The organism is Micromonospora sp. ANENR4 (assembly GCF_015354395.1).
Classification (GTDB): Bacteria; Actinomycetota; Actinomycetes; order Mycobacteriales; family Micromonosporaceae; genus Micromonospora; species Micromonospora aurantiaca.
The window spans coordinates 57212-111448 of record NZ_JADKYQ010000007.1 but is presented as its reverse complement, the minus strand read 5'-3'; the positions used below and the strand labels follow the sequence as shown (position 1 = coordinate 111448).

Below are 54237 nucleotides of genomic sequence, written 5' to 3'. Positions count from 1 at the left end.
GGACCGCGCGGACCGCGCTCGCCTCCACCGCCGTCCGCACGAATCCCTCACCGCGCTCGGCGACGGACACCTGCACCTGACCGAACGGGGCCAGTGTCGCCTGGCGCAGCCCGGCCACCTGGTCGGCCGGCCGGTCCGGCACGTTGAGGTTCAGCACCGTGCCCGGATCCGCGCCGGCCAGCCACGGCAGCAGCGTCGCGGCCAGCTCGGCGGCGCTCGACCAGTGGCGGGACTCGTCGTCCACGCTGTCCAGCACCGCGATCGCCGCGCCACCGCTGCCGGCGCTCGCCGCCGCCGCGGTGAGCACGTCGAGCGACACGGCGAGCGCCCGGATGCCGTTGTTGCCGGCGGTCAGCGCCGCGCCGACGGTGCCGGAGTGCAGGACCGCGTGGCCCGCGTTGGCGCCCCTGTTGATGCCGGACAGCAGCAGGTCCGGCACCGGCCCGAACACACCCAGGCCGGCCAGCACCGCGATGTACGCCGGGGAGGCCGCCACCGCGTACGCGGGCACACCCGGCAGGCCGTCCAGCTCGGTCTCGCGGAACACCAGACGCCCGTCGTCGGTCACCGCCGACAGCGCCGCGCTCATCCCGCTCGCCTCGGCCTCCGGCGCCGCGACCACCACGTCCATCCCCCGTTCGTACGCGGCCCGGGCCAGCGCGCGGATGCCGGGGGCGTGCACACCGTCGTCGTTCGTCACGAGCACCCGTGGCGGCCGGTCAGTCGTCATCGTCGCCGCCGTCCAGCGGGGTCAGCCGCACCCGGCCGGCCAGCTCGCGTACCGCCTCGGCCCGGCCGGTGCCCAGCCCGTGCCGGGTCACGTTGAGCGCTCCGGCGGCGGCGCCGACGTGCAGCGCCTCCCGCAGGTCCCCGCCCCGGGCCAGCACCGCCGCCACCCCGGCGGTCATCGAGTCACCGGCGCCCCGGTGGTCGGCCGGCTCCAGCGGCGGGGCGTGCACCAGCAGCGGCTCGCCGTCCTCCGGCAGCGCCAGCGCGGGCTCCCCCGCGCGGCTGATCAGCACCGTCCGCGCGCCCCGCTCCTGGCACCGGCGGCCGGCGTCGCGCAGCGCCTCGACGCTGTCGTCCTTGGCCAGGCCGTCGTCGAGCAGTTCCTCGTGGCTGACCTTCAGCACGCTCACGCCGCCGTCGAGCACCGCCTCCAGGTACGGCCCGGACAGGTCGGCCACCACTGTGCCGCCGTTGGCGCTCAGATCGGCGGCGAGGCGGCGGTAGATGTCCGGGTCCACCACCTGCGGGTCGGCCGGGCCGCTGAGCACGCTCACCGGCGCGCGCAGCCCCTCGGTGAGCGTCACCGTGTACAGCTCGTCGATGTCGTGCCGCACCATCGGCGCGCCCGGGTGCTCGGCGATCTCGGTCCGCTCGCCATCGCGCCGGTCGTGCACGTACCAGCCGGTGCCGGACTCCCGCCGCACCATCCGGACCGTGACGTCCTCGTCGTCGAGCAACTTGCGGACCGCGTCGCCCACCTCGCCGCCGAGACCCACGCACATCGTCACCGGTACGCCGAGTGCCGCGATCATCCGGGTCTGCCACACCCCCTGCCCGCCGGGGTGCAGGTGCAGCTCGGGTACGTCGCCCTGCTGCTCGATCGTCACCGTCAGCAGCGGGGCCGGGGCGAACACCATCACCTTCTGCTCCATCCGCCAGTGTTGCCCGCTGACCGGCCCCGGTAATCCCCCCAGGTCAGCGCGGGCGCGCGGCGGCACGGCGGCGCCGCAGGTACGGCAGCGCGAACAGGTAGAGACCGCTGATCAGGAGCAGGGCGAGCGGCAGCAGCGGCACGTAGGAGACCCACACGATCGGGTCCTTCTGCGCCAGCGCCACGAAGGTGATCACGACGGTCACGGTGAAGGCGACGGAGAACCAGCGGTGGAGCTGACGGATGCGCGTATCCATTGATGCCTACCTCCGGGCGGTGGCCTCCCCGGCGGGGTGGCCCGTGCCGGAAACGCTAGGTCGGGGTGCCCGCTCGGGGCTTCTCGATTCCTGACCGGTCCGTGGGACGCCTTGCCCGGCCGCCCTACCCTGCCGACAAGAGCAGCCGATGCCACGGGGGCAGGCATGCAGATCATCGAACACAGCGTCATCGGCACCCGCTCCGCCGTGCTCCGGCTACGCCGTCCCGGCAGCCGGTTGGAGTTCCTGGTGTTCCCGATGCTCCACGTGGCGAGCCCGGCGTTCTACGCGGCGGTCACGAAGCGGCTCCGGGAATGCGACCTGCTCGTCGTCGAGGGCGTCAGCGGCCGATCGGCGGTCGGCTCGGCGTTGACACTCACCTACCGGGCCATGCCGGCAAACCGGCGCTCCGGCCTGGTGACGGACCCCATCCCGTACGCGTCTCTCGGCGTCGAGGTGCTCAACCCGGACGTGTCGGCGGAGGAGTTCACCGGGGGCTGGCGGGTGATGCCGCTGCGGTACCGCCTCCAGATGTGGCTGGTGATCCCGTTCGTGACGGTGATGCAGTTCTTCGGCGGCACCCGGTGTCTGCTCTCACCGGAGATCGAGATGAACGACCTGCCGTCGGCCACCGACGAGCGGTACGCCGACCACGAGTTCACCGAGCACACCGAGCGCGCGCTCGGCGGCGAACGCGACGAGCGGCTGCTCGCCGCGTTGTCCGAGCTGATCCGTACCCGGTCGGCGGAACGCATCGACGTGGCGGTCGTGTACGGCGCCGGGCATGTGCCGGCGATCGTGCGCGGGCTCTTCGAGCTGCACGGATACCGTCCCCGCGCCGCCGAATGGCTCACCGTCCTGGAGCGGTGACCAGAGCGCTCAGGCGGCGTCGGAGCGCCGGACGAACCCGGCGACGGCGAGCGCGCTCATCGTGGTGGCCACGGCGGCGGCGAGCACCAGAAGGTTGGTCTCCACCTGAACCGTACGCATGTACTCGCCGCCGTTCGCGGTGGCCGACGCGTAGCGCACGGCCGCGAGCGGGTTGAGCAGCACCGCGGCGATGCCGGCGGTCCACGCCGTCGCCGGTAGCCGCTCGTCGTCGGGGCGGACGGTCCGCCGGGCGGCCCACCGGCCGAGGGCCGCGAACGTGACGAGCAGCATGACAGGCAGCAGCCAGAGCACGGCGGGCAGCAGGTCACGCAGGGGCACCGGCGTCGAGCAGCTCCACCAGGAAGCCGGAGCCGTCGTGGGTCACCAGGCCGATCCGGTGGCTGTAGGCGGCGAGCGCGACAAGCGTGCAGCCGATGTGGACGGCGATCAGGGCGACGAGGGCGGACAGTGCGGCGCGGCGGGCGGACACCGGGCCGAGGTTACCGCCCGCGCGCTCCGGCGGTGGGCCGCCAGCTCGCCCGCGCCGGAAGGGTCAGACGCTCAGCGCGAGATCGGCCACCTCGGCGGCGCAGCCCCAGGACAGCGTCACCCCCGCGCCGCCGTGCCCGTACGCGTGCACCAGCCGCCCGTCCGCCGGGTCCACCTCGACCCGGGGACCGCCGTGCCGGGCCGGGCGCAGCCCGATCCGCTCCCCCAGCACCGGCGCGTCCGCGAGCTGCGGCACCAGCGCCACGCAGCGGCGCCGGATCGCCGCCGCCTCCTCCGGGTCGGGGCGGGTGTGTCCCACCCCGGCCTCGTAGGTGCCGCCGAGCACCACGTCGTGCCGGCGCGGATGCACGTACGTGATGCCCGCCGGGTCGTCCTCGTCGCGCACCGAGACGGTCAGGCCGGGATTCGCCACCAGCAGGACGTGCCCGCGCGCCGGGTACACGGCCGAGTCGGCGGCGAGGCGGCCGGCGGCCAGGCCGGTCGCGTTCACCACGACCGGCGCGACCTCGTACGCCTCGGCGAGCGTGCCCAGCGCGCGGCGGACGACCCGCCCGCCGCCGGCCTCCAGGCGCTGCCGCAGCCAGGCGAGATAAGGGGTCATCTCCACCGACGGGGCGGTGAACCGCAGCAGCGCGGTGTACGGCGGCTCCGCCGGCTCGGCCGTCAGATCGCCGCAGGCGTCGGCCCACCAGGGCGGCTCGGTGTAGCGGTGGCGCAGCCACATCCGGGTGGGCCGGTCGACCACCCCCGGCACGCCGTCGGCCGCCTGGCGGCGCAGCTCGGCGTGGGTGTCCCGGGCCCAGCGCAGCACCCGGGGATCCTCCTCGGTGTGGCTCGGGTACCAGACCGCGGCGGCCACCGTCGACACCGTGTCGGCCGGGTCGTGGGCGGTCAGCACGGTGACCCGGGCGCCGCGCCGCTGGAGCGTGAGCGCTGTCGTCATCCCGATCACCCCGCCGCCGACCACCACCACGTCCGCCTTCGTCATGACGCTCATGATGGCGCAGACCCGATCGGAGCGGGTACGCGTCGGACGGGCCGCCGGGGAGGCGGCCCGCCCGGCGGGCGTCAGCCCTTCTGGCCGACCCGGTCCACGACCGCGACGGACAGCACCGCGGACGTGCCCGCCTCCCCGCCCACGCCGAGGAACGCGTACGTCCGCGGGTCGAACACCATCACCATCAGGGCCGGGTTCCCCGGGGAGGACCAGCTGACGCCCACACCGGAGCGGCCCGCACCGTCGGTGGCCTTCTCCACCACCTTCAGGCCCGGCGTCGCGGCGGCGGCCTCGAACAGCGCGGCCCGCGACCGTGGCCTCAGGTACGAGTCGTTGAGCAGAAACAGCACGTCCTTGGCGGCGGCGTTGACGTCACCGGGCTCGCCGCTGCGGTGCTTGTCCAGGTAGGCGCGCATCGCGGTGGCGTCGGTGGGCACGGCGGGATCGTAGGCGGGCTCCGGCACGCACGGCTCGGTGCCCGGCATGAGCTGCTGACCCTTGTACCCCTTCGCGCGGCCGTCCCGGCAGCCGGGGAGCACGTATTCCTGTCGGCCGCCCGGCGGGTACTCGACGACCAGGCCGTCCCTGGTCCCGTCCACCGACGCCCAGCTCTCCCGCAGCTCCGCGCCGCCCTGCGAGCGCGTGTAGACGAACTGGTCGGGCCGGGGCTCGACGTCCGGCAGCCGCAACGCCGCCGCCGCCGCGTCGCGCAGCACCTGCCGGGCGTCGGCCCGGGCGGCCGGCGCGCTGCCGCCGATCCGGTCCGGCGCCAGCACCAGCACCGCCGCGAGCGACGCCGCCACCGACGCCGTCGCGACGCCGACGAGGACCAGCCGCCAGGCCGGCCGTCGCGCCCGCCGAACCGGCGCGGCCTCCGTCGCGGTCAGCGCGCCGACCAACCGGGTACGCGCGGCGCCGAGTCGTTCGTCCGCCGGCAGCCCGGTCTCGTCGCCGAGCCGCTGGAGCAGTCTCATCTCATCCATTGCTCAGTACCTCCTCGATGGTGTCGGCCGGTTCGCCGCCGAGCCGTTCCCGCAGCAGCCGGCGCGCCCGGTTCAGCCGGGACCGCACGGTGCCGACCGGGATGGCCAGCGCGGCGGCGACCTCCTCGTACGTCAGGTCCTCCCAGGCGACGAGCAGCAGCACGTCGCGGTCGCCGTCGGCGAGCCCGGCCAGCGCGTCCAGCAGGTGCCGGCGCAGCGACCGCGCAGTCACCTCGGCGGCGACCCGGTCGGCGGGGGACGCCTCGGACGTCGCCGGGTGGTACGCCTGCCGCAGCCGGTACTCCCGTTCCTCGATCCGCCGCTGCTGGGCGACCAGGTTGGTGGCGATCCCGTACAGCCAGGGGCGGGCGTTCGGACAGCCGGTGTCGAACCGCTCCCGGCGCCGGAACGCGGCGAGGAACGTCTCCGCCACCAGGTCGTCAGCGGCCGCGGAGCCGAGGCGCCGCGCCAGGTAGCGGTGGATGTGCGGCGCGTGCCGGTCGAAGATCGCGGCGAAGGTCTCCGGCTCCCGCACGGACCGGGCGACGACCTCGGCGTCGGTGAGCGCGCCGACGTCGACATCCTTCGCCCGTCTCAGTCTTCTCATGCGCGGCCTTTCGGCGAGTGGGGACGTGTCACCTGTTGTCCGCTGCTCGCGTCCGGACGGTTCACGCCCGTGACGGTAGGCCGGTCGGGCGGTCCGTCGTGGACCGTGCGGTCGTACGGGACGGAATCGCTTTGTCCCTCTCGGTTACGCTCGTGGCGTTTGGCCTTGGGGAGGGCTCATGAGTGCGGATCCTTCGATGAGCGGCGACTTCACCCGCATGCTCGACGCGACGATGGCGGCACTTCGGACGGTCGGTCCGCCGCCGGCGGACGAGGCGGAGACGCCGGCGGTGGGCGAGGCCGCCGACGGGCAGGTACGCGCCGAGATGGGGCGCGACGGCAGGCTCCAGTCGCTGCACGTCGAGCCGCGGCTGATGCGGCTCGGTTCCGAGGAGCTGACCGCGCACGTCGTCACCGCCGTCAACGCGGCGATCGACGGGCTGCGCGCCGGCCCGGCCCCGCAGGTCGCGGACATGTCGCAGCTGCGGGAACAGTTGCAGGAGGTACGGGACACGGCCGTACCCCGGCTCGGGTCGTTCCTCGACGCGCTGACCGAGGCGCAGGAGCGGCTGGCGCGCGGCGGGCAGCGATGAGCGGCGGCGGCTTCGAGGTGCACCCGCCGCTGATCCGGGCCGCCGGGCGTGGCGTCACCGACGTGGCCAAGCGGTTCACCGGCGAGCTGGAGGCGTTCGAGGCGCGGATGCAGGGCTACGGCGAGCCGTGGGGCGCCGACGACATCGGGTCGCTGATCGGCGTCGCGTACACCGAGGTGGCGAACTACATCTTCGACTGCCTCGGCATGGCCGCCGACGAGTTCACCTCCGCGGGCGCCGACATCACCGGGATGGCCGACTCGTACGAGCGGGTCGACGAGGACGGCGCGGGCACCATGCGCTCGCTGGCCGGCGGGCTGGGGTGAGCCGTGGGACTGCAACTACCCGGTGAGCTGGTCACCGCGCTCGGCTGGATCGGCTACACCTGGCCGGCCGCCGACGAGGAGAAGCTCTTCGAGATGGGCCAGGCGTGGCTCGAGTTCGGCGGCCGGATCGGGGCGGCAGCCGGCGAGGCGGACGCGGCCGCCGCGCAGGTGTGGACGCAGAACGTCGGCCCGGCGATCGCGGCGTTCCAAAAGTGGTGGGGCGGCGAGCAGAACGGGCCGCTCGTGCTGCACGACAGCATGCCCGCGGCGATGCTGCTCGGCGCCGGGCTGATCATCTGCGCGGCGATCGTGCTGGCGCTGAAGATCGCCGTGATCGTGCAGCTCGCCATCCTCGCGTTCCAGGTAGCCCAGGCGATCGCCACCGCCGTGGTCACGTTCGGCGCCTCGCTGGCCGAGATCCCGATCTTCCAGATCATCACCCGGGAGATCGTCGGCGCGCTCATCGACCAGGTCATCGGGAGACTGCTCGATGCCTAGCCCGAGGCGCGGCCGGGGCGCCGCCGCGAAACCGGCCGCCGGCAAGATCGTCCGCAAGGCGGTCGAGAAGCTGGAGAAGCCGATCGTCCGGGTCACCGGACCGAACCGGAGCCTGCCCACCAAGGTGGTCCGGGTGGAGCGCCGCGACTTCCATGCCACCGCCCAGTTCCGGCGAAAGATGGCCGCGCTGAAGAAGCTCAGCGACGACGGCAAGCTCTACAAGGCCACCAACCCGGTGCAGCGCGACAAGAGCATCACCGACGGCTACAAGGACCGGATCCGGCAGAAGATCTGGGACAAGTACTGGCCGCACGACAAGGACCTCGCCAACCGGCTCAGTCAACGGCTCAGCGACTACCATCCCGACCACGTGTGGGAACTGCAGCTCGGCGGGCCGGACACCGTCGACAACCTCAAGCTGCTGCATGGTAGAACCAACACGGACATCGGCTCCCAGATCTGGGGGCAGATCCAGAATCTGCCGGACGGAACCCCGATCCGAATAGAGGTAGTGGATTGACTTCCGATCTCGCGCAGCTTCTCGACGAACTCCGCGCCGACCTGGCCGCGGACGAGCCGGCGAGTCTCGCGTACGCGCAGATCGGCGCGCCCGCCGACGACGGTGACGTGCCGGCGGAGCTGCCGGCCGGACTGCGTGATCTGCTGCTCGCCGCCGACGGCCTGCGGGCCGGGGCGTTCGAGCTGGCCTCGACCGGCCGGCTCGCCGGGGTGCAGTACTTCCTCGACTACGCGCCCGGCTTCTCCCCCGTCCCGCAGGACAAGACCGGCTGGCTGGTCGTCGGCACGCGCAGCGACGAGCCGATCTTCCTGGAGCGGGCGACCGGCGCGGTGTGGTACTTCCCGCCGACCGGCACCGAGTGGTTCATGGGCGACGCGTTCGAGGAGCTGGCGCCCGACCTCGACTCGTTCGTGCACTACTACGTGCTCGGCCCCGGCTATGCCGAGCTGGTCACCGACGACGACGGGTGGTACGCGTTCCTCGACCGGCAGGGCCTGCTCGACGAGGCGGACGAGGTCGACGAGGACGAGGCGCAGCCGTGACCGTCACCCGGGAGCAGCTCACCGCCCTCTGGGGTGAGCGGGGCGTCATCTACTTCCCCGATCAGCGCTTCGACGCGGTCCTCGGGCCGCTCGGGCCGGAGGTGTTCCCGCCCGACGGGGCGCTGCCGGTCGAGGTGCCGATCCTGTTCACTGTCGACGTCTCGGTCCCCGACGTGGAGCTGTTCTCCACGCTGTCGATCGAGCTGGGCGACCAGGGCCCCCGCCCGTACGTCGTGCTGGGCGCCTCCCCGGAGGACCCGGCGCTGCTGTTCTGCCTGGACGCGGGCACCGGCGCGGTGATCCTGCTGGACCTGGAGACACCGAACCTGGAGACGGTGAACAGCACGTTCGCCGCGTTCGTGGAGTTCCTCTACCGGCTCGGACAGCTCATCGCCACCGACCCGGGCGGGCGGGAGCGGGCCGCACGCGCGGCGGCGATCCGCGACGACCTGCGCCCGGTCGACCCGGTCGCGTTCGCGGATCCGGAGTCGTGGTGGAACATGGCCTTCGACGAGCTGGAGTCGACCGCCTGACGTCACCCGGCCGCCGCCGGTGCGGGCACCGCCGCACGGTGCGAGCGGGCCAGCCCGGCGACGAGCAGCAGGTACGCGGCCAGCTCCACCGCCGCCGTCAGCGCCGCCACCGGCTGCGGCATCGCCGCGGTGGGTGTGATGGCGGACCAGGCGAACAGCGCGGTGCCGTCGGCGTCCAACGGATGCGGCACCGCGGCCAGCGCCGCGTCGAGCAGCGGCAGCGCGAGCACCGCCAGCAGTGCCGCCCCGGTCGCGGCGAGCCGCCGGCCCCGCCCGGCCAGCAGCGCGGCGAGCGCCAGCGCGGCGAGTGCGAGCGCCAGCGGCGGCAGCACCGCGAGGACGAGCGCGGGCACGACGTCGACCTGGTCGTGGCCGGGGCCGTCCACCCGGGTCAGCGTGGTCTCGGTGCGGATCTCCAGGCCCGGGGTGACGGCGGCGGCTGCGGCGCCGATGTCGGCGACCCGGACGGCCGCGTACCCGACGACGGGCGCGGCGGCGACCGCGGCGGCGATCAGGTGCCGGCGTCGTCCACGGCCCCGGAACGCGAGCAGCAGCACCGCCACCGCGACAAGCGTCGCCCAGCTGCCGGCGAGCGCCGCGTCGAAGCCGGCCGTGACGTCGAAGCCGCTGCCGGGGCCGCCGTACACCAACCAGGCGGCGTCCCCGGCGCCCGGCTCGGCCGGCATGGTGCGGACCGCGTCCACGATCAGCGGTACGAGCGCCACCGGCACCACCCAGCGCGGGGCCGGCAGCCCGGCGGCGACGGCGTAGCCGAGCAGCAGCGCCAGGCTCAGCACCTCGGCGCCGCGCCAGAGCGGGGCGGCCACCAGGACGCCGACGACGTGGGCGACGGCGGACAGCGCCGCGAGGGTCAGCAGAAGCGAAGCGCGACGCACCGGCGGATCCTTTCACGACACACTGGCCCGCCGCGGCCCCGTGATCGTCAGCTGCCGGCCGGCACCTGCTCCTTGACGTCGTCGTAGCCGACCGCGCCCGGCGCCGGGGCCGGGGTGTAGATCACCCGGATCACGCCGGTCGGGTACACCTCGGTCGCGGCCACCCGCAGGTGGTACGGCGCGTCGCCCTCGTCGAACAGCCGGCGGCCCTTGCGGGCGGCGACCGGGTGCACCAGCAGCCGCAGCTCGTCCACCAGGCCCGCGGCGAGCAGTTGCTGCACCACCGAGATCGAGCCGGGGATGAGGATGCCCTTGATGCCGGCGTCGGCCTTGAGCGCGCGCACGGCGTCCACCAGGTCACCCTGGGTCAGCTCGGAGTTGCGCCAGGAGAACTCCAGCGGCTGGCGCGAGACGACGACCTTGCGCATGTCGCCGAGCTGCTTGGCGAACGGCGCGTCCTCACCGCCGGCTGCCTCCCGGTCCGGCCAGGCGCCGGCGAAGCTGTCGTACGTCTCCCGGCCGATCAGCAGCACGTCGGAGGTGTCGTAGTCCTCGGTGACGGCCCGGCCCATGTTCTCGTCGAAGTACGGGAAGTGCCAGTCGGGGTCGATCTCGGCGACACCGTCGGCCGAGATGAACAGCGTGGAGATGACAGTGGCCATCGCGGTGCTCCTTCGCAGTGGGTTCGACGGGTTGACCGCCGCACCGTGTCAAACTCATCGGCCCGCGACGACGTCACCCGGGATCAGAACGAGAAATCCGGTGGCGCGCCCTCGCCCACGCGCCCGTCGACCGCCTCCCGGAGCAGGTCCGCGTGGCCGGTGTGCCGGGCGTACTCCTCGATCATGTCGAGGAGCATCGCGCGGACGGTGGGGGTGCGGCCGTCCGGCCAGGTGAACGACGACGGCCCGGCCAGTCCGCGCTCGGCGACGACGGCGTCGACCAGCCCGCGAGACCGCCGCACCGCCGCCCGCCACAGCGCGTACACGTCGTCCGGCGCCGCCTGGGCGCCGAAACGCCAGTCCCAGTCGGGCTCGGCGTCGAAGTCGACGCCGTCCCACGGCGATCCGTAGCCCTGACCGGCCAGCTTCACCGCCAGCCAGTCCGCCTCGACCAGGGCCATGTGCGCGATCAGGCCGCCGAGCGTCATGGTGCTGGCGGCGGTGACCGCGCGCAGGCCCGTCTCGTCGAGCCCGTCGGTCTTCCACGCGAAGGTCCGCCGGTTGCGCTCCAGGACGGCCAGCAGCGCCTCGGCCTCGGTCTCGGTGGTCGCGTCACCCATCGCCGAAGCATAGGCAGCGGGCGAAATCCGTGGGGGGCGGCGGCGGTCCGCCGGTACCGTGCCGGGACGAGACGCGAGAGGGGTACGCGATGACGGAGACGACAACGCTGTGGCGCCCGACCGGTCCACGGGAGCTCGACCTCGTCCGCGCCTCCGGCTGGCGGGCCTGGCCGCCGCGGCTGCCGGACCAGCCGATCTTCTATCCGGTGCTCAACGAGCAGTACGCCGTCATGATCGCCCGGGACTGGAACGTGCCGGCGTCGGGCGCCGGCTACGTGACGCGCTTCCACGTCGAGCGGGCGTTCGCCGCCCGCTACCCGGTCCGGCAGGTGGGTGGCCGGGACATCCTGGAGCTGTGGGTGCCGGCCGAGGAACTGGACGATTTCAACCGGCACATCGTCGGGCCGATCGAGGTGGTCCACGAGTTCCGGGCGGAGAATCGGCCGGCCTGACCGGCGCCGGGCGGGCGCGTCCGCGCGCCCGGCGCCGAGGCCGGTCAGCCCGGGGTGAGGACGCAGAACTCGTTGCCCTCCGGGTCGACGAGCACCCGCCAGTGGATGTCGGCCCCGCCCACGTCGGCGGCGGTGGCGCCGAGGGACCGCAGGCGGGCGGTTTCGGCGTCCAGGTCGTCCGACGGGTACGGGCGGACGTCGAGGTGCACGCGGTTCCACCCGGTCTTCGCGTCGGCGGTGCGGGCGAACCGCAGGTACGGCCCGACGCCCTTCGCGGAGCGCAGCATCGCCTGCCGGTCGGTCACCTCGTGCACGGTCCAGTCGGTGGCCCGGCTCCAGAAGCCGGCCATGCCCCGCGGGTCGGCGCAGTCGACCACCACCTCGGCGATCGGCCCGGTGTCCGCGTGCCGCGGGTTCGGCTCCCGTACGCAGAACTCGTTGCCCTCCGGGTCCGCCAGGACCCTCCACGGCACGTCGCCCTGGCCGATGTCGGCGGGGGTGGCGCCGAGCGCGGTCAGGCGCGCGACCAGCTCCGCGTGGTGCGCAGCCGAGGTGGTCGCGAGGTCGACGTGGACGCGGTTCTTCGCCGTCTTCGGTTCGGAGGAGACGACGAGATCGATGTAGAGGGCGCGGGGGTCCGGGTAGGTGAGGTCCTCGGGTTCGAGGTTCGTCACGCCGGGGGCCTCGCTGGAGATCCCCCAGCCGAGCACCTTCGCCCAGAAATCGCCGAGCGCCACCTCGTCGTGGGCCTTCATGTTGATCTGTACGAACCGGGTTGCCATGGCGGCGATGGTAGGTGCCGCGCCGGGTCGCCGTGGTCCCGGCAGGTGATCAGGAATCGAGAAGCGCGCCGTCACCGCCGCGCCATAGCGTTGTCATCAGGCGGTCGGCACCACGCGGACCGCGAGTCACGAGGGGGGATCGAGATGTCCGACGGGTTCAGCGCCGAGGAACGCGCCGCGATGAAGGAGCGCGCGGCCGAGCTGCGCGCCGAGGGCAAGAAGGGCGCGAAGAAGGCCGACGACCTCCAGGCGGTGCTCGACCGGATCGCGCAGATGGCGCCGGAGGACCGGAAGCTGGCCGAGCGCGTACACGCCACGATCACCGCCGCCGCCCCGGACCTGTCGGCGAAGACCTGGTACGGCATGCCCGCGTACGCGAACGCCGCCGGCAAGATCGTCGTGTTCTTCCAGGACGCGGGGAAGTTCAAGTACCGCTACTCGACAGTGGGCTTCCAGGAGGCGGCGAACCTCGACGACGGCGACATGTGGCCGGCGTCGTTCGCGCTGGTGCGGTGGAGCCCGGAGGTGGAGAAGAAGCTCGCCGAGCTGGTGCGTGCCGCCGTGTCCTGACCGTGCCGGCGGCGCGGCCAGGCGGGCGCGGCCGGCGACGTCAGCGCTGCCAGGAGTCGAGGCCGCGGACCGCGGCCCGGGCGATGTCGTCGGCCAGGCCGGGGTCGATGCTGGTGCCCTCCCAGCCCTGGTCGTGCACGACAGTCACCGCGTCGGCGACCCGGATCACGAGGATCTGGCTGGTGCTCCGGCCCTGGGCCGGGCTGCCGTCCAGGCCGGTAGCGGGCCGGCTCACCGTGACCAGCAGGGCCTCGTCCCCGGTCCCGGCCATCGGCCGGGACACGACGGTGACGGTGCCGCCCGAGGCCTGGAACGACCGGCAGTCCGCCACCGCCCCGCGCACCCGGCGCAGGTAGTCGGCGGCGCCGGTGCCCTCGAACGCGAAGACGGTCTGGTGCAGCGTGCCGTAGGGGACGTTCTCCGGCGGGTCCTTCGGCAGTTTGTAGGTGCTCATCATCGCGGCGCTCGCGGTGACCGACCGCCCGCCGCTGCGGAACTCCTTGTCGCACAGCTCGGGCAGCGCGTCGGCGGCGTCGGTCGGCTGGGCGGCGGCCTTGCGCAGTTCCGGCGGCAGGTCGACGAAGGCGGACGTCGGGATCGTCACGGGCCCGCCGGACGACTGCGACGTCTCCGGCGTCGCGGGGGTGGTCGCCGAGGTCGCGCTCGTGCCAGCGGCACCGCCGTCGTTCCCACCGCCGTCGTTCCCACCGCCGTCGCCGCACGCGCCGGCCAGCAGCGCGGTGACGAGCAGGGGTACGCCAAGCATCCGCCTACGGCGACTCGGTGTCCTCATGTCGGCCTCCGTCCCGTGCCCGTCCCGACGACGTTCCCGATGTCACGCCGCCCGAAACGGCGCGCCCGTCCCCTGCTCACCCAACTGCCGGACACCCCGCCGCGTTCCGGCGCGCGGCCACCTCTTGACATACCGTTAGGCGCCTGACAATGTTGTCAGGTGCCTAACGATATGAACGCCTACGAGCTGGACGCTCCGGGTGTCTGGGCGAAGAAGTACTTCCTCGCCAGCCGGGCCCTCATGGAGTCCGTGCTGCGCCCCTACGATCTCGGGAACACCCAGTGGTACGTGTTGTACCGGCTGAGTGAGGGCCGGCCGGTCGGCCAGCGCACCCTCACCCGCGAACTCGAGGTCGAACGGGCGACCCTCAGCGCGGTCATCGCAGCGCTCGTCCGCAAAGGCCTGATCGAACAGGTGCCCGACCCGGACGACCAGCGTCAGAAGCAGCTGCACATCACGCCGGCCGGCGTGAACCTGTGGCACTCGCTCCCCGATCCGATGGCGTTGATCGCGGAAGTCGCCTTCGGCGGAGTCGACCCCGCGGACATCGAGACCATGAACCGGGTCCTCAGCGGCGCGACCAGACGACTCATCGACTACCGGAAGGAGCACGGATCATGACCGTTCTCGTGACCGGCGGAACGGGCCTCGTCGGCTCCCGCCTGCTCGGGCGGCTCACCACGGCGGGTGTCGAGTGCCGCGCCCTCGCCCGTCCCGGAAAAGCAGTGCCCGAAGGCGTACGGCGCGTCGAGGGTGACGTCCTCAGCCCCGAATCCCTGCCGGCAGCCGTGGAAGCCGTCACTGCGGTCATCCACCTGGCCGCTGTCTTCCGCACCCGCGACGACGATCAGATCTGGGCCGTCAACCGGGACGGCACCCGCAATCTCATCGACGCCGTTGAGAAGCACGCGCCGAAGGCCCGGTTCCTGCTGGCCAGCACCTCCAACGTCTACGGTTCCGGGAGCACGCACCCCGGGCGTGAGGACGACCCCGTCGCGCCGACGCTCGCCTACCCCGCCAGCAAGATCGAAGCCGAGCAACTGCTTCGTGCCAGCGGGCTCACCTGGGGCATCCTGCGGCTTCCCTTCATCTACGGAGACCGGGACGGGCACCTCGAATCGTTGCCCGAACTCGCGGCCGGCATGGGGTGGCACCCGGCACAGAGACTGAGCGTCTGCCACCACGCCGACATCGCCACGGCGTTCGCACTGGCCCTCACGGGCGCCTTCGACAACCGCACCGTCAACATCGCCGACGAGTCACCCCTGAGCATCTACGAGATGTCCCAGCTCGTCGGCTACTCCTACGGCTCCTCCGCCGAACCGCTCAGTCAGCCGTGGCGGGGGCAGATGGACATCAGCCTCGCCCGCAGCCTCGGCTTCACACCGACGATCAGCACCATCTACGAGGCTGTCCGCAGCGGCGCGCTCTGACCCGGCGCCAGCATCAACAAAGGATCGTTTGCGCAAACTTGTGTTTGCGGTAGCGTGAGGGCATGCGCTCCGATCCGGACCTCGATCTCGCCTTCGCCGCCCTCGGCGACCCGGTCCGCCGCGCCCTGGTGACCCGCCTCGCCCGGGGTGAGGCCACAGTGGGCGAGCTGGGTGAGCCGTTCGACCTGACGCCGCAGGCCATCTCCCACCACGTCGGTGTGCTGCGCCGGTGCGGCCTGGTCGAGCAGCGCCGGGAGGGTACGCGGCGGCCGTGCCGGCTGCGCGTCGACCGGCTCGCCCGGCTGAGTACGTGGATCGACGAGCAGCGGCGCGCCTGGGACGACCGTCTCGACGCGCTGGAGACGCACCTCTCCGATCCGGAGGCGACCCGGTGACGGCCCGTACCGAACGGCACGGCGACGAACTGATCGCGCGGCGCCACCTGCCCGCCGCGCCGGACCGGGTGTGGGAGGCCTTCACCTCACCGTCCGGCATCGCCGCGTTCTGGGGCGGCTCGCACGCCACGGTGCCGCCTGGCTCGGTGACTGTCGACCTGCGACCGGGCGGCGGGTTCGCGCTGGACACGCGCGCCCCGGACGGCCGGACCGGGCGCCTGCGGTTCGTCTACGTGAGCGTCGACGAGCCGCGTGAGCTGGTGTTCGACGAGCCGGTCACCGGCCTGCGCACCACCGTCACGCTGCGGCCCGCCGGGTACGGCACCGACCTCACCGTGCACCAGCGCAGACTTCCGCCCGAGTTGCGCAGCGACCAGGCGGCCGACGGGCTCGCCTCGATCCTCGACGCCCTCGCCGCCCACCTCCGACACCACGACGATGGAGACACCAGTGACCCGAGCAACCCAGCGTGACCTGGTCGCCGAATACTTCGACGGCTTCCGGGCGAGCGACCACGAACGCATCCTCGCCACGCTCACCGACGACGTCGAGTGGGTCATCCACGGCCACCGCACCACCCGGGGCCGGGCGGAGTTCGACGGCGAGATCGAGAACCCGGCGTTCACCGGCAGCCCGCGGCTCGACGTCGAACGCGTGCACGAGGACGGGCCGGTCGTCGTGGTGACCGGCGAGGGCCGGGGCGTCAGCGTCGAGCACGGGCCGTTCCGGTTCGCCTTCAACGACCTGTTCACGTTCCGGGACGGGCTGATCGCCCGCGTCGACTCCTACGTCGTCCCGCTGCCTGGCGCGTGAGCACCGCCTGACGCCCCGGTGAAGGCCCGGCGGTACGCCGACGGCGAGGTCCGCATCGCGGCGGCGAAGTGGTGCCGGAACGTCACCGCCGTCTCGAACCCCACCGCCGCGGCGACCTCCTCGATCGGCGCGGTGGTCGTCTCCAGCAGCGGCAGGCTGGCCTGGACGCGCCGGTCGATCAGCCAGCGGATCGGGGTGGTGCCGGTGGCCCGCGCGAAGTGCCGCAGGTAGGTACGCGCCGACATGTGCGCCCGCCGCGCCAGCCGGTCGACGGTGATCGGGGTGTTCAGGTTCGCCAGCGCCCAGGCCATGCTCGCCGCGAGCCGGTCGTCCTCCGGGTCGCTCGGCACCGGCGCCTCGATGAACTGCGCCTGGCCGCCCTCGCGGTGCGGCGGTACGACCAGCCGGCGGGCGACCGCGTTGGCGATCGTCGGGCCGTGGTCGCGGCGTACCAGGTGGACGCAGAGGTCGAGGCCGGCCGCGCTGCCCGCGCTGGTGAGAATGTCCCCGTCGTCGACGTAGAGCACGTCCGGGTCGACGCGGACCGCCGGGTGGCGCCGGGCGAGCAGGTCGGCGTACCGCCAGTGGGTGGTGGCGCGGCGGCCGTCGAGCAGTCCCGCGCCGGCCAGGACGAACGCGCCCGAGCAGATCGACACGATCCGGGCGCCGCGCCGGTGGGCCGCGCTGAGCGCGTCGGTGAGCGCGGGTGACGGGTCGGCGTGCACGTCGGCGACGCCCGGCACGATCAGCGTGCCGGCGGCGGCAAACGCGTCGAGGCCGTGGTCGGTGTGCAGGGTGGCGCCGCCGACCAGCCGTACCGCGCCGGGGGTCTCCGCGCAGACGGTCAGCTCGTACCAGCCGACGTCGAACTCCGGGCGGGGCAGGCCGAAGACCTCGGTGACGATGCCGGTCTCGAACACCGACATGCCCTCGTACGCCAGCACCGACACGGTGGCGGGGCTCATGGCGGGATCTTAGCGAAGGGCGTCGCTCGCGCCACTGGAGCGGCCGGACGGCGGCCACCACGATGGGTGCCATGTCGAACGTCCTGCGCATTCCCGCCGCCCGCCCCGCCGACGCCCTCGCCCACTTCGCGGCCCGCCTCTCGTTCGAGGCCGACGTGAGCGACGTGCACGCCGACCTGGAGGCGGGCGTCCCCGGCCTGGTCGTGGTCGACTCGCGCTCCCTTCCGGCGTGGCGGCAGGGGCACATCCCCGGCGCCGTGCACCTGCCCACCGCCGAGGTCGCCGCGCGGGCGGGCGAGCTGGTCCCGCCGGACGCCACGGTGGTCACCTACTGCTGGGGGCCGGGCTGCAACGGCGCCACCCGCGCGGCGCTGGAGTTCGCCCGGCTCGGCCGCCCGGTCAAGGAGATGATCGGCGGGTACGAGTACTGGGTGCGGGAGGGCTTCCCGGTACGCACCGAGGCGGGGCTGGTCCGGCGCCCCGCCGACGACCTCACCGCCCCGGCCGGCGCGTCGTGCGGCTGCTGAGTCGTGTCGGTTCCGTACAAGACGGCAGGTGGCTGCCGTTCCTAGCATTGCCGCATGCGTGATCTCGTCTACACCGGATTCATGTCGCTCGACGGCGTCGTGGACTCCCCCGGCGGCGGCCCGGGTGAGGACCACCGCAGCGGCGGCTGGGTCGTCAAGGACATCGAGTTCCTGCCCGAGGCGTTCTCGCTCAAGGGCGAGGAGCTGGCACAGACCACGGCGCTGATGTTCGGCCGGCGCAGCTACGAGGCGTTCGCGCCGACCTGGCGCGACTCCGACGACCACGCCGCCTACCGGGACCTGCCCAAGTACGTGGTGTCCTCCACCCTGCCCGACGACGCGCTGATCGACGGCTGGGGACCGCTGACGATCCTGCGCTCCACCGCCGACGTGGCCGCGCTCAAGCAGGGCGACGGCGGCGACGTCTTCATCCACGGCAGCGCGGAGCTCGCCCGCCGTCTCGCCGAGGCGGACCTGATCGAGCGGTACCACCTGCTCGTCTTCCCGGTGCTGCTCGGCGCCGGCAAGGGCCTGTTCACCCAGGCGGACCGGGACCGGCAGACGCTGCGTCTGCGCGACTCGGCCGCCTACCCCAACGGCGTCGTCAAGCTGATCTACGACGTGACCCGCTGAGCCGGGTCCAGCGCTATCGCCCCACCGGCGCCCGCGCGCAGCTCACCGGCCGTCCGTCCGACGTACCGGCGCAGCGCGCGGGCCAGGTGCGGTTCGTCCACGTACCCGAAGGTGGTGACCGCGTCGGCGGGCGGGCCGCCCGCGGCCAGCAGCACGGCGGCGCGGCGCGCGCGGTCGATCTGCCGTACCGCGCCCCGGGTCAGCCCGGTCGCCGCCCGGAACCGGCGTTCGAGGGTTCGCGGTGACGCCGGTGGACGGCCGCCACGCAGCGTCTCGGTGACGAGCGGGTCGCGGACCACCACGCCGGCACGGATCAGCCGTTCCACCAGGGCCTCGGCGTCGTCCGGGCCGGGCGTGGGCCACCGGCCGCCGTCGAGGCGGAACGTCCGGCGGCCCACGTCGGGCAGCTCGGCGCCGCCGCCCACAAGCGCGGGCGTGGGTACGAGCCGCAGCGAGGTGCCCACCGCGAACTCGATGCCGACGAACGTGGCGCCCTCGGGCACCGGCGCGGTGCCGGTCGCGGTCTCGGGGCCGGAGACGGCCGCGTACGAGCGCCCGTCGCGCTGCCAGAACACGAGTCCCCAGCACGGGGTCGCCACCGACGTCATCTCGTCGACCCGATCGCTGGTGCAGGTCCACACGGTGTCGATCCAGTCCGAGTCGGACGTCCGGGTGGTGAACCGCAGCTCCACGGCAGGAGCATACGGCGGCCCAGGTGGGGATCATTCGCTCACCGCCTCGCACGATCCTTCGCGTTCCGGAAAGGACCGTCGAGATACGGAGGTGGAATGGACCGGTTGGGTGAGCGTTGCGCGCAGTGTGCCGAATCGCTACCGTCGCGGGATGACCGACGAGCCACCGGTACGGGTCGCGCTGCGGGTCAATGACGTAACGGCGGCCTCGACGTTGTATCAGAGTTTTGGTTTCGTCCCGGTGGGCACGGTGCCTGGCGCTGATGGTGGTCTCGCCATGGCAATCCTCCGGCGGGGTCCGTTGCAGTTGCTGGTCGACGCGCTGGTTGGCATCCCGTTCCCGGACAGCGCCCGGGAACGTCAGACGAAGACCGGCCCGCGCGGGCTCGGCGTTGTCATCGGGCTCGAGGTAGACGACATCGACGAAGCCGCCCTGCGGTGTGAAGCTGCCGGCTGCGTCATCAGTGCCGGTCCGGCGAACGCACCGTGGGGAGAGAGGTACGTCGAGTTCGAGGACCCCTTCGGCTATGCGTGGAAGTTCTTCCGAGTGACCGACTCGACGCACGACGGCTTGCAGTCTGTCCACGATCTGTGGTTCGGGCAGGCAGGCTCGTGATGCGTCCCCTTCCGAGCGGGACGAACACCGTACCGCCGTCACCGCTCTACCGTGCGGCGGATTCCTGCCCGTTTCGCTCGTCGTCCCGGGCGGGGTAGCCGAGGATTTCCGCGAGGTCACCGGCCGCCTTCGTGTACGCGGCGTAGATGTCGTCGTCGAAGTGGTTGCGCCAGTCGCCGGACGCGCCCTTGCGGTAGTGGGAGATCCGTCCGGGGGTCTCCTTCGACTTCTTCATCTTGGTGAAGCTGTAGCGCGCCAGCAGCGCCTCCAGCTCGGCCGGCGGCAGCGTGATCCCGCAGTGCCGCAGGAGCTGGTCGACCTCGTCGGCCTGCCGCTCGCCGGTCAGGTCCTCGTAGCGGAACAGCCGGAACGTCTCGTCGCTCGGCGCGACGGCCCAGGAGCGCATCTGCCCGAACTGCTTCTTGTCGCGCAGGCGGTCGATGACGTAGAGCATGCCCTCCTTCTTCGGCAGTTCCTGGAGGGCCTTGCGTGCCTGCGGGATGTCGCCCATCGGGGCGTGCGAGTTGCGCAGCGAGAAGTAGCTGGACACGACCACGTCGCGCGGGTCGCGGATCACGAAGAACGCGCGGTAGCCGCCGGCCTTGGGCACCGCCTCGAACCGCTTGTGGGAGAGGAAGATCGCCAGGCCGATGCGGCCGGCCGGCACCGGCGCGGTCGCCCCGCCGGCGTAGAAGCGCGGGTCGTAGGGCAGCATCCCGCAGTGGCGGTAGACGGCCGGGTCGCTGAACAGCGCCTTGATCCACTGACTGCCGGTCTTGCGGACGGTGCAGTGGAAGATGTTGTCGAACTCGCTGTGGGCCACCACCGGAACGGTGAGTCGCATACGGGCGTTGCGCGCTTCCATCTGCGCCCGCCGGGCCTTGACCCGCAGAGAATTCGGCGAATTGTGCTTGGCGAATTCGACGGCCCGATTAATCATTTCCCAACCTCATCCGGACCCCGCGGAGCAGGGGCAGCACGAACACCTTTCCGCACGTCACGCAGGTGAAGTCCGCAGACCTCGCCTGCTCCGCCCCGCGCCCCGACGCGCCGCTAGGAATATCCCCGACGGTCCGATTGATGTCAATCCCGGGCGGCTGGGAGAACGCTGAAAATCTACAATTTCCATAGGAATTGCGGAATAGGCGCGACGGGCACCCGCGGCGACCCGCGCACCGGCACAATGAGCCCCGTGCCCACCGCCACCCGCGACCTGCTCGCCGCCCTCGACCCGCTGCCCCACCGCGACCGGACGCGACGCCTCGTGGCGTGGGCACGCACCGCGCCCGACCGGGCGCAGGTCTGCGCCGACCTGCGCCGGCACGGGCCCTACGAGCGGCGTCTCGCGCTGCTCGCCGCGCTGGCGACCCGGGACACCGCGGCCGTCCGGGCCGCGACGTTCGACCCGGAACCCTCGATCGCCGCCACCGCGCTGACCGCCGCCGTGCGGGCCGGCGTAACGCCCGCCGACCTGACCGACCGGCCGGCCGGCGCGCGGCGGCGCGTCTACCCGGCGCTGCGCCGCAACCCGGTGCCGGCCGTCGCCGACGCGCTGATCATCGGGGTACGCGAGCGGTTCGGTGACCACGAGGCCGCCGCGTTGCTGCCGGCGTGCGGCCCCGAGACGGTACGGGCGTGGCTGCCCGACCTGGAGCACGCGCTGCACCCGGAACGGCTGATGCGATCGCACTCCGACATCGTGCTGGCGCGCACCGGTGAACGGATGGCCGTGGCCCCACCGGAGTCACGCGGGCGGATCTGGGCGGAGGCCGCCGGCGCGGTGCTGGGCGGCGATCCGGCGCGGGCGCTGGACCTGCTCGACGCATACGCGCCCGAGGAGTCGCTGCCCGGCCCGCTCGTCGCGTACGGGCGGCTCGCCGCACACGACGCGCGCCGGGTCGTACGCCTGCTGACGTCGCCCGGCCGCGCGGCCTGGCTGGCCCGGATCGTGCCGCCCCGGGCGCTGCTGGGCCGCCTCGCCGCGCTGCCCACGGGTGAGCTGATCCCGCTCGCCGCCCGGCTGCGGGACCACGACCGGGCGCTCGCCGCGTTGCTGCGCGCCGTGGCGCCGAGCCGCCGCGCCGAGCTGTACGACGGGGCGCTTGCCGACACCGACACCACCGCGCTGCTGCCGGGCACCGCGGTGATGGAGGTGTTGCCGGCCCCGGTGCGGGCGCGCGAGGCGACCCGCGTGCTGACCCTCCCGGCCGTGCGCGAGCGCGAGGAGCAGGTGCGGTTCTGGAGCGCGTACCTGCCGTGGCCGGAGGCGTCCGCGTCGGCGAGCGCGGCGCTGCGCTCGGGCGACGCGGAGGAACGCGCGGACGGCTGGCGGCTGCTGGTGGCGGCCGCGCGCCGCTCCCGCGACCCGCGGACGGTGGCCCAGGTGGTGGTCCGGCTCGGCCGGCTGCGTAACGAGCAGGACCCGGTACGCGCGGCCGCGCTCACCGCGCTGGCCACCGTGGCGCCACTGCTCACCGCCACGAGCGCGGGCGGGCTGACCGGGCTCACCACCGACGCGGTCGACGCGCGGGACACCTCGGCGACCACCACCACGGCGTTGAGCCGGCTCGCCGTCGACGTCCTCACGCTTCACGTGGACGTGCCGGAGCTGGTCGAGTGGGCACTGCGCACGATCGACGCGGCGAGCAGTGACGCGAACGTGCCGGTGCTGCGCCGGCTCGACACGGTGCTGCGGCACGGCCAGGAGCGGGTCGTGTTCGACCGGCTGCGCGGCCGGATCGAGGCGGGCATGGCGCGCGGCCGGTACGGGCTGCTGTTCGCGTTCACCCACGCGCTCGGCCGGCGGGCGTGGCGGCTGCCGGAGCTGCAGGACCTGCTGCGCCGGGCGATCGGGCCGGACTCCCTGCCCACAGTGGCCCGTACCGCGGTCGGCCTCTGGCTCGACGATCCGCGTACCCGCTCGCGGCGCGTCGCCGAGGTGCTCGACGTCGACGCGTCGGCGATCGCGATCCACGAGGTGTGGGCGATCGTCTGCACGTCGCGCACCGACCTGCTCGACCGGGTGCTGAACCGGCCGCCGCACGGCCGGTTCGTGGAGAACGGGAAGCGGTGGGTGCCCGGCCCGGCGCCGCGGGCGCAGTGGTGGCTCCCCCGCCACCAGGACCGTTTCGTCGCGCTGCAGGCCCGCGTCATCGCCGACTCCGGTCACCGGGTGTGGCAGCGGGCGGCGGCGATCCGGGCCGCCGCCGGGGCCGGTTCGGCCGGACGCGAGCTGGTGCTGCGCCACGTCGACGCGTCCGAGGTGCCGGTGGCCGAGGCGGCGCTCGGCGCGCTGGTCTGGACCGACCGGCCGGACGAGGCGTTCCCGCTGCTGCTACGGTACGCCGACGGCGACCGGGCACGCGTCGCGCTGTACGCCGCCGGACGGGCCGCCCGGTACGTCCCGCCGGCCCGGCTGGCCGAGTTGCTGGGCGGGGTGCTGACCGGTGCCGCGAAGGTCACCAGCCGCAAGGAGGCCGCCCGGCTCCTGGCCCGCTACGCGCAGGTGGACGTGATGGCGGCGCTCGGCGAGGCGTACGCCGATCCGGGCACGCACCGCGACGTCCGCGCGGCGATCGTCTCCGCCGCCCGGCAGCGGCTGGGCACCGAGGCGACCTGGGCCGTGCTGCGCGCGGCGGTGCACGCCGGCCGCGAGGAGCGCCGGGCGGTGCTCGGCGCGTACCCGTCGGGGATCTCGGAGCGCCACCGCCGCGCCTACGCGGGCCTGATCGCGACGGCGTGCCGGGCCGACGACCGGGAGGTCCGCCGCGCCGCGTTCGACGCGCTCGGCGAGTGGTCGCCGTGGCTGACCGGCGTCACCGACCTGGTCGTGGACCGGCTCACCGACCCGGACGAGACGACGCCGGGCATCGGGGTGGCGAACCTGCTGCGGGCCGGTGGCGACGCGGCGTTCCGGGCCGCCCTGACCCGGCTGGTGGAGCGGGACGCGGCCGACGGCGACCCGGGCGGCCCGGTGACCGACCGGCCGGCCCGGCGGCGCGTCGAGTCGCTCGCGGAAGGCGCGGCCCTGTGGTCCGAGGAACGCCCCGCGAGCGCCGACCGGGCCGGGCTGGTCGAGGCGGCGCGGTGGCTCGCCGGCCGGGACACCTTCCTGGGTACGGCCACCGGGCTGCTCGTCGACCTCGGCCGCCTCGACGACCTGGACGAGGTCGCCGCGCTCTGCGCCGGCCGGCCCGTGGTAGCGGTACGCACCGCGCAACGCGTCGGCGCGCGCCTGCTCACCATGCGGCGGCGGCCCGATCCGGCCGCGCTGGCCGGCACCGTGGCCCACCTCGCCGGGCGCGGCGACCTGGCCGGCGGGCTGTTCGCGGTGACGCTCGTGGCGCACGGGTCGGAGTTCGGCTGGAAGACCCCGTGGCGGGACCTGCTGACCGGGTTGCGCCGTCACCCGGACGCCGACGTGCGGGAGGGCGCGTACACGCTCGACATGAGCTGACCGGGCCGGGCGTCGCCCTATGCTCGGAACGTGACGCTTCAGCGGATGGACCACGTCAGCGTCGTGGTGGACGACCTGCCGGCCGCGATCGCCTTCTTCACCGAACTCGGGATGGAGGTGGAGGGCGAGATGCCGGTCGAGGGGGCCTGGGTGGACCGGGTCAACGGCATCGACGGCGTGCGGGTCGACATCGCGATGATGCGCACCCCGGACGGCCACGGCAAGCTCGAACTGACGCGGTTCCGGGCGCCGGCGCTCGTCGCCGCCGACCCGGCGGACGCGCCGCCGAACACGCTCGGCCTGCGGTCGGTCATGTTCGCCGTGGACGACGTCGACGACACGGTGGCCCGCCTGCGGGCCCACGGCGGCGAGCTGATCGGCGAGGTGGCGGACTACGGCGACGTCTACCGGCTGTGCTACCTGCGCGGCCCGGCGGGCGTCATCGTTGCGCTGGCCGAGCAGCTGAGCTGACGCCTACCGCGCGTCGACCGCCGCCAGCACCGTCATCGCCTCGCGTTCGCGGACGGCCAGGTCGGCCAGGACCGCCGACGCGCGGGTCAGGTGGACGGCGTCGCCGGTCCGCCCGGCGGCGGCGATGTGGTCGGCGACGGCGGTCCGCCCGGCGGCGGCGATGTGGTCGGCGACGGCGGTCCAGAGCGGCGCGATGTCGGCGTACATGAGCTGTGCCCGGCGCACCCGCGCGTCGCCGGTGACGGCGGCGGCCTCGGCGAGGAAGTCCCGGTACAGGGCGCGGAACAGCGCGCCGCCGGTGCCCCCGCGTTCCATCAGCGTCGCGGCGGGCGGCAGGTCGCGGGCCGGGTCGGCGGCGCGCTCCAGCCAGCGGGTCACCCGGGCGGCGGCGGTGGCGATCCCCCGGTGGCCGAGGTTGGCGATCGGCGGGTCGAGGAACGCCTCGGCGTTGGCGCGTACCGCCGCGCGGACGGCGGCGTCCAGGTCCGGCGGGCCGCCGGGAGCGGTGAGCGTGTACGACAGGTGGCGCGCGGTCATCGGCCCACGCGCGGCGCGGGCCCGGGCCAGGCTGTCCAGCGTGGTGCTCACCGCGCCGCCCTGCTGGGCGGTGTCGACCAGGTGGGCGTGGGTGTCGTCGTAGCCGTACATCGCGACCGTGTGCCCGCCGAAGTGGACCCTGGTGGTGAAGTAGTCCAGGTGGTACGAGTCGAGTTGCAGGCCGACCGGCTGACCGGCGTCCAGTGCGTCGGTGACGTTCCGCCACGCCTTGGCCGCCGACGTCGTCTCGCGGACGCGCAGGTCCAGACCGAGGCGGCCGGCGGCGGCCCGGGTCACGCACAGCGGCTTGGTGCGCCCGCCGAGGAACGGCACGTCCATGCTCTTGGCGTCCCAGTAGACGAAGCCGAGCCCTTCGCCGAGGCCGAACAGCATCGGCTCGGAGAGGTCCAGGCCGGCGTGCCGCGTCAGCACCCCGAGCGTGGTGGTCTCGCAGTGCACCCCGCCGGTCGGCGTCACGTCGTCGAGGATCACGACGGCTCCTGTTCCGCCGTCACGGCGTTCGGGTCGTGCGCCACGGCTGCGGCGCCCGCTTCGTGCGTCGCGACGACGGCGCCCGGGTCGTGGCCGGGGGCCGGGGACAGCAGCGGGCGCAGCGGCCCGTCGCCGGGGACGCCGGGCATCCGGCGGGCCACCCCGGCGAGCAGGTCGGCGGCCTGGACGCGCGGGTCGTCGCGCGAGTCGGCCATCACCAGCCCGGCCAGCGGCGACGGGCCGGCCGGATCGCCCGCGGCCAGTGCCGCCTGGAGGCGGCGCAGCCGGTCCTCGGTGAGGGCGCTCTGCTCGTCGTGAATCACCAGCACCCGCCACCGGCCGCCGCCGCTCCAGTGCAGGACGGTCTCGGCCAGCGCCGGCAGCAGCGGCTCCAGCGGCGGCGGGATCGTCCGGTCACCCGCGTACAACCGGGCCTGCACGGCTGCCACGCGGGCCGGGTCGAGCGCGTCGAGGACCGCGCCGGCCTGCGCGTCGCCGACGTGGCGCCGCAGCGCGTCCCGCGCCGCGAAGAACCGCTCGACGCTCCGGTCGTCGGCCCGGTCCCGCCGCTTGGTCCGCAGCATCTCGACCACGGCGGCGAGGAAGGCCGTCCAGCCGGGTCCGGCCGCCCGCCCGGCCCGGTGCAGCGCCGCCGCGGCCGGACGCCGGTCACCGGACAGCCGGGTGCCCGCCGCGTACGACGGCTCGGCCAGCAGCAGGTCGACGACCCGGGTGGCGAGGAAGAACTCCTTGTCGACCAGGTGCACGTGCGCCCGCCCGCGTAGCGCGGACAGGAACCACTGCACCGCCTCGGCGGCTTCGCGGCGGCGCAGGAACTGCCGGGACTTGACCTCGTCGGGCGAGAACCGGAACCCGGACCGCAGCGTACGGATCAGCTCGGCCGCCTCGTCGCGGCTCAGGTCGACGCCGGCGTGGACGATCACCGGGGTGGCCGGGTCGAGCAGGTTGGTGCCGGAGAAGCCGGACTCGTCGCAGGCGATCTCCCGCACCGCGCCGGTCAGCGCCACGTCGGGTGGCAGCCCGCCCTGGAGCGGCAGCCTCGCACCCGTCGACCCGGCCATGCCGACCATGCTCGCCCACCCGGCCCGCGGTGGACCAGCGGTTAACCCGGATCGGGCCGGCGGCGGGCCGTGACGCGTCATTCCACCGGCTGGTAGATCGCGGTCAGGCGCGGCAGCCGGGCGCGCATCTGCTCGTCGTCGTCGAAGTCGAAGTCCTCACCGGCCGGGTCGGCCGGCGCCGGGCCGGGGGGAGCAGCGCGGTCGGCGGCGTCGAGCGCCTCCCAGAACGCGTCGGTGCCGGCGCCGGTCGCCTCGGCGTACGCGTCGCCCGCCGCGCTCAGCACCGCCTCGCACTCGACCGCGTCGTCGTCCGGGTCGACACCGGCCCCGGCGAGGGAGTCGGGGTCGGCGACGGCCCGCTCCCAGACCGTCCGCCCCTGTGCCACCAGCCAGCCCCGGAAGTAGTCGAACCCGTCGTCCGAGCAGCCGCCGCGCATCAGGTAGGCGGCCGCCCACAGATCCCAGCGCCATCCCTCCGACGTCACGTCGTCGTACGCCTGCTCGAAGCCCACGATCGCCGCCGGACTCAGCGCCGACAGCTCCGCCACCAGGTGCCGGGCCACGACGTCGGCCCCCTCGGCGGTGACCGTCTCGCGTCCCGCGGCGCGACGCGCCCGCTCCACGATGTCCCAGAACGTCTCCCGATCCACGGCGGGACCGTACGCCGCCCCACCGACAAGCTGTCAGCGCCCGTGTCAGCGCCGTGTCAGGGCGGTGGCGGTACGGCCGCGGATGGTGGTCGCATGACGAGTTCAGCGATAGCGGTCTCCGGGCTGCGCAAGGCGTACAAGGACCGGGTGGTGCTCGACGGCATCGACCTGGACGTCCCCGCCGGGACGATCTTCTCCCTGCTCGGCCCGAACGGGGCCGGCAAGACCACGACCGTGAACATCCTGACCACCCTGATCCGCGCCGACGGCGGGTCGGTGCGGGTCGCCGGGCACGACGTGGCCACCGAGGCCAAGGCGGTCCGCGCGGCGATCGGCGTGACCGGGCAGTTCGCGGCGGTGGACGAACTGCTCACCGGGCGGGAGAACCTGCAACTGATGGTCGACCTCGGCCCGCGCGACCGGGTGCCCGGCAAGCGGGTCGTCGCCGAGCTGCTGGAACGGTTCGACCTGGTCGAGGCCGCCGACAAGCTCGTGTCGACGTACTCCGGGGGCATGCGCCGCAAGCTGGACCTGGCGATGACGCTGGTCGGCGAGCCGCGGATCATCTTCCTGGACGAGCCGACGACCGGGCTGGACCCGCGCAGCCGGCGCACCATGTGGTCGATCATCAGGGAGCTGGTCGCAGGCGGCGTGACGGTCTTCCTCACCACCCAGTACCTCGACGAGGCCGACCGCCTGGCCGACCGGATCGCGGTGCTCGACCAGGGCCGGCTGGTCGCCCAGGGCACGCCGGAGGAGCTGAAGCGCCGGATCCCCGGCACGCACGTGCGGTTGCGGTTCGGCACCGGCGCCGAACTCGACGCGGCGGCGCTGGTGCTGCCCGAGGCGGAACGCGACGAGGAGGCGCTGGCGCTGCGCGTGCCCACCGACGGCGGAACCGCCTCGTTGCGCGCCCTGCTCGACCGGCTCGACGCGCACGCGATCAGCGCCGACGACCTGTCCGTGCAGACCCCCGACCTCGACGACGTCTTCCTGGCCCTGACGGGCCGTACCCCGGAGGTGGCCGCCAAATGAGCCGCAACCACTCGGTCGTCATGCTGCGCCGCAACCTGACGCACCTGCGCCGCAACCCGACCTCGGTGTTCAACGCCGTGCTGATGCCGATCATCGTGATGCTGATGTTCGTGTACATGCTCGGCGACGCGTTCTCCGTCGGCGTCGACTACGTCGACTACGCGACGCCGGGCCTGATGCTGCTGGCGGTCTGCTACGGCCTCGGCGGCACCGCGACGTCGGTGAACTCGGACATGACCAGGGGCATCATCAACCGGTTCAAGGTCATGCACGTCTCCCGGGGCGCGGTGCTGACCGGCCACGTCGTCGCCACCGTGCTGACGAACGTCCTCGCGGTAGCGGCCCTGGTCGGCGTGGCGTTCCTGCTCGGCTTCCGCCCGGCCGCCGAGCCCCTGCACTGGCTCGGCGTGGCCGGCGTGGTGGTGCTGCTCAGCGTCGCGGTCAGCTGGTTCACCGTCGCGCTGGGCCTGTTCGCCAAGTCGCCGGAGTCGGCGGGCATGGCCTCCGTGCCGCTGGTCCTGCTGCCGTTCTTCAGCAGCGCGATCGTGCCCGCCGACAAGATGGGGCCGGGACTGCGGCAGTTCGCCGAGTACCAGCCGTTCACGCCGATCATCGAGACCCTGCGCGGCCTCCTCGAGGGCGCGCCGTCGGCCGGCGACCTGATCCCCGCGCTCGCCTGGTGCGCCGGCATCGCGGTGGTCGGCTACCTGTGGGCGCGGTCCACGTTCACGAAGCGAGCGTGACCTCGACCAGCCGCTCCCAGCCGGTCTCCCGGCCCTGTGCGACCGCCTCGGCGAACCCCGCGTCGCCGAGGCGGTCGCGCGCTGCCGCCTCGATCCGGGGCACGTCGGGGTGAGCGCGGTCGGGCAGCCCGCGTACCGCGGTGGCGGCGCCGAGCAGCCGCGCCGCCTGGTCCGGCCGGTCGAGCCGCACCGCCAGGTCCGCGACGCCGACGAGCACCTGGGCGGTCAGGGGCGCGTAGCCACCCTCGCGCGCCGCCCGGCACGCCGCCGCCCGATGGGTACGGGACTGCTCGACGTCGTCGGTCAGGTAGCCCAGCAGATCCTCGATGCCGGCCCGGACGCCCGCCAGGTTCGCCTCGTCGCCGAGCAGCGCCGACACCGACCGCAGCTGCGCGTACGCCTCGTCCGCGTCGCCGTCGTGGCGGGCCAGGTACGCCTTCGTCAGCGCCAGCTCGGCCAGCGCGCCCGGCCAGGCGACCCCTGCGGCGAGCCGCTGCGCCTCGGCCACTGCGGCGGCGCTCGCCGCCTCGTCGCCGTCCAGCCGGTACAGCCACGCCAGCCGCGCCCGTATCCGGATCACGTCCTCGACGGCGCCGACCTCGGTCACCGCCGCGACGGCCTGCTCGTAGTAGTCGCAGGCGGCGGCGACGTCACCGCGTACGGCGGTCAGCTCGGCCAGCTCGCTGAGCGCGAACGAGATCCCGAAGCGTTCCCCGATCGCCCGGAACTCGGCGAGCGCCTGCCGCAGGCACGCCTCCGCCTGCGGCGCCTCGACGCCGAGGATGACCCGCAGCTTGCCCAGATGCAGCCGGGCCAGCGCGCATACCCACGGGTCCTCGTGGTCGAGCAGCGACTCCCAGGCGGGCAGCAGCGCGTCCGGCTCCCGCAGCATCCGCTCCAGCGGCACGACCAGGGCCATCTCCGGGTAGGTGCCGCGGCCCTCCGCGCCCAGCCGGTACGCCTTGTGGATCCACTCCGACGCATGCTGCGCGTCGCCCGGCCCGGAAGTGAGGAAAAGCACCACGAGTCCGTACACCACGGCGCGGATGTCGTCGGGCACGTCGCCCGGCGCCTCGGTGGCCGCGATGATCAGCTCCATGCCCTCGCTGCGGTGGCCGCCGAGCCACCAGTACCAGCCGCCGCCGGCCGCGAGCCGCATCGCCTCGGCCCCCTCACCGGCGGCGAGCGCCCCGCGCATCGCGGCGGTGATGTTGTCGTGCTCGGCTTCGAGCCGGGCGAGCCAGGTGAGCTGGTCGGCGCGCCGCAGCCGCGGCTGCGCCGCCTCGGCCAGCGCGGTGAAGTACGCCAGGTGCGCGCGGCGCGTGGTGTCCTCCTCCTCCGCCTCGGCGAGCCGCTGCGCGGCGTACTCCTTGATCGTGCCGAGCATGCGGTAGCGCGGCGCGACGTCGCCCGCCGCGACCAGCAGCGACTTCTCGGTCAGCGCGGTGAGCAGGTCGAGCACGTCGCCCGGCTCGACGGCGCCGCCGCCGCAGACCCGCTCGGCCGCGTCCAGGCCCGCCCCGCCGGAGAACACCGACAGCCGGCGCAGCACCGCGCGTTCGGCGTCGGTGAGCAGTTCCCAGCTCCAGTCGACCATCGCGCGCAGCGTCCGGTGCCGGGGCAGGGCGGTCCGGCTGCCGCCGGTGAGCAGCCGGAACCGGTCGTCGAGCCGGGTGGCGAGCTGGTCGACGGACATGGTGCGCAGCCGTGCCGCGGCCAGCTCGATCGCCAGCGGCATGCCGTCGAGCGCGCGGCATATCCGCGCCATCGTCGTCGCGGTACGGGCGTCGAACACGAGGTCCCGGCGTACCGCGGCGGCCCGGTCCCGCAGCAGGCGCACGGCGGGCGACGACTCGACCTCGGCGGCAGCGGCGTCCCCGCCCGGCAGGCCCAGCGGCGCGACCGGCCACAACGCCTCCCCGGTGATGCCGAGCGGTTCCCGGCTGGTGGCCAGGATGCGCAGCCGCCGGCACTCGCCGAGCAGCCGGTGCGCCAGCGCCGCCGCCGCCTCGACGACGTGTTCGCAGTTGTCCAGGATCAGCAGCATCGCCCGGTCCCGGATCGCCGCGACGAGCCGATCGGCCGGTTCCGCGCTGCCCGCGTCGCCGAGCAGCGCGTCGCGCAGGCCGAGCCCGGAGATCGTCGCCTGCACGACGTCCCCGTCGGCGCTGATCGCGGCGAACTCGACCAGCCACACCCCGTCCGGCAGGTCGCCGGTCAGCCTGCGCCCGGTCTCGGTGGCCAGCCTGGTCTTGCCGGAGCCACCCGGACCGGTGAGCGTGGTGAGCCGGTGTTCGGCCACCAGCGCGCCGACGGCGGCGAGGTCGGCGTCCCGGCCGACGAAGCTGGTCAGCTCGGCGCGCAGGTTGGTCCGGCGGGTGTCGTCGCGGCGTACCGTCTCGCCGCGCAGCAGCGCGACGTGCAGCGCCGACAGCTCCGGCGACGGATCGGCGCCGAGGGCGTCGGCGAGCGCGTCGGCGGTGCGCTGGTAGACCATCAGCGCCTCGGTGTCCCGGCCGGCCGCGACGAGCGCGCGCATCAGCGACATGGCGAGCCGTTCGCGCACCGGATGGGCGGCCGCCAGGTCGGTCAGCTCGGGGATCAGGTCGGCCTCCCGGCCGAGCCCGATCTCCGCGTCGTACCGGTCCTCGGTGGCGGTCAGGCGCAGCCGTTCCAGCCGGGTGGCCGCCGCGTCCAGCGCCGGGCTGTCGGACAGGCCGATGTCGCGCAGCGCGTCGCCGCGCCACAGGCCCAGCGCCTCGCGCAGCAGCCGTACCCGCTGCGGCCCGTCGCCGTCGCGGGCCCGGCGGACGAGACGCTCGAACCGTACGGCGTCGACGGCGTCGGGCTCGACGGCGAGCCGGTAGCCGTCGGGCAGCCCGTCGACGGCGCCCGCCGGCAGCGCCTTGCGCAGCCGGGAGACGAGGCGTTGCAGCGCGTTGGCGGCGTCGGCGGGCGGCTGCTCGCCCCAGATCCAGTCGACGAGCGTCGCCTTCGGGACCACCCGGCCGGGCTGGAGCGCGAGGGCGGCCAGCAGCCCGCGCAGCCGCGCGCCCGGCACGTCGGCCGGGACACCGGCGTCCGTGGTGACCTGGAACGGCCCGAGCATCCCGATCTGCACCCGCCGATCCTGCCACGCCCGGCGACCCGGCCCGGTCCGCCGCCCCCGCCGGTCAGGTGGCCAGTCGCAGGTGCCGGCGCTGCCTGGTCTCGTACGGGGCAGCTCCGCGACACCGATCCTGATAAATTGCGCGCTCCGCACGGGTTCGACGGGGGAATGCGCATGTCCGACACGGGGGCCGGATCCGATCAGGGAGCGACCGGGAACGAGGAACAGCGGGCCGACACCGCCTGGATGCCGTCGGCCGTTCCCGGCCCGCCACCGCAGCCGGCCACCGGGCCGGTTCACCAGCCGCCCGGCACGGGTTACGGACCACCCACCGCGGGCCCGCCGTACGGACCGGCCACGACGGCCACGCCGTTCGGGTCGGCCCCGCCGTACGGGCCGTACCCGCCGCCCGGCCCGCCGTCGTCGGGCCGCAACCGCGGTCTGGTCGTCGCCGTCGCGGCGCTGAGCGTGCTGCTGCTGGTGGCGTGCTCGGGCCTGATCGGCGGCGCGTTCCTGCTGGGTTCCTCGCCGCGCGAGGCAGCCGAGCCGGAGCCGGCCGCGCCGCCGGTGGCGCCCTGGCGGTCGTCCGGCGCGACGCCCACGCCGGGTGCGACGGCGAGCGTGGAGCCCTCGACGCGCGGGCCGCAGCCCAGCGACTTCCCGGCGGCGCAGATCTCCGACCTGAACGACGTGTGCGACGGGGTCCTCTACTTCCCGCAGTCGCCGAAGCGCACCGGAGCGGCGCCGCACCCGGTGGCGCTGCTCGTCGGCACCGACATGGGCACGGGCCGCCGCCACGACCGGGTCTACTACTACGACGAGGGCCTGTCGAAGCGGGTGGAACGGACCTGGGCGTCGGAGGACCCGAAGGCCGTGCAGATCGTCGCCTGTCTGGATCGCACCGGCACCGGCGCGACGATCCGCAAGTGCCGCTACGACGACCCGAAGCCGGACACGCTGACGCTGCTGAAGGCCACCTACCGCCTGCGGGTGTACGAGGTGGCGACCGGCCGCAGACTGCTGGACAAGACCCTGGGCGGGGACGACCAGCAGTGCCCCTTCGTGGTCCTGTACGGACCGGACAAGAAGATCTACGCCGAGGTCAGCCACCGATCGCTGCTCTCGGCGCTGCGCAATCTCGTCAAGCGGTAGGCGGGCGACGCCGGCCGGGGTCCACCCGGGACGACGCGGGGAAACCGGCCGCACGGCCCCTCGCGCACCGGCCGGGATGTTCGATACCATCGAACATCCCGGCGGAGGTCCCGCCACCTCGACAGGAGGTCCCCGTGCGGCCCATGAACAGTCAGCCGCCGTCGGAGCAGGCCGGCTCCGGTGGCGCCGCGGACGAGAACACGCCCGCGGGCGTCGTCGGCGGGCGGATCCGGCGCTACCGCAAGGAACGCGGGCTGACCCTGCGCGGCCTCGCCTCCCGTTCCGGGCTGTCCATCGGCTTCCTGTCCCAGGTCGAGCGCGGCATCTCCTCCATCGGCCTGACCGCGCTCGGCAGCGTCGCGAAGGCGCTCGACCGGTCGGTGGCCGACTTCTTCGACGCCGGCACGCCCTCGCCGGACAGCACCGTCTCCTCGCTCCCCCGGCACTTCACGCTGACCAGGGCGGAGACGGCCGCTACGCAGTACGTGTCCGGGCAGCAGACCTACCGCATGCTCTCCGACCGGGGGCCGGACCTGGTGCTCGAACCGATGCTGGTGCACATCGCGCCGGGCGGGCGCCGGGAGAACGCGTACGGCCACCGGGGCGAGGAGTTCGCCTATGTCATCTCCGGCGAGCTGCTCTACGAGGTCGAGGGCGTCGAGCACCGGCTGTTCCCGGGCGACAGCGTGCACCTGCGCTCGTCGGTGCCGCATCAGCTCTTCAACGACACCGACGCGGTGACGACTGTGGTCTCGGTGGTCACGCCCCGCCTGTTCTGACCCGCGCGCCGGGCACCACGAATCGCCCTCCGTGTTCACGTAGGTGAACTCGGAGGGCGATTCCACGTCCGGCGTCAGCGACCGAGGCGCGCGTCCACGGCGGTCATCGTGTCCTGCCAGATGACCGAGGCCGGGTCGATCACGGCGAAGTGGTCCCCCGCCTGTTCGAGGTGGCGGATCTCGTCCCCGGCGGCTGCCGCGGCGGCGGCGTAGCGCCGGTTGGCGTCGACGAGGTCGAGGCTGTCCTCGGTCCCCTGCACGAGCAGCGTCGGCACCCCGGCCGGCAGGCGGAGCATCGGGTCGCTCTCGGCGTACCGGCGTGGGGCCGTGGCCGGTGAGCCGCCCAGCGCGGCGGCGATCGCACCGTCGCCGAGGTAGCGCCGCTCGCCCTCGGTGAGGTCGAGCACCCCGGCCAGCGACACCGCGAGCGCGACACGTGGCCCGCCCTTACGCGCGGCCAGGTCCGCCGCGGCGCGCAGCGCGAGCTGCCCGCCGGCCGAGTGTCCCAGCAGGACGATCCGGTCCAGGTCGACCAGCCGGTCGCGGGCCGGTTCCCGCAGTGCGCGCAGGCCCGCCTCCACGTCCTGCGTGGTCGCGTCCCAGCCGTGCCGGTCCGGGCGCCGGTACTCCAGATTCCAGGACGCGTACCCGCGCCGGGCCAGGTCGGCGGCGAGCGCGTCCATCAGGTCCGCGCCCCAGTTGGACCGCCAGAACCCGCCGTGCAGCAGCACCGCGACCGGCGCCGGGCCGGTGTCGAGGGCCGACGGCAGTCGCAGGTCGCCCCACTGGTCCGGGTCCGGGCCGTAGGCGATCCGGGTGGCCGGCGCGCGGAGGCGGTGCACGGCGTGCCGGATCGCCCAGGCCAGGCCCCACAGTCCCCGCCCGGCCAGGTGGATCGCGCCGGGCACCGGCGGCTCGACGGTCAGGTCGTACCAGACCACGCCGGCCGGCTGCGCGCCGATGAGGGCACGGGCCGCCGGTGTGGGGCCGGGCAGCGCCACCACCGGCTGATCAGTCGTGGCGAGCAGCGAGCGCAGCTCGTCGGCCGATCCGGCGGTGACCACCTGACCGGCGACATCCAGTTCGGCGCAGGTGGCGTCGGCCAGCGACGCCAGCAGAGCCGCGTCGGCCACCAGGCCGGGGCCGGCCACCACGGTGAGCCGCACCTGACTCACCTCCGCAGCAGCGGCAGGACGGCCGAGCCGAGCAGGTCCACGCCGCGCTCGTCGGTGAGGCCGTGCGGCGTACCGAACTCGACCCGGCGCACGCCCGCGTCGATGAGCGCCTGAGCCTGCGCGGCGACCTGCTCCGGCGTGCCGGAGAAGGCGAACCGGTCGAGCACGTCGTCCGGGATCAGCCGGCCCGCCGCCTCGTCCTCGCCCGCGTCGACCAGCTCGCCGACGCGCTTGACCAGGTCGTCGGGCATCACGACGGTCGGGTCCAGCTCGGCCACCACCGCCAGGTACATGGCGACCTCGGTGCGGGCCTTGGCGCGGGCCGCCTCGCCGTCGGTGTCGACGACAGTCACCGCACCGAGCACGATGCCGACGTCCGCGACGTCGCGGCCGGCCTTCTCCGCGCCGGTCCGCAGCCGCTCGCGGATCACCGGGACCATGTCCGGGTTGGCGCTGCCGCCCACCTTGATCTCGTCGGCGATCCGCCCGGCCAGCGCCGCGCCCTGCGGGCCCCACGCGCCGAGCAGCAGCGGCGGGTCGGGCCGCTGCACGTCGTAGCGCAGCGCGGTGCCGGGGGCGAGCGTGAAGACCTTCCCGGTGAAGCCGCTGCGGTCGCCGCGCAGCAGGCGGTAGACGACCTGGACGGCCTCCTCGATGGTGGTCAGCGGCCGCGGCTGCGGCAGGCCGACAGCGCCCAGCCAGGTCCCGCGGGCCAGACCCAGGTAGGCACGCCCGTGCGAGGCCAGGTCCAGGGCGGCGATCTGACCGGCGATCTCGTACGGCGCCATCGAGTACGGGTTCAGGCAGGCCGCGCCGAGGCGTACCCGTTCGGTCGCCTGTGCCATCTCCAGCAGCGGGAAGATCGGCGGCTGGTACATCAGGTCACCGAAGACGGTGAGCACGTCGAAGCCGTGCGCCTCGGCGGCGCGGGCCAGCCGGGCGTAGGCGCCGGCCGGCTTGTCGCTCTGCAGGCCGAGCCCGATCTCGACGGTCATGTCAGGTCCGCCGAGTTCATCGTGCGCCGGCAGGTCCGTTCCACCTTCATGACGAGCCGCTCCTCCGGATCGGGGCAGATGAAGTGGGAGTCCTGGGCCAGCCAGTCCCCCGGCGCCAGGTCACGCTGCTTGGCGGCGAGGAAGGGCAGCACCGAGGCGAGCGCGTACACGCAGAAGTGCTTTCCCTCGGGCAGCCGCAGGTGCGCGCTGTTGGTCAGTTCGAAGTGGTCGCCCACGGCCATGCCGCACACCGACCGGCCCTCGATCCGGTCGACTGTGACCTTCAGGTCGTAGATCTCCATGTCGCCGTCGCTGTCGCTCACGGTCCCTCCCCCTCGTCGATCCGTACGATGATCTTGCCGGTGGTCCGGCGTTCGGCCAGTTCGGTGAGCGCCGCGGGCGTCTCGTCCAGCGACACGACGCGGCTGACCGGCGGCCGAACCGCGCCGGAGGCGCACATGTCGAACAGCTCCTGGTAGGCCGCCTCGACGGCCGACGCGCGCTGCCACGGGTACTGCGAGCCCCAGGACAGACCGACGAGCGTCGCGTTCGCCGCCATCAGTCGCAGCGGGTCGACAGGCGGCGGCGCGCCACCGGCCGCGCCCACCGCCACCAGGCGGCCCTCGAACGCCAGGCACTCCCAGGAGCGGGCGAACACGTCGCCGCCCACCGGGTCCACCACGACGTCCACGCCACGTCCGCCGGTGGCCGCGCGCACGGCGGGCACGAAGTCGTCCGCCGTGTAGTCGATCGCCACCTGGGCGCCGTGGTCGCGGCAGATCGCGGTCTTGGCGGGGCCGCCCGCGGTGGCCAGGACCCGCGCGCCGCGGGCGACGGCGAGCTGGATCGCGGCGATGCCCACCCCACCGGCGCCCGCGTGCACAAGCACCGTCTGCCCGGCGGTGAGACCGGCTCGTTCCAGCGCGAACCAGGCGGTCTGGTAGGTGACGGGCAGCGCCGCCGCGGTGACCGCGTCGACAGTGGGCGGTCGCGGCACCACCACCGCGGCATCCACCGTCACGGTGCTGCCGAGCGCGCCGCGCGGCAGCGCCGGGCAGGCGAGCACCTCCTGACCCAGCAGGTGCTCGGCCCCGGCCCCGGCGGCGACGACCCGGCCGGCCGCCTCCACCCCGGGTGTCATCGGCGGGTCCGGCCGCACCGGGTACTCGCCCCGGCAGAGCATGACGTCCAGGAAGTTCAGCCCCACCGTACGGACGGCCAGCCGTACCTCACCGGGGCCGGGCGGCGGGTCGTCGGGCAGCTCGGCGACCGACAGCACGTCCGCCGGCTCGCCGGTCCGCCCGGCGACCAGCCGCCGGATCACGCCGCGCCCACCGGTTCCCGGACCAGCTCGGCGTGGTGGTGCACGATCACCCAGAGGCCGTCGACCCGGCGCACCACGTCGGTGACCCGGGTGATCTCCGGCTCGTCGTCCGGGCCGAGCTGCGCGACCAGCTCGTACCGGGCCACGCCGAAGTCGTCCCACACGTCGATGCGCTTGTCCCGCGCGGCGAGCACCGCCAGCCGGGGCCGCCGCCCCGCGGCGTCCCGCCGGGCGCGGTACTCGTCCAGCTCGGCCCGGGTCCGCAGCGGCCCGGGCAGGTGCGTCTCCCAGGTGGTCACGTCCGGGTCCAGGTGCGTGTCGAACCGCTGCTGATCCCCGGCGAGGAACGCGTCGTACATGTCGTCGATGCCGGCGGCGATCGCCGCGGCGCCTGAGTCCGCGAACGTCATCGCGTCTCCTCCTGGTTCCGGTCGTCGCGGGCGATCTGCCCGCCCTTCATCACCCACCGCACGTCCCGGAACGCCGAGGTGTCGGCCAGCGGGTCGGCGTCGGTCGCGATCAGGTCGGCGAGCTTGCCGGCCTCGACGGTGCCGAGGTCGGACTCCGCGCCGAGCCACCGGATCGGGCCGAGCGTGCCGGCGTGGATGGCCCGCGCGGTGCCGATCCGCTCGGACATGTACTCCAGCTCCCGGATCGAGGCGGTGGTGCCCTCGAACTCCCAGAACGGGGGCATGTCGCTGCCGAGCAGCACCTCCACCCCGGCGGCGATCGCCATGTCGAAGCTCTCCAGGTGCCGGGGGCCGGCGCCGAGCGACCGGCACTGCATCCACTCCGGCACGCCCAGCTCGTCGAAGAACTCCTTGCACCGGGTCACCAGCAGCGTCGGCACGAGCGCGGTGCCGCGCTCGGCCATCCGCGCCGCGACCTGCGGAGTGAGCTGGTAGCCGTGCTCCACGCAGTCCAGTCCCAGCTCCACGGCCGCGCCGATCACGTCGGCCGGTCCGGCGTGCGCTGTCACCTTGCGGCCCCACGCGTGCGCGGTCTCGATCACCGCGCTCATCTCGTCGGCGAACAACTGGGGCGTGTGGATGCTCTCGTGCTCACCGGCGATGCCGCCCGAGATCATCACCTTGATCAGGTCCGCGCCCGCCTTGATCTGGCTGCGGACGCCGTGGCGGAAGCCCACCGGGCCGTCGCACTCGAGCGTGTCGTTGCTCTCGTGGCCGTGCCCGCCGGTGCACACCAGCGCCCGGCCGGCGGTGTAGATGCGCGGACCCGGCACGCGCCCGGCGTTGATCGCCCGCCGCAACGCGAAGTCGGCGTGGTCCTTCTCCGCCACGCAGCGCACTGTGGTCACGCCGGAGTGCAGCGTGCGCCGCGCCCCGTCGGCCATGTAGTGGGCGAGGTCGTACGCGCCCATCCCCTTGACGCCCTCGCCGGCGGAGCCGGGCAGCGACAGCGAGAAGTGGGTGTGCATGTTTACCAGACCGGGCGTCAGGTACGCGCCGTCGAGGTCCACCTCGGTCAGCCGGCCGGCGGCCCGCGCCTGCTCGGCCACCTCGGCGTACGGCCCGACGGCGGCGATCCGGTCACCCCGGACCCACACCCCGGCGCCGGTCACGGGCGTCATACCGTCCACCACGCGGGCGTCGAGCACTGTGCAGTTGCCGAGCAGCACGCTCGGCTGCTCGGGCGAATAGGCGGCACTCACGCGATCACTCCATAAACGTCTCGGGCGGCCCGCGCGGAGACGTAGCCCTCGGCCACGTCCCGTCGCACCGCCTCCGGATCCCGACTCCTCGGGTCACCGTGCCCGCCGCCACCGGCGGTCAGCAACGTCACCCGATCCCCCACCGCCACCGCGGTACGCCGTGTGCTCACCCGGTGCTCCCGGTCCGTGCCCGGGAAGACGACCACCTGGTTCGGCTCCGGCTGCTCGCCGCCGGCCAGCGCCCACGGCGCGCTCTTCGTCTTCTTGATCACCGTCAGGAACTCGCCCGGCGTCACGAACCGGATGTCCCGCCGCAGGCCGCAGCCGCCCCGGAACCGGCCGGCGCCACCGGAGTCGGTGCGGATCTCCAGGCGCTCGAAGAACATCCCGGTCCTCGACTCCAGCACCTCCACGGGCGTGTTGCGCGCCTGGGTCTGGCACAGGTGGTTCGCCGGTCCGATGCCGTCGTGCCGGGGTGTGCCGCCCCAGCCGACCGGGTCGTTGTTGCTGACCGCGAACATGTCGCCGGTGTCCGGGTGCCGGCCGACCATCATGAACCCGGGCACGTCGCCGCCGGACGACGCGGCCAGCCGGTCCGGCATGCCCTGCGCCAGCGCCTTGAGGATCAACTCCAGCGCGACGGTGCCGGTCCACTGGGTGAACGTGGCGGCCGGGTACTGCGCGTGGAACAGCGTGCCGGGCTCGGCGCGTACCCGCAGCGGCGCGAAGTGCCCGGCGTTGGTCTGCTCATGCGGCGTGGTGACGCCCTTGAACGCGACCCGGCAGGTGGCGATCGTGGCGCCCAGCGGCAGGTTCACCGGCCCGGGCACCGCCGGGGACGACCCGGCGAAGTCCACTGTGAACGCGCCGTCGGCGACGGTGACGGTGACCCGCATCCGGATCGGGTCGTCGGTGACGCCGTCGTCGTCGAGCCAGTCCTCGGCGGTCCAGGTGCCCTGCGGCAACGCGGCGACCGCCTCCCCGGCGCGCTGCGCGGCGGCGTCGATCACCCGGTCGACCACCGCGTCGACCACTGCGGGGCCGTAGTGGCGGTACAGCTCGGTCACCCGCCGCTCGCCGGTCCGCAGCGCGGCGATCTGCGCGTTGAGGTCGCCGAGCACGAGTTCCGGCATCCGCGAGTTGAACCGGATCAGCTCGTGGATCTCCGGCACCGGCTCGCCCCTGGCGTACACCTTCGTGCCGGGGAAGATGATCCCCTCCTGGTGCATGTCCGTGGAGTCGAGCACGTAACCGGGATCCTTGGCGCCCAGGTCCATCCAGTGCGCCCGGATGCACAGGAAACCGATCAGCTCCTCGCTGTCCGGCAGCACGACCGGCGCGAACATCGTCGCGTCGTACGTGTGCGCCGCGTTCCAGTACGGGTAGTTGAGCAGCACCACGTCGCCGCGGTGCAGATTCTCCACGCCGACGTACTCGACGCCCTTGCGCAGCGAGTAGTCGTTGGCGCCGAGGAAACGGGACAACCCCGTGGACTCCGCGACCAGCCGCAACCGCCGGTCGTAGACGGAGATGCCGAAGTCGTACACCTCGTAGATCACCGGGTTGAACGCGGTGCGCACCAGCGCGGCCCGCATCTCCTCGGCGGCCGAGACGAGATGGCTACGGACGACCTCGACGGTTGCCCCGTCGACCGTCGGCTCACCCATCGACGTCCACTCCGTAGACGTCCCGGGCCGCCTCCCGGGAGACGTACCCCTCGGCCACGTCCCGCCGCACCGCCTCGGGGTCGCGGCCGCGCGGGTCGCCGTGCCCGCCGCCACCGGCGGTCAGCAGGGTGACCCGGTCGCCCGCCGCCACCACGGTGCGCTTGGTGCTCACCCGGTGCTCGCGGTCGGTGCCCGGGAACACGACGATCTGGTTCGGCTCCGGCTGCTCGCCGCCGTCGAGCGCCCACGGTGCGCTCTTTGTCTTCTTGATGACGGTGAGGAACTCGCCCGGGGTCAGGAAGCGGATGTCGCGCCGCAGGCCGCAGCCGCCCCGGAACCGGCCCGCGCCGCCGGAGTCCGCGCGGATCTCCCAGCGCTCGAAGAACATCCCGGTCTTGGCCTCCATGACCTCGATCGGGGTGCCCCGGCCGGTGCTGCCGGAGACGTGCGTGGCCGCGTCCATGCCGTCGTGCTGCGCGGTGCCACCCCAGCCCACCAGGTCGTTGTTGCTGACCGCGAACATCTTGCCGGTGTCCGGGTGCAGGCCGACCATCATGAACCCGGGCACGTCGCCGCCGGAGGACGCGGGCAGCCGGTCCGGCATGCCCTGCGCCAGCGCCTTGAGGATCAGCTCCACCGCGACGATGCCGGTCCAGAGCGTGAACGTGGGCTGCGGGTAGACGGCATGGAACAGGCTGCCCGGCTCGGCCCGCACCTCCAGCGGCGCCACGGTGCCGGCGTTCGACGGCTCGTCCCGCGACGTCAGCGACTTCAGCACGACCTTGCAGATCGCCTCGGTCGCCCCGAACGGCATGTTGATCGGGCCACGGGTGGCCGGGGCCGAGCCGGCGAAGTCGACGATGAAGCGCCCGTCGTCGATCGTCACCGTGACGCGCATCTTCACCGGGTCGTCGGTGATGCCGTCGTCGTCCACCCAGTCCTCGGCGGTCCAGGTGCCCTGCGGCAGCGTGGCCAGCGCCGCCCGGGCGCGGGCCTCACCGTCGGCGATGATCCGGTCGATCGCCTGGTCGACGGTGGCCCGGCCGAACTTCTCGATGATCTCCAGCATCCGGCGCTCGCCGGTACGCAGCGCGGCGATCTGCGCGTGCAGGTCACCGAGCACCGCGTCGGGCATCCGCGAGTTGAAGCGGATCAGCTCGTGGATCTCGCGCACCGGCACGCCCCGGGACACGACCTTGGTGCCCGGGAAGATGAGCCCCTCCTGGTGCATGTCGGTCGAGTCGAGCACGTAGCCCGGGTCCTTGGCGCCCAGGTCCATCCAGTGCGCGCGGACGCAGAGGAAGCCGACCAGCTCGCCGTCCGCGTCCGGGTCCGCCTCGTCCGGCCGGAACACCGGCGCGAACAGCGTCGCGTCGTACGCGTGCGCCGCGTTCCAGTACGGGTAGTTGAGCAGCACCACGTCGCCGCGGTGCAGGTTCTCCCGGCCCACGTACTCCACGCCCTTGCGCAGCGAGAAGTCGTTCGCGCCGAGGAAGAACGTCAGCCCGGTGGCCTCGGCGACCAGCCGCAGGTCGGCGTCGTACATCGACAGGCCGAAGTCGTGCACCTCGTAGATGACCGGGTTGAACGAGGTACGGATGAGGGTGGCCCGCATCTCCTCCGCGGCGGACAGCAGATAGCTGCGGACGACCTCGACCTGGGCTCCGTCCAGCGTGCTCATGCGGCTTCCTCCAGGGTGACGAGCAGGTATCCGTGGTCGTCGACGGTGACCCGCTGACCGCTGGGCACCACTGTGGTCGAGGTGCCCTCGTCGACCAGCGCCGGTCCGTCGAAGGTGTCGCCCGGCTCCAGGCGGGCCCGGTCGTAGACCGCGAACGGCACCACCGCGTGCTGCCCGAAGTCGTACGCGTCGCGGTGCGCCAGCAGCGCCTGCGACGGGTCGCCGTCGCCGCGCGGCAGGGTCTCCAGCGCCGGCCGGTCGGTGCGCCCGATGCCGCGCACCCGCAGGTTGAGGATCTGGAGCGGGTTGCCCATGGTGTGGCCGTACCGGGTGCGGTGCGTCTCGTCGAACGCGGCGCGGACGGCGTCGCGGTCCAGCTCACGCCCGACGGTGACCATCAGGCTGTGCTCCTGGCCCAGGTAGCGCAGCTCGAACTGCCGCTCCAGCACCGCCTCACCGGCCGGCACGCCCTGCGCCACCAGCGACGCGACCGCTTCGGCCTCGACGGCCTTGAACAGCTGCTCCAGCTCCGACAGGTCGGCGTCGTCGAGCGTGGCCATCACGGTACGGCTGAAGTCGTTGACGATGTCGGCCGAGAGCATGCCCCAGGCGGAGAAGCCGGACGGCGCGAACGGCACGACCACCTCGCCGATGCCCATCTCCCGGGCCAGCAGCGGCGCCAGCAGCGGGCCGGCCCCGCCGAACGCGAGCAGCGCGAACTGCCGGGGGTCGTGCCCCCGCTCGACGGTGATCTGCCGGACCGCGCCGACGGTGCGGGCCAGCAGCACGTCGAACACGCCCGCCGCCGCGTTCTCCACGCTCAGGCCGAGCGGATCGGCCAGCTGCTCCTGGATCGCGGCGCGCGCCTCGGCGTCGCGCAGGCCCATGGTGCCGGCGAGGAACCGGTCCGGGTCCATGTAGCCGAGCACCACCGCCGCGTCGGTCACAGTCGGCCTGGCGCCGCCCCGGCCGTAGCAGACCGGGCCGGGGTCGGCGCCGGCGCTCTGCGGACCGACCTTGAGCAGGCCGTGGTCCAGCCAGGCGATCGAGCCGCCGCCGGCGCCGATGGTACGGATGTCGTACGTCGGGATGAGCAGCGGGAAGTGCTCCAGCTGGGCCTCGTACGCGGCGACCGGGTTGCCGCGCTCGATCACGCAGGCGTCCAGCGAGGTGCCGCCGATGTCGAACGTGAGCACGTTGTCCCGGCCCAGCTCGGAGGCGACGTAGGCGGCGCCGACGATGCCGCCGGCCGGGCCGGACAGCACGGTGTGCGTGGGGGCGGTCTTGGCGACCGCGCTGGTCATCGAGCCGCCACCGGAGCGCATGATCAGGAAGCGCCCGGCGAAGCCGCGCTCGGCCAGGCCGGACTCCAGCTCGTCCACGTACCGCTCGAAGATCGGCCGGATGTACGCCTCCAGCACCGTGGTGCTGGTGCGCTCGTACTCCCGGTACTCGCGCACGATGTCTGTCGACAGCGACAGGCTGACCTCGGGGAACTCCTCGTGGATGAGGCGCGCGGCCTCCCGCTCGTGGCTCGGGTCGAGGAACGAGTGCAGGAAGCAGATGGCGATCGAGGTGACCTGCTGGTCCACCACGAGCGTGCGGGCGGCCTCCCGGACGCTGTCCGGGTCCAGCGGCTCCACCACGCGTCCCCGGTAGTCGAGGCGGCCCCGCACACCGGCGGTGAAGCGGCGCTGCACCAGGCTCTCCGGCCGCTGGTACTGGAAGTCGTACATGTGGTCGGACGGCACGTTGCCGCGGCCGATCAGGAAGATGTCCCGGAAGCCCTCGTTGGTGATGATGCCGGTACGGCCACCACGACGCTCCAGCACCGCGTTGAGGCCGAGGGTGGTGCCGTGGATGAACAGCTCCACCTCGGACAGGTCGGTGCCGAGCGCGGTGATCGCGTTGAGGACACCGTCCGCGGGCCGGGCCGGGGTCGTCGCCGCCTTGCGGAAGCGGACCCGGTTGGTGCGCGTGTCCAGTTCCATGGCGTCCACGAAGGTCCCGCCGATGTCGACGGCGAGCCGGATGGGGCGACGGGTCATGGCGTGACAGCCTGCCTTCCGATGAGGGCGGGAAGCTCGGGAACGCGCCAGCAGGCGGCCCGGCTCTCGCCGTACGACTGAAGCTCCTGCTGCTCCGATCGGCACCGGTCGGTGACGAACGGGCACCGGGCGGCCAGCGGGCACCCGGTCGCGGCGTCGGCTTCCTCCAGGTCCTTGACCAGCTCGACGGCCTCGCCGTCGGACCCGGTCGTCCCGCCGAGGCGGGGGGCGCTGCCCAGCAGCGCGCGGGTGTAGGGATGCCGGGGCGTGTCGAAGACGACGTCCACCGGTCCTTCCTCGACGACCCGGCCGAGGTAGAGCACCACGACGCGGTCGGCGAACCCGCGCACCGTGGCCAGGTCGTGGGAGATGAACACCGAGGCGCGGTCCGCGTCGGCGGCCACGTCGGCGATCACGTCGAGGATCTGCGCCTGGACGGTGACGTCCAGCGCCGACGTCGGCTCGTCGAAGACGATCAGGTCCGGCTCGCCGACCAGCGCGCGGGCGATGCCGATGCGTTGCGCCTGGCCGCCGGACAGCTCGTGCGGGTAGCGCTGGAGGATCGACCGGTCCAGCTCCATCCGGTCCAGCACGGCGGTGACGCGCGCCTCCCGCTGCGCCGGGGACAGGCCCGCGGCGCGCAGCGGCTCGGCGATGGAGTCGCCGACGGGACGGCGTGGGCTGAGCGAGCCGATCGGGTCCTGGAACACGAGCTGCGCCCGGGTCCGGGCCCGGCGCAGCGCCCGGCCGCGCGGGCGGGGGCGGCCCGGCTGCTTGACCAGCGTCTGCCCGGCGACCGTGACGGTGCCGGACGTGGGCGCGACCAGGCCCATCACGAGCTTCGCGAGGGTGCTCTTGCCGCAGCCGCTCTCGCCCACCACGCCGAGCGTCTCGCCCGGCCCGAGCCGGAGCGTGACGCCGCGCAGCGCGTGGTGCCCGCCGGATCCGAACCGGCTGCGATAGACGACGTGCGCATCCTCGATCTCCAGCACCGCCGGCTTCGGGTCGGTGCCGGCCGCGACCACGCCGGACGCGGCCGGCGTGTGCGCCGCCCGCGGCACGTCGGCGTCCAGCGGCCGGGTCTGCGGGTGGAAGCAGGCGAGTGACCACTCGCCGCCGCCGGGCACCGGCACGGTGGCCGGGCGCCGGGACGAGCAGGTGCCGTCGGCGTGCGCGCACCGGGCGACGAACGGGCAGTTGTGCGGCGCCTGCGTCAGCAGCGGCATGGCGCCGGGGGTGGCGACGACCGGCCGGCCGCCGACGTCCGGCACCGAACGCAGCAGCGCCCGGGTGTACGGGTGGGCGGGCTCCCGCAGCACCTGCGCGGCCGGTCCGCTCTCCACCACGGTGCCGGCGTAGAGCACCACCACCCGGTCGCAGACCTCCGCGATGGACGCCAGGTCGTGCGAGATCAGCAGGACGCCCCGGCCGTCGGTGTCGGCGGCGTGCCGGAACTGGCGCAGGATCTCCCGGGTCAGCGTCACGTCGAGGCCGGTGGTCGGCTCGTCGGCGATCAGCAGCTCCGGCGCGCAGCCGGTGGCCAGCGAGATCATCACGCGCTGGGCCATGCCGCCGGACAGCTCGTGGGCGTACGCGTCGAGCCGCCGCTGCGGGCTGCGGATGCCGACCGCCTCGAACAGCTCGCGCGCCGCCTCGCGGGCCCGCTCGCCGGACATCTCCTGGTGGGTGGCGAGCCGGTCGACGAGCTGCTTGCCGATGGTGCGGGTGGGACTGAGCGCGCCGCGCGGGTTCTGGAAGCAGATCGCCACCCCCCGGCCGCGGTGGGCGGCGAGCGCGGTGTCGTCCATGCGCAGCACGTCCGAGTCGCCGAAGCGCACCCGCCCGGTGGCGTGCGAGCCGCCGGGCAGCAGCCCGACGATGGCGCGGGCCACCATGCTCTTGCCGCCGCCGCTCTCGCCGACCAGGCCGACGACCTCGCCGGGCCGGACGGCGAAGCTGACGCCGCTGAGCGCTGCGACCTGCCGGCCGGGCCGGCGGATCGTCACGGAGAGGTTCTCGATCGACAGCATGGTCACCGCCGCTTCGCGTTGGCGCGGTCCTGCAGGCCTTCGCCGAGCAGGCTGAACCCCAGGACGCAGACGAACAGGGCCAGGCCGGGCGGGACCGAGGTCCACCACCGGCCGCCGACCACGTCCGCGGCACCCAGGCTGATCATGGCGCCCCACTCCGCCTCGGGGATGCTCACGCCCAGGCCGAGGAAGGAGAGCCCGGCCAGGGTGAGCATGGCCCAGCCGCAGTTCAGCGGCGCGATCACCCGGACCGGCGTGAGGCTGTTGGGCAGCAGGTGCCGCCAGAGCACGCCGACCGGCGACGCCCCGGAGGTGATCGCGGCGTCCACGAACGGCAGTTCCCGCAGCGACCGCACCTCGGCGCGGACCAGCCGGGCGTACGCCGGCGCGTTCACCGCCGCGATCGTGATGATCAGGTTGATGGTGCCGTTGCCGAGCAGCGCGGCCACCGCGAGCGCCAGGATGAACGTGGGGAACGACTGGAAGATGTCGACCACCCGCATCAGCACGTCGTCGAGCCAGCCGCCGAAGTAGCCGGCGACCAGGCCCAGCAGCGTGCCGACGACCACCGCGAGCGCCACGGCGGCCAGCGCGATGCCCAGGTCGAGCCGGGCGGCGTGGAGCACCCGGCTCCAGATGTCCATGCCGTTGCCGTCGGTGCCGAGCAGGTGGCTGCCGCCCGGCGCGACGAGCGTGTTCGCCGCGTCGATCTCGGTCTCGCCCCACTGGCTCAGCAGCGGCGCGAACACCGCCAGCAGCGCGACCACCGACAGGATGCTCGCCCCGGCGATGATCATGCGGCGGGCGAAACGGCTGTCCCGGTCGCCGCCGGGCACGACCACCGGCGCGGCGGCGGGACCGTCGGGGACGGTTCGCAGCTCGGCCATCAGAGCCTCACTCTCGGGTCGAGGATCGCGTGGACCACGTCGGCGATGAGGAAGACCAGCACGTAGCACAGCGCGATGACCAGCACCGACGCCTGCACGACCGGGTAGTCCCGGTAGAGCAGGCCGCGCAGGGCCCACTGGCCGAAGCCCTGCCACGAGTACACGTACTCAACGAGCACGGTGGAGCCGATCGCCGTGCCGAAGACCAGCGCGGCCAGCGACGGCAGCCGGACCAGCGTCGCCCGCAGCAGGTAGCCGTAGTGCAGCGTGCGGTCGCGCAGCCCGTGCGCCTTCGCCGCGGCGTACGACTCCGAGTGCAGCACCTCGAGCGCGGAGGCCCGGACGCTGCGCAGCAGCGGGGCGACCACGCCGACCACGAGGGTCAGCACCGGCAGCACCAGGTACGCCGCGGCCGAGGCGATCGCCGGCCCGTTGGCGGTGAGGACGGCGTCGACGAGGTCGGCGCCGGTGAGCGGGGTCAGGCCGGTGTCCGGGTCGACGCGGCCGTTCGGCGCCGGGAACCAACCGAGGATGCTGTAGCCGACGAGCACCAGCACCAGGCCGAGCCAGAACTCCGGTACGGAGTTGCCGACCAGCGCGAAGATCCGGACGCTGTGGTCGCCGGCCCGGTTGGCCCGCTTGGCCGACCAGATGCCCAGCACGGTCGCCACCACGAGCGCGATGCTCACCGAGATGACGACGAGTTCCAGGGTCGGACCCACCCGCAGCGCCATCTCCGAGCCCACGGAGCTGCCGCTCTGGATCGACGTCCCGAAGTCACCGGTGAGCAGCCCGCCGAGGTAGTCGAGGAACTGCTGCCACAGGGACTGGTCCAGCCCGAAGCGGGCCCGTGCGGCGGCGGCGTCCTCCTCGGTGGCGTTCTGCCCGAGGATGCTGCGGACCGGATCGCCCGGCAGTACCCGGACCAGGAGGAAGGCCAGGACGACCACTCCGAGCAGAACGGGGATCAGCTGGAGCAGTCGCCTGACGACGAAGCGGAAGATACGCATGGGTGGGTGGTGTCCCTAGGCCGATGCGCTCAGGTAGCGCAGGCGGGCGAGGCCGTCCATCGGCTGCACCCAGCCGGCGACGGACTCCCGGACGGGCAGATTGAAGTTGGGCTGGCAGATGACCACCCACGGCACGTCGGCGGCGAGGATCTCCTGGACCCGCTTCCACAGCGCGTTGCGGGCGGCCGTGTCGACAGTGGTGTGCGACTTCTCGTAGATCTGCTCGATCTCCGGGTTGCTGTAGTTCGAGTAGTTGAGGTTGGCGCCCTTGACGAAGCTGGTCGCCAGCATGTACTCGACGTCGTCCACCCAGAGCTGCCCGGAGGTGATCTGGAGCGGGATGTTCTTCTTGGTCCGCCGCTCGCCGAGCGTGGCCGGGTCCAGCGGGGTCAGCTTGAGCCGGATGCCGGCCTTGGCCGCCTCGCTCTGCACCTGGACGGCGATCTTCTGCTGCTCCTCGTTGTCGGCCTCGAAGACCAGCTCGGAGTCGAGCGATGCCCGGCCGGCGGCGGCCATGGCGGCCTTGGCCTTGTCCAGGTCGTAGGTGAACGGGTAGCCGCTCTCGTCGTAGCCGGGCATGTCCAGCGGGACCGGGCTCTTGGCCGCGCGGGCGTCGCCGCCGTACACGTTGTTGATGATCTGCTCGTAGGGCACCGCGTACGCGAGCGCCTTCCGGACGTTCACGTCGTTGAACGGCGCCGCGGTGACCGACATCTGGATGGCGACCTGGCGGTTGCTGGCCGCCGAGATGACCTTGATGCCCGGGGCCTTCTTCAGGTCCTGGATGTCGCGCTGGCTGATGCCCAGGGCGATGTCGATGTCACCGGCCTGGAGCTGGAGGCGCTGGTTGGACGCGGCCGGCACCACGGAGATCCGGATGGTCGGCGTCCTGGCCGGGTCCGGGCCCGGGTAGCCGGTGTTCGCGCTGAGTTCGATCTCCTGGCCCTGGGTGGCCTTGGCGACGTTGAAGTAGCCGCCGGTCGGCGGGTTCTTCGCGAACCACTCCTTGGCCCAGGGGTCGCTGGCGCTGGCGCGCTTCTTGGCCTCGACGGAGTCGAAGACGTACAGCGAGATCGCCTGGATCTGCCGGGTCAGAGCGCTCGGGAACGCCTGGTGGAACTCGACCGTGTAGTCGTCGACGACCTTGACCTGGTCGGCGCTGGTGAGGCCGATGGTGCGGTAGACGCCGGCGACGTTGGCCTGGGCGGCGAACGCGCGGTCCTTCGACCACTTCACGTCGGCGGCCTTCATCTCGTTGCCGCTGGCGAACTTCACGCCGCGGCGCAGCTTGAGCGTCCACACCTTCTGCTCGGAGTCCGGCTCGAACGACTCGGCGAACGTCGGGGTGATGTTCTGGGTGTCGAGGATCTGGCTGCCACCGGCGTTTGTGACCCCGTAGTCGATCAGGTACGGGAAGACGTTCTTGTAGAGCATCAACGCGGTCAGGTCGAAGCCGACGAAGTCCTGGTCCCAGCTCGACAGGTAGCTGGAGACGGCGATGCGCAGCGTCTTGGCGGAGGCGCCGCCGGACTTGCCGTCGGTCGACTTGTTGCCGCTGTCCGCGGCGCAGGCACCGGTGGCGAACAGGAGCGCGACGCTGCCACCCAACTGCAGGACGCCGCGGCGGGAGAGCGCGGGCGAGGAGGCGCCCGGACGGGGTGAACGAGCCATGAGAAGCCCTCCTAGAAGCACGAGGCGAATGGCCCGAGCTGCGGACCTACCTGGTGTTCTACCGGATTAGGCACGAGTGAACAATAGGGTGAACGGTGTTCACCGAACACGGCCGCGCCGTGACATCAGAGTGCTCCCGAAGTGCGGGACGACCCCGCTGAAAGCGTTCACGCAAGTTCACCGAACCGTTACGCACGGGAGATCGAACCGGGCTGGAAGAAGCCCGATGACCCGGGAGGGACACCCGGGTCGCTCCACCGCGTACCGGCGGCTCGGGCTCGCCGAGGCCGACCTCGCCCGCGAGCTCCTGTGAGCGCTCACCCGGCGGTCCGCCCGACATTCCCCCGGACCCGGCCGGTTGAACATGTTATCGATAACCTGCTATGTTCCGGCACGGGAGCGAAGGGCACGCTCCCCGTCACCCCCGCAACCGGCAAAGCGACCCGAGGCACCGTCCTCGCCGCCGCGCCGGTCGGTGACCAGTCCGGGCCGCTCCGCCGATGCACGCCGACGCAGGCGGCCAACGGACGACTTCGGCCCCGGCCGCACGCGCGGCTCCGCGCCCTCTTCGCAGGCGACGTCGGCATCGACGGACGGTTCGGCCTGCACCACCACCCAGGGCAAGGAGTCCAGCAATGGCGAAACGAACATCCCTCCTCTCCTCCATCGCCGCCGCGGCAGTGCTCCTCGCGGCGGCGGCCGGCGGCGCGCTCAGCGCCGGCTTCGGCGAGACGGCGCAGGCGTCGACAAACGGCACGCTCGCCGCGACCGCCGGCTGCGGCAAGGCCCCGACGCTGTCCAGCGGTACGCGCACCATCTCCAGCGGCGGCCAGAACCGCAGCTACATCCTGCGCATCCCGGACGGGTACGACCGCAACCGCCCGTACCGGCTGATCTTCGGGTTCCACTGGCTGAACGGCTCGGCGAACAACGTCGCCTCGGCCGGCTACTACGGCCTGCTGCCGCTGTCGAACAACAGCACGATCTTCGTCGCGCCGCAGGGCATCGACAACGGCTGGGCCAACACCAACGGCCGGGACCTGACGCTGTTCGACGACATCTCCCGGCAGATCGAGAACGACCTCTGCGTCGACACCAGCCAGCGGTTCGCGCTCGGCTGGAGCTACGGCGGCGCGATGAGCTACGCGGTGGCCTGCGCCCGGCCCAACGTCGTCCGCGCGGTCACCGTGATCTCCGGCGCCAACCTCAGCGGCTGCAACGGCGGCACCCAGCCGGTCGCCTACTTCGGCATCCACGGCATCTACGACAGCGTCCTGAACATCTCCATGGGCCGGTCGCTGCGCGACACGTTCGTCCGCAACAACGGCTGCACCGCGCAGAGCCCGCGCGAGCCGAGCCGGGGCAGCCTCACCCACATCACCACCACGTACTCCGGCTGCCGCGAGGGCTACCCGGTGCAGTGGGCCGCGTTCGACGGCGACCACACCCCCAGCCCGGTCGACGGGTCGTCCAGCCCGAACGACTCCCGGACCTGGACGTCGGGGGAGATCTGGCGGTTCTTCAGCCAGTTCGCGTCCACCACGCCGCCGACCACGGCGCCGCCGACCACCGTGCCGCCGACCACGCCGCCGGTCACCACCGCACCGCCCACGACCCCGCCGGTCACGACGCCGCCGCCGGGTGAGCCGGGCGCGTGCACCGCGACCTACCGGACCGTGAACACCTGGCCGGGCGGCTACCAGGCCGAGGTCACGGTGGCGAACAACGGCGCCACCACGCTCAACGGCTGGACCGTACGCCTGACCCTGGCCTCCGGCCAGGCGATCAGCAGCCTCTGGAACGGCGTCAACACCGGCACCACCGGCTCGGTGTCGGTCCGCAACGCCGACTACAACGGCACTGTCGGCGCGAACGGCTCGACGACGTTCGGGTTCACCGCCACCGGAAACGGCGCCACCGCACCCAGCGGCGTCAGCTGCACCAGCCCCTGACCGGGCCGGGCGCCGATCCCCGCACGGGGAGCCGGGCCGTGGGGTGGCACCGCGCCGCCCCCGGCCCGGCACCAGTCGGGACAACGTGAGGTCCCGTCGGACGCCGGGATGTGCTCTAATTAACCCTGGTCGATGTTTGCGCTAACATTTGCAATCCCGCAGGCCATCGCCACCACCACCTCGGGACCGCAGCGCGACTCTTGTTAGCGTTTACACCGACGGCCATCCACAACTCGCGACACCCGGCCCCGCCGGCCGGACGGTCGCGCGTACCCGAGGAGCCGTCATGGTGATCCCCCGTCCCCGGCCCGCCCGATCCGGGCCACCACGTCTCGTCATACCCGCCCTGGTTCTCGCCCTGGCCGCCACCGGCGGCGGCCTGACCCTCGCCGCGACCCCCGCGCAGGCGGCCACCACGATCACCGTCAACGGCGCCTCCGGCGGCCAGACGTTCGACGGGGTCGGCGTGGTCAGCGGCGGCGGCGGCAACAGCCGGCTGCTGATCGACTATCCGGAGCCGCAACGCGGGCAGATCCTGGACTACCTGTTCAAGCCCGGCTACGGCGCCGCGCTGCAGATCCTCAAGGTGGAGATGGGCGGCGACACCAACTCCACCAGCGGCTCGGAGCCGAGCCACGAGCACGTCCGGGGCGACCTGAACTGCAACCGTGGCTACCAGTGGTGGATCATGGAGCAGGCCAAGGCACGCAACCCCGCCATCAAGCTGGCGGCGCTGCCCTGGGGTGCTCCCGGGTGGATCGGCAACGGAAACTTCATGTCCCAGGACATGATCAACTACTTCGTGGACTGGCTGGGCTGCGCGCGGCAGCACAACCTCACCATGGACTACATCACCGCCGCCCAGAACGAGAAGCGGACCGACGCGAACTGGACCATCAGCCTGCGTCAGGCGCTGAACGCCAACGGTTACAGCGGTGTGAAGATCATCTACGGGGACGACTACCCGGGCAGCTGGGGCCCGGCGAACGCCGTCGCCAGCAACACCACGCTGCGCAACAGCATCGACGTGCTCAGCGGCCACTACCCGTGCGGCTACCTGAGCGCGCAGACCACGTGCACCGTCTCGTCCACCGCCACCAGCACCGGCAAGACGCTGTGGAACAGCGAGGGCGGCTCGCAGGACTACAACGACGGCGCCAAGCCGCTCGCACGCGGCATCAACCGCGGCTACATCGACGGCCGGATGGTCGCCTACCTCAACTGGGACCTGATCGCCGCGATCACACCGAACCTGCCCTGGTCCACGGTCGGGCTGATCCTGGCCAACCAGCCCTGGTCCGGCTGGTACTCGGTCGGCAAGAACACCTGGGCGCTCGCGCACACCACCCAGTTCACCGCGCCCGGCTGGCGCTACCTCGACTCGTCCTCGGGCTACCTGGGCGGCAACCGCAACAACGGCAGCTACGTGTCGCTGCGCTCCCCCACCGGCGGCGACTACAGCACCGTCATCGAGACCGTGGACGCCACATCGGCGCAGCAGCTCACAATGAACGTCACCGACGGGCTCTCCACCGGCCAGGTGCACGTCTGGTCCACGAACCTGAACTCGACGAACCCGAACGACTTCTTCGTCCGCGGCGCGGACATCACCCCGTCGGGCGGTTCGTTCTCGCTCACCGTCCAGCCCGGACACCTCTACACCGTCACCACGACCACCGGGCAGGGCAAGGGCACCGCCACCAGCCCGGCCCAGGGCTCGCTCGGCCTGCCGTACCGCGACGACTTCGACGGGTACGCCGCCGGTCGGATACCGAAGTACCTCCAGGACATGCAGGGCGCGTTCGAGACCGTCGGCTGCGGTGGCGGCCGGGCCGGCATGTGCCTGCGGCAGATGTCCGCGCAGGCGCCGATCAC

58 protein-coding genes (2 of these 58 only partly in view) are annotated in these 54237 nt (G+C 73.4%); 25 read left to right on the top strand and 33 right to left on the bottom strand.

Annotated features, from left to right (window positions below; all coding sequences use genetic code 11):
- The 3 genes in view from surE to IRY44_RS13995 are tightly spaced (at most 43 nt apart) and all read right to left on the bottom strand, a layout consistent with a single transcriptional unit that may run on beyond the window.
- Positions 1-730, bottom strand: partial view of a 5'/3'-nucleotidase SurE gene (gene surE / locus IRY44_RS14005; protein ID WP_194800836.1) — the 5' portion only. The gene continues 101 nt to the left of window position 1, outside the view; only the first 730 of its 831 coding nucleotides appear in the window; it begins with the start codon at positions 728-730; its stop codon lies off the left edge, out of view.
- Positions 720-1661 carry a 1-phosphofructokinase family hexose kinase gene (locus IRY44_RS14000; protein WP_370584935.1) on the bottom strand — a complete coding sequence of 314 codons (942 nt, stop codon included), beginning with the start codon at positions 1659-1661 and terminating at the stop codon, positions 720-722. Before IRY44_RS14000 ends, surE begins: the two co-directional genes overlap by 11 nt.
- Before the next feature lie 43 nt (positions 1662-1704).
- Positions 1705-1917, bottom strand: a complete 213-nt coding sequence (locus IRY44_RS13995) for a hypothetical protein (RefSeq protein WP_194800835.1) — start codon at positions 1915-1917, stop codon at positions 1705-1707.
- Between the two features lie 165 nt (positions 1918-2082).
- On the opposite strand from IRY44_RS13995, the gene IRY44_RS13990 reads away from it, so the two are divergent.
- Positions 2083-2787: a hypothetical protein gene (locus tag IRY44_RS13990; protein ID WP_194800834.1), complete on the top strand. Its 705-nt coding sequence runs from the start codon at positions 2083-2085 to the stop codon at positions 2785-2787.
- 9 nt (positions 2788-2796) lie between these two features.
- On the opposite strand, the gene IRY44_RS13985 is transcribed toward IRY44_RS13990, so the two are convergent.
- From IRY44_RS13985 to IRY44_RS13970, 5 genes are all read right to left on the bottom strand, one after another.
- Positions 2797-3126, bottom strand: coding sequence for a hypothetical protein (locus tag IRY44_RS13985; protein WP_228532068.1), 330 nt, complete (start codon positions 3124-3126; stop codon positions 2797-2799).
- The gene (locus IRY44_RS30700; protein ID WP_228532067.1) at positions 3113-3277 is read right to left on the bottom strand and encodes a hypothetical protein; all 165 of its coding nucleotides are present in this window, start codon (positions 3275-3277) and stop codon (positions 3113-3115) included. Before IRY44_RS30700 ends, IRY44_RS13985 begins: the two co-directional genes overlap by 14 nt.
- Positions 3278-3340: 63 nt before the next feature.
- On the bottom strand, positions 3341-4294 hold the full coding sequence (locus tag IRY44_RS13980) for an FAD-dependent oxidoreductase (RefSeq protein WP_194800833.1): 954 nt from the start codon (positions 4292-4294) through the stop codon (positions 3341-3343).
- Between the two features lie 71 nt (positions 4295-4365).
- A complete protein-coding gene (locus IRY44_RS13975; protein ID WP_194800832.1) occupies positions 4366-5277 on the bottom strand; it encodes a CU044_5270 family protein in 912 nt (303 codons plus the stop codon).
- Positions 5270-5884, bottom strand: coding sequence for an RNA polymerase sigma factor (locus IRY44_RS13970; protein ID WP_194800831.1), 615 nt, complete (start codon positions 5882-5884; stop codon positions 5270-5272). Before IRY44_RS13970 ends, IRY44_RS13975 begins: the two co-directional genes overlap by 8 nt.
- Before the next feature lie 178 nt (positions 5885-6062).
- On the opposite strand from IRY44_RS13970, the gene IRY44_RS13965 reads away from it, so the two are divergent.
- From IRY44_RS13965 to IRY44_RS13940, 6 genes are read left to right on the top strand one after another with little or no spacing between them, the layout of a single operon-like run.
- Complete coding sequence (locus IRY44_RS13965) at positions 6063-6476, top strand: YbaB/EbfC family nucleoid-associated protein (protein WP_194800830.1); 414 nt, start codon at positions 6063-6065, stop codon at positions 6474-6476.
- Positions 6473-6802, top strand: coding sequence for a hypothetical protein (locus IRY44_RS13960; RefSeq protein WP_194800829.1), 330 nt, complete (start codon positions 6473-6475; stop codon positions 6800-6802). The genes IRY44_RS13965 and IRY44_RS13960 overlap by 4 nt, the downstream gene beginning before the upstream one ends.
- Positions 6803-6805: 3 nt before the next feature.
- Positions 6806-7300, top strand: a complete 495-nt coding sequence (locus IRY44_RS13955) for a hypothetical protein (RefSeq protein WP_013285192.1) — start codon at positions 6806-6808, stop codon at positions 7298-7300.
- On the top strand, positions 7293-7820 hold the full coding sequence (locus tag IRY44_RS13950) for an endonuclease (protein ID WP_194800828.1): 528 nt from the start codon (positions 7293-7295) through the stop codon (positions 7818-7820). The genes IRY44_RS13955 and IRY44_RS13950 overlap by 8 nt, the downstream gene beginning before the upstream one ends.
- Entirely contained in the window at positions 7817-8362 is a 546-nt protein-coding gene (locus tag IRY44_RS13945; RefSeq protein ID WP_194800827.1) for an SUKH-4 family immunity protein, read from the top strand. The genes IRY44_RS13950 and IRY44_RS13945 overlap by 4 nt, the downstream gene beginning before the upstream one ends.
- Positions 8359-8895: an SUKH-4 family immunity protein gene (locus IRY44_RS13940; protein ID WP_194800826.1), complete on the top strand. Its 537-nt coding sequence runs from the start codon at positions 8359-8361 to the stop codon at positions 8893-8895. Before IRY44_RS13945 ends, IRY44_RS13940 begins: the two co-directional genes overlap by 4 nt.
- 2 nt (positions 8896-8897) lie before the next feature.
- On the opposite strand, the gene IRY44_RS13935 is transcribed toward IRY44_RS13940, so the two are convergent.
- The 3 genes from IRY44_RS13935 to IRY44_RS13925 form a co-directional block, all read right to left on the bottom strand.
- Entirely contained in the window at positions 8898-9791 is an 894-nt protein-coding gene (locus tag IRY44_RS13935) for a hypothetical protein (protein ID WP_194800825.1), read from the bottom strand.
- Between the two features lie 47 nt (positions 9792-9838).
- Entirely contained in the window at positions 9839-10453 is a 615-nt protein-coding gene (locus IRY44_RS13930) for a dihydrofolate reductase family protein (protein ID WP_194800824.1), read from the bottom strand.
- Positions 10454-10536: 83 nt separating this feature from the next.
- Positions 10537-11073 (bottom strand): DinB family protein, encoded by a 537-nt coding sequence (locus IRY44_RS13925; protein ID WP_194800823.1) that lies wholly within the window; start codon positions 11071-11073, stop codon positions 10537-10539.
- An 89-nt stretch (positions 11074-11162) separates the two neighbouring features.
- Between IRY44_RS13925 and IRY44_RS13920 the strand changes: the two genes are divergently transcribed.
- Positions 11163-11525, top strand: coding sequence for an ADP-ribosylation/crystallin J1 (locus IRY44_RS13920; protein ID WP_194800822.1), 363 nt, complete (start codon positions 11163-11165; stop codon positions 11523-11525).
- A 44-nt stretch (positions 11526-11569) separates the two neighbouring features.
- Here IRY44_RS13920 and IRY44_RS13915 read toward each other — a convergent pair whose 3' ends face one another.
- Complete coding sequence (locus IRY44_RS13915) at positions 11570-12307, bottom strand: VOC family protein (RefSeq protein WP_194800821.1); 738 nt, start codon at positions 12305-12307, stop codon at positions 11570-11572.
- A 144-nt stretch (positions 12308-12451) separates the two neighbouring features.
- Here IRY44_RS13915 and IRY44_RS13910 point away from each other — a divergent pair, with 144 nt between their 5' ends.
- The gene (locus IRY44_RS13910) at positions 12452-12877 is read left to right on the top strand and encodes an iron chaperone (RefSeq protein ID WP_194800820.1); all 426 of its coding nucleotides are present in this window, start codon (positions 12452-12454) and stop codon (positions 12875-12877) included.
- 40 nt (positions 12878-12917) lie between these two features.
- Here IRY44_RS13910 and IRY44_RS13905 read toward each other — a convergent pair whose 3' ends face one another.
- Positions 12918-13670: a hypothetical protein gene (locus IRY44_RS13905; protein ID WP_228532065.1), complete on the bottom strand. Its 753-nt coding sequence runs from the start codon at positions 13668-13670 to the stop codon at positions 12918-12920.
- 171 nt (positions 13671-13841) lie between these two features.
- Between IRY44_RS13905 and IRY44_RS13900 the strand changes: the two genes are divergently transcribed.
- From IRY44_RS13900 to IRY44_RS13880, 5 genes are all read left to right on the top strand, one after another.
- A complete protein-coding gene (locus IRY44_RS13900) occupies positions 13842-14291 on the top strand; it encodes a MarR family winged helix-turn-helix transcriptional regulator (protein WP_194800819.1) in 450 nt (149 codons plus the stop codon).
- Positions 14288-15103, top strand: coding sequence for an NAD(P)-dependent oxidoreductase (locus IRY44_RS13895; protein WP_194800818.1), 816 nt, complete (start codon positions 14288-14290; stop codon positions 15101-15103). Before IRY44_RS13900 ends, IRY44_RS13895 begins: the two co-directional genes overlap by 4 nt.
- Before the next feature lie 62 nt (positions 15104-15165).
- Positions 15166-15498, top strand: coding sequence for a helix-turn-helix transcriptional regulator (locus IRY44_RS13890; RefSeq protein WP_194800817.1), 333 nt, complete (start codon positions 15166-15168; stop codon positions 15496-15498).
- A complete protein-coding gene (locus IRY44_RS13885; protein ID WP_194800816.1) occupies positions 15495-15971 on the top strand; it encodes an SRPBCC domain-containing protein in 477 nt (158 codons plus the stop codon). The genes IRY44_RS13890 and IRY44_RS13885 overlap by 4 nt, the downstream gene beginning before the upstream one ends.
- The gene (locus tag IRY44_RS13880; RefSeq protein ID WP_135239141.1) at positions 15949-16311 is read left to right on the top strand and encodes a nuclear transport factor 2 family protein; all 363 of its coding nucleotides are present in this window, start codon (positions 15949-15951) and stop codon (positions 16309-16311) included. Before IRY44_RS13885 ends, IRY44_RS13880 begins: the two co-directional genes overlap by 23 nt.
- On the opposite strand, the gene ftrA is transcribed toward IRY44_RS13880, so the two are convergent.
- Positions 16284-17276 (bottom strand): transcriptional regulator FtrA, encoded by a 993-nt coding sequence (ftrA, locus tag IRY44_RS13875; RefSeq protein WP_194800815.1) that lies wholly within the window; start codon positions 17274-17276, stop codon positions 16284-16286. The two genes, IRY44_RS13880 and ftrA, sit on opposite strands and share 28 nt — an antisense overlap.
- Before the next feature lie 62 nt (positions 17277-17338).
- On the opposite strand from ftrA, the gene IRY44_RS13870 reads away from it, so the two are divergent.
- The gene (locus tag IRY44_RS13870; protein ID WP_194800814.1) at positions 17339-17803 is read left to right on the top strand and encodes a rhodanese-like domain-containing protein; all 465 of its coding nucleotides are present in this window, start codon (positions 17339-17341) and stop codon (positions 17801-17803) included.
- Positions 17804-17857: 54 nt separating this feature from the next.
- Positions 17858-18436, top strand: coding sequence for a dihydrofolate reductase family protein (locus tag IRY44_RS13865; RefSeq protein WP_194800813.1), 579 nt, complete (start codon positions 17858-17860; stop codon positions 18434-18436).
- Here the strand turns inward: IRY44_RS13865 and IRY44_RS13860 are convergent.
- Positions 18418-19128 carry a helix-turn-helix domain-containing protein gene (locus IRY44_RS13860; RefSeq protein WP_194800812.1) on the bottom strand — a complete coding sequence of 237 codons (711 nt, stop codon included), beginning with the start codon at positions 19126-19128 and terminating at the stop codon, positions 18418-18420. The two genes, IRY44_RS13865 and IRY44_RS13860, sit on opposite strands and share 19 nt — an antisense overlap.
- 151 nt (positions 19129-19279) lie before the next feature.
- Between IRY44_RS13860 and IRY44_RS13855 the strand changes: the two genes are divergently transcribed.
- Positions 19280-19744 (top strand): glyoxalase/bleomycin resistance/extradiol dioxygenase family protein, encoded by a 465-nt coding sequence (locus tag IRY44_RS13855; protein ID WP_121683115.1) that lies wholly within the window; start codon positions 19280-19282, stop codon positions 19742-19744.
- A 46-nt stretch (positions 19745-19790) separates the two neighbouring features.
- On the opposite strand, the gene IRY44_RS13850 is transcribed toward IRY44_RS13855, so the two are convergent.
- Positions 19791-20684 carry a sulfotransferase domain-containing protein gene (locus tag IRY44_RS13850; protein ID WP_194800811.1) on the bottom strand — a complete coding sequence of 298 codons (894 nt, stop codon included), beginning with the start codon at positions 20682-20684 and terminating at the stop codon, positions 19791-19793.
- A 243-nt stretch (positions 20685-20927) separates the two neighbouring features.
- Here IRY44_RS13850 and IRY44_RS13845 point away from each other — a divergent pair, with 243 nt between their 5' ends.
- Positions 20928-24200, top strand: coding sequence for a hypothetical protein (locus IRY44_RS13845; RefSeq protein WP_194800810.1), 3273 nt, complete (start codon positions 20928-20930; stop codon positions 24198-24200).
- Between the two features lie 45 nt (positions 24201-24245).
- On the top strand, positions 24246-24671 hold the full coding sequence (locus IRY44_RS13840) for a VOC family protein (protein WP_194801038.1): 426 nt from the start codon (positions 24246-24248) through the stop codon (positions 24669-24671).
- A 3-nt stretch (positions 24672-24674) separates the two neighbouring features.
- On the opposite strand, the gene IRY44_RS31270 is transcribed toward IRY44_RS13840, so the two are convergent.
- The 3 genes from IRY44_RS31270 to IRY44_RS13825 all read right to left on the bottom strand — a co-directional run bounded on the left by IRY44_RS31270 (position 24675) and on the right by IRY44_RS13825 (position 27432).
- Positions 24675-25700, bottom strand: a complete 1026-nt coding sequence (locus IRY44_RS31270) for a BtrH N-terminal domain-containing protein (protein ID WP_194800809.1) — start codon at positions 25698-25700, stop codon at positions 24675-24677.
- Positions 25697-26782, bottom strand: a complete 1086-nt coding sequence (locus IRY44_RS13830; RefSeq protein WP_194800808.1) for a DUF3800 domain-containing protein — start codon at positions 26780-26782, stop codon at positions 25697-25699. Before IRY44_RS13830 ends, IRY44_RS31270 begins: the two co-directional genes overlap by 4 nt.
- Before the next feature lie 77 nt (positions 26783-26859).
- Complete coding sequence (locus IRY44_RS13825; protein WP_194800807.1) at positions 26860-27432, bottom strand: DUF4240 domain-containing protein; 573 nt, start codon at positions 27430-27432, stop codon at positions 26860-26862.
- Between the two features lie 93 nt (positions 27433-27525).
- Here IRY44_RS13825 and IRY44_RS13820 point away from each other — a divergent pair, with 93 nt between their 5' ends.
- Both IRY44_RS13820 and IRY44_RS13815 read left to right on the top strand, forming a co-directional pair.
- On the top strand, positions 27526-28467 hold the full coding sequence (locus tag IRY44_RS13820) for an ATP-binding cassette domain-containing protein (protein ID WP_194800806.1): 942 nt from the start codon (positions 27526-27528) through the stop codon (positions 28465-28467).
- Positions 28464-29210 (top strand): ABC transporter permease, encoded by a 747-nt coding sequence (locus IRY44_RS13815; RefSeq protein ID WP_194800805.1) that lies wholly within the window; start codon positions 28464-28466, stop codon positions 29208-29210. Before IRY44_RS13820 ends, IRY44_RS13815 begins: the two co-directional genes overlap by 4 nt.
- On the opposite strand, the gene IRY44_RS13810 is transcribed toward IRY44_RS13815, so the two are convergent.
- A complete protein-coding gene (locus tag IRY44_RS13810) occupies positions 29194-32331 on the bottom strand; it encodes a BTAD domain-containing putative transcriptional regulator (protein WP_194800804.1) in 3138 nt (1045 codons plus the stop codon). The genes IRY44_RS13815 and IRY44_RS13810 overlap by 17 nt on opposite strands.
- Before the next feature lie 162 nt (positions 32332-32493).
- On the opposite strand from IRY44_RS13810, the gene IRY44_RS13805 reads away from it, so the two are divergent.
- Complete coding sequence (locus IRY44_RS13805) at positions 32494-33471, top strand: hypothetical protein (RefSeq protein WP_194800803.1); 978 nt, start codon at positions 32494-32496, stop codon at positions 33469-33471.
- Between the two features lie 143 nt (positions 33472-33614).
- Positions 33615-34250 (top strand): helix-turn-helix domain-containing protein, encoded by a 636-nt coding sequence (locus IRY44_RS13800; protein ID WP_228532064.1) that lies wholly within the window; start codon positions 33615-33617, stop codon positions 34248-34250.
- A gap of 74 nt (positions 34251-34324) precedes the next feature.
- Here the strand turns inward: IRY44_RS13800 and IRY44_RS13795 are convergent, their stop codons facing one another.
- The 13 genes from IRY44_RS13795 to IRY44_RS13735 are packed head-to-tail and all read right to left on the bottom strand — an operon-like array spanning position 34325 to position 50410.
- Positions 34325-35416, bottom strand: a complete 1092-nt coding sequence (locus tag IRY44_RS13795) for an alpha/beta hydrolase (protein ID WP_370584934.1) — start codon at positions 35414-35416, stop codon at positions 34325-34327.
- A gap of 5 nt (positions 35417-35421) precedes the next feature.
- Positions 35422-36420, bottom strand: coding sequence for an LLM class flavin-dependent oxidoreductase (locus IRY44_RS13790; RefSeq protein ID WP_194800800.1), 999 nt, complete (start codon positions 36418-36420; stop codon positions 35422-35424).
- Positions 36417-36743 carry a TIGR04076 family protein gene (locus tag IRY44_RS13785; RefSeq protein WP_151500654.1) on the bottom strand — a complete coding sequence of 109 codons (327 nt, stop codon included), beginning with the start codon at positions 36741-36743 and terminating at the stop codon, positions 36417-36419. Before IRY44_RS13785 ends, IRY44_RS13790 begins: the two co-directional genes overlap by 4 nt.
- Positions 36740-37744, bottom strand: a complete 1005-nt coding sequence (locus IRY44_RS13780) for a zinc-binding dehydrogenase (protein WP_194800799.1) — start codon at positions 37742-37744, stop codon at positions 36740-36742. Before IRY44_RS13780 ends, IRY44_RS13785 begins: the two co-directional genes overlap by 4 nt.
- Positions 37741-38154 (bottom strand): nuclear transport factor 2 family protein, encoded by a 414-nt coding sequence (locus tag IRY44_RS13775; protein ID WP_194800798.1) that lies wholly within the window; start codon positions 38152-38154, stop codon positions 37741-37743. The genes IRY44_RS13780 and IRY44_RS13775 overlap by 4 nt, the downstream gene beginning before the upstream one ends.
- Positions 38151-39416, bottom strand: a complete 1266-nt coding sequence (locus IRY44_RS13770; RefSeq protein ID WP_194800797.1) for an amidohydrolase family protein — start codon at positions 39414-39416, stop codon at positions 38151-38153. The genes IRY44_RS13775 and IRY44_RS13770 overlap by 4 nt, the downstream gene beginning before the upstream one ends.
- Positions 39413-41083 carry a hydantoinase B/oxoprolinase family protein gene (locus IRY44_RS13765; protein WP_194800796.1) on the bottom strand — a complete coding sequence of 557 codons (1671 nt, stop codon included), beginning with the start codon at positions 41081-41083 and terminating at the stop codon, positions 39413-39415. Before IRY44_RS13765 ends, IRY44_RS13770 begins: the two co-directional genes overlap by 4 nt.
- Positions 41076-42764, bottom strand: coding sequence for a hydantoinase B/oxoprolinase family protein (locus IRY44_RS13760; RefSeq protein WP_194800795.1), 1689 nt, complete (start codon positions 42762-42764; stop codon positions 41076-41078). Before IRY44_RS13760 ends, IRY44_RS13765 begins: the two co-directional genes overlap by 8 nt.
- A complete protein-coding gene (locus IRY44_RS13755; RefSeq protein WP_194800794.1) occupies positions 42761-44812 on the bottom strand; it encodes a hydantoinase/oxoprolinase family protein in 2052 nt (683 codons plus the stop codon). Before IRY44_RS13755 ends, IRY44_RS13760 begins: the two co-directional genes overlap by 4 nt.
- Positions 44809-46842: an ABC transporter ATP-binding protein gene (locus IRY44_RS13750; RefSeq protein ID WP_194801037.1), complete on the bottom strand. Its 2034-nt coding sequence runs from the start codon at positions 46840-46842 to the stop codon at positions 44809-44811. The genes IRY44_RS13755 and IRY44_RS13750 overlap by 4 nt, the downstream gene beginning before the upstream one ends.
- Positions 46843-46844: 2 nt before the next feature.
- Positions 46845-47729, bottom strand: a complete 885-nt coding sequence (locus IRY44_RS13745) for an ABC transporter permease (protein WP_194800793.1) — start codon at positions 47727-47729, stop codon at positions 46845-46847.
- Complete coding sequence (locus IRY44_RS13740) at positions 47729-48739, bottom strand: ABC transporter permease (protein WP_013285149.1); 1011 nt, start codon at positions 48737-48739, stop codon at positions 47729-47731. The genes IRY44_RS13745 and IRY44_RS13740 overlap by 1 nt, the downstream gene beginning before the upstream one ends.
- 15 nt (positions 48740-48754) lie before the next feature.
- Positions 48755-50410: an ABC transporter substrate-binding protein gene (locus IRY44_RS13735; RefSeq protein WP_194800792.1), complete on the bottom strand. Its 1656-nt coding sequence runs from the start codon at positions 50408-50410 to the stop codon at positions 48755-48757.
- Between the two features lie 635 nt (positions 50411-51045).
- Here IRY44_RS13735 and IRY44_RS13730 point away from each other — a divergent pair.
- Both IRY44_RS13730 and IRY44_RS13725 read left to right on the top strand, forming a co-directional pair.
- Positions 51046-52362, top strand: coding sequence for a cellulose binding domain-containing protein (locus IRY44_RS13730; protein WP_194800791.1), 1317 nt, complete (start codon positions 51046-51048; stop codon positions 52360-52362).
- A 286-nt stretch (positions 52363-52648) separates the two neighbouring features.
- Positions 52649-54237: the 5' portion of a ricin-type beta-trefoil lectin domain protein gene (locus IRY44_RS13725; RefSeq protein WP_194800790.1), read on the top strand. Its footprint extends 841 nt past the window's final position; 1589 of the gene's 2430 nt are visible here — the first part of the coding sequence; it begins with the start codon at positions 52649-52651; its stop codon lies beyond the right edge, outside the window.

What these genes read in the sequence shown, in the direction of transcription:
- IRY44_RS14000 (WP_370584935.1), bottom strand. Translation starts at nt 1,661, where the DNA reads ATGGAGCAGAAGGTGATGGTGTTCGCCCCGGCCCCGCTGCTGACGGTG.
- IRY44_RS13995 (WP_194800835.1), bottom strand. Translation starts at nt 1,917, where the DNA reads ATGGATACGCGCATCCGTCAGCTCCACCGCTGGTTCTCCGTCGCCTTC.
- IRY44_RS13990 (WP_194800834.1), top strand. Translation starts at nt 2,083, where the DNA reads ATGCAGATCATCGAACACAGCGTCATCGGCACCCGCTCCGCCGTGCTC.
- IRY44_RS13980 (WP_194800833.1), bottom strand. Translation starts at nt 4,294, where the DNA reads ATGAGCGTCATGACGAAGGCGGACGTGGTGGTGGTCGGCGGCGGGGTG.
- IRY44_RS13975 (WP_194800832.1), bottom strand. Translation starts at nt 5,277, where the DNA reads ATGGATGAGATGAGACTGCTCCAGCGGCTCGGCGACGAGACCGGGCTG.
- IRY44_RS13970 (WP_194800831.1), bottom strand. Translation starts at nt 5,884, where the DNA reads ATGAGAAGACTGAGACGGGCGAAGGATGTCGACGTCGGCGCGCTCACC.
- IRY44_RS13965 (WP_194800830.1), top strand. Translation starts at nt 6,063, where the DNA reads ATGAGTGCGGATCCTTCGATGAGCGGCGACTTCACCCGCATGCTCGAC.
- IRY44_RS13960 (WP_194800829.1), top strand. Translation starts at nt 6,473, where the DNA reads ATGAGCGGCGGCGGCTTCGAGGTGCACCCGCCGCTGATCCGGGCCGCC.
- IRY44_RS13950 (WP_194800828.1), top strand. Translation starts at nt 7,293, where the DNA reads ATGCCTAGCCCGAGGCGCGGCCGGGGCGCCGCCGCGAAACCGGCCGCC.
- IRY44_RS13930 (WP_194800824.1), bottom strand. Translation starts at nt 10,453, where the DNA reads ATGGCCACTGTCATCTCCACGCTGTTCATCTCGGCCGACGGTGTCGCC.
- IRY44_RS13925 (WP_194800823.1), bottom strand. Translation starts at nt 11,073, where the DNA reads ATGGGTGACGCGACCACCGAGACCGAGGCCGAGGCGCTGCTGGCCGTC.
- IRY44_RS13920 (WP_194800822.1), top strand. Translation starts at nt 11,163, where the DNA reads ATGACGGAGACGACAACGCTGTGGCGCCCGACCGGTCCACGGGAGCTC.
- IRY44_RS13915 (WP_194800821.1), bottom strand. Translation starts at nt 12,307, where the DNA reads ATGGCAACCCGGTTCGTACAGATCAACATGAAGGCCCACGACGAGGTG.
- IRY44_RS13910 (WP_194800820.1), top strand. Translation starts at nt 12,452, where the DNA reads ATGTCCGACGGGTTCAGCGCCGAGGAACGCGCCGCGATGAAGGAGCGC.
- IRY44_RS13905 (WP_228532065.1), bottom strand. Translation starts at nt 13,670, where the DNA reads ATGAGGACACCGAGTCGCCGTAGGCGGATGCTTGGCGTACCCCTGCTC.
- IRY44_RS13900 (WP_194800819.1), top strand. Translation starts at nt 13,842, where the DNA reads ATGAACGCCTACGAGCTGGACGCTCCGGGTGTCTGGGCGAAGAAGTAC.
- IRY44_RS13895 (WP_194800818.1), top strand. Translation starts at nt 14,288, where the DNA reads ATGACCGTTCTCGTGACCGGCGGAACGGGCCTCGTCGGCTCCCGCCTG.
- IRY44_RS13890 (WP_194800817.1), top strand. Translation starts at nt 15,166, where the DNA reads ATGCGCTCCGATCCGGACCTCGATCTCGCCTTCGCCGCCCTCGGCGAC.
- ftrA (WP_194800815.1), bottom strand. Translation starts at nt 17,276, where the DNA reads ATGAGCCCCGCCACCGTGTCGGTGCTGGCGTACGAGGGCATGTCGGTG.
- IRY44_RS13870 (WP_194800814.1), top strand. Translation starts at nt 17,339, where the DNA reads ATGGGTGCCATGTCGAACGTCCTGCGCATTCCCGCCGCCCGCCCCGCC.
- IRY44_RS13865 (WP_194800813.1), top strand. Translation starts at nt 17,858, where the DNA reads ATGCGTGATCTCGTCTACACCGGATTCATGTCGCTCGACGGCGTCGTG.
- IRY44_RS13855 (WP_121683115.1), top strand. Translation starts at nt 19,280, where the DNA reads ATGACCGACGAGCCACCGGTACGGGTCGCGCTGCGGGTCAATGACGTA.
- IRY44_RS13850 (WP_194800811.1), bottom strand. Translation starts at nt 20,684, where the DNA reads ATGATTAATCGGGCCGTCGAATTCGCCAAGCACAATTCGCCGAATTCT.
- IRY44_RS13845 (WP_194800810.1), top strand. Translation starts at nt 20,928, where the DNA reads ATGAGCCCCGTGCCCACCGCCACCCGCGACCTGCTCGCCGCCCTCGAC.
- IRY44_RS13840 (WP_194801038.1), top strand. Translation starts at nt 24,246, where the DNA reads ATGGACCACGTCAGCGTCGTGGTGGACGACCTGCCGGCCGCGATCGCC.
- IRY44_RS13830 (WP_194800808.1), bottom strand. Translation starts at nt 26,782, where the DNA reads ATGGCCGGGTCGACGGGTGCGAGGCTGCCGCTCCAGGGCGGGCTGCCA.
- IRY44_RS13820 (WP_194800806.1), top strand. Translation starts at nt 27,526, where the DNA reads ATGACGAGTTCAGCGATAGCGGTCTCCGGGCTGCGCAAGGCGTACAAG.
- IRY44_RS13815 (WP_194800805.1), top strand. Translation starts at nt 28,464, where the DNA reads ATGAGCCGCAACCACTCGGTCGTCATGCTGCGCCGCAACCTGACGCAC.
- IRY44_RS13805 (WP_194800803.1), top strand. Translation starts at nt 32,494, where the DNA reads ATGTCCGACACGGGGGCCGGATCCGATCAGGGAGCGACCGGGAACGAG.
- IRY44_RS13800 (WP_228532064.1), top strand. Translation starts at nt 33,615, where the DNA reads ATGAACAGTCAGCCGCCGTCGGAGCAGGCCGGCTCCGGTGGCGCCGCG.
- IRY44_RS13790 (WP_194800800.1), bottom strand. Translation starts at nt 36,420, where the DNA reads ATGACCGTCGAGATCGGGCTCGGCCTGCAGAGCGACAAGCCGGCCGGC.
- IRY44_RS13775 (WP_194800798.1), bottom strand. Translation starts at nt 38,154, where the DNA reads ATGACGTTCGCGGACTCAGGCGCCGCGGCGATCGCCGCCGGCATCGAC.
- IRY44_RS13765 (WP_194800796.1), bottom strand. Translation starts at nt 41,083, where the DNA reads ATGGGTGAGCCGACGGTCGACGGGGCAACCGTCGAGGTCGTCCGTAGC.
- IRY44_RS13760 (WP_194800795.1), bottom strand. Translation starts at nt 42,764, where the DNA reads ATGAGCACGCTGGACGGAGCCCAGGTCGAGGTCGTCCGCAGCTATCTG.
- IRY44_RS13755 (WP_194800794.1), bottom strand. Translation starts at nt 44,812, where the DNA reads ATGACCCGTCGCCCCATCCGGCTCGCCGTCGACATCGGCGGGACCTTC.
- IRY44_RS13750 (WP_194801037.1), bottom strand. Translation starts at nt 46,842, where the DNA reads ATGCTGTCGATCGAGAACCTCTCCGTGACGATCCGCCGGCCCGGCCGG.
- IRY44_RS13745 (WP_194800793.1), bottom strand. Translation starts at nt 47,729, where the DNA reads ATGGCCGAGCTGCGAACCGTCCCCGACGGTCCCGCCGCCGCGCCGGTG.
- IRY44_RS13740 (WP_013285149.1), bottom strand. Translation starts at nt 48,739, where the DNA reads ATGCGTATCTTCCGCTTCGTCGTCAGGCGACTGCTCCAGCTGATCCCC.
- IRY44_RS13735 (WP_194800792.1), bottom strand. Translation starts at nt 50,410, where the DNA reads ATGGCTCGTTCACCCCGTCCGGGCGCCTCCTCGCCCGCGCTCTCCCGC.
- IRY44_RS13730 (WP_194800791.1), top strand. Translation starts at nt 51,046, where the DNA reads ATGGCGAAACGAACATCCCTCCTCTCCTCCATCGCCGCCGCGGCAGTG.